This is a genomic window from Neorhizobium sp. BT27B (assembly GCF_050455485.1).
Classification (GTDB): domain Bacteria; phylum Pseudomonadota; class Alphaproteobacteria; order Rhizobiales; family Rhizobiaceae; genus Neorhizobium.
Genome location: NZ_JBCIYT010000008.1, coordinates 171251 through 226447 on the forward strand (window position 1 = coordinate 171251; position 55197 = coordinate 226447).

At 58.2% G+C, this 55197-nt stretch carries 60 protein-coding genes (2 of these 60 only partly in view); 34 read left to right on the forward strand and 26 right to left on the reverse strand.

What is annotated here, in order from left to right:
• The 6 genes in view from accC to AAIH70_RS21410 are tightly spaced (at most 55 nt apart) and all read left to right on the forward strand, a layout consistent with a single transcriptional unit that may run on beyond the window.
• Window positions 1-242: the final stretch of an acetyl-CoA carboxylase biotin carboxylase subunit gene (accC, locus tag AAIH70_RS21385; RefSeq protein ID WP_430035474.1), read on the forward strand. It extends 1126 nt beyond the left edge of the window; 242 of the gene's 1368 nt are visible here — the last part of the coding sequence; the start codon falls outside the window, past its left edge; the stop codon is at window positions 240-242.
• Window positions 239-652, forward strand: a complete 414-nt coding sequence (locus AAIH70_RS21390) for an acetyl-CoA carboxylase (protein WP_430035476.1) — start codon at window positions 239-241, stop codon at window positions 650-652. The genes accC and AAIH70_RS21390 overlap by 4 nt, the downstream gene beginning before the upstream one ends.
• Window positions 653-669: 17 nt before the next feature.
• Entirely contained in the window at window positions 670-1356 is a 687-nt protein-coding gene (gene pxpB / locus AAIH70_RS21395; RefSeq protein ID WP_245519279.1) for a 5-oxoprolinase subunit PxpB, read from the forward strand.
• A complete protein-coding gene (locus AAIH70_RS21400; protein WP_430035478.1) occupies window positions 1353-2348 on the forward strand; it encodes a biotin-dependent carboxyltransferase family protein in 996 nt (331 codons plus the stop codon). The genes pxpB and AAIH70_RS21400 overlap by 4 nt, the downstream gene beginning before the upstream one ends.
• An 11-nt stretch (window positions 2349-2359) precedes the next feature.
• Window positions 2360-3127, forward strand: a complete 768-nt coding sequence (locus AAIH70_RS21405) for a 5-oxoprolinase subunit PxpA (protein ID WP_430035480.1) — start codon at window positions 2360-2362, stop codon at window positions 3125-3127.
• Between the two features lie 55 nt (window positions 3128-3182).
• Entirely contained in the window at window positions 3183-4385 is a 1203-nt protein-coding gene (locus AAIH70_RS21410) for a pyridoxal phosphate-dependent aminotransferase (RefSeq protein WP_132277830.1), read from the forward strand.
• A 25-nt stretch (window positions 4386-4410) separates the two neighbouring features.
• Here AAIH70_RS21410 and nac read toward each other — a convergent pair whose 3' ends face one another.
• On the reverse strand, window positions 4411-5316 hold the full coding sequence (nac, locus tag AAIH70_RS21415; RefSeq protein ID WP_430035482.1) for a nitrogen assimilation transcriptional regulator NAC: 906 nt from the start codon (window positions 5314-5316) through the stop codon (window positions 4411-4413).
• A 230-nt stretch (window positions 5317-5546) separates the two neighbouring features.
• On the opposite strand from nac, the gene AAIH70_RS21420 reads away from it, so the two are divergent.
• The 6 genes from AAIH70_RS21420 (at window position 5547) to AAIH70_RS21445 (ending at window position 10200) form a co-directional block, all read left to right on the forward strand.
• Window positions 5547-6320, forward strand: a complete 774-nt coding sequence (locus AAIH70_RS21420; protein WP_132277834.1) for an SDR family oxidoreductase — start codon at window positions 5547-5549, stop codon at window positions 6318-6320.
• The gene (locus tag AAIH70_RS21425) at window positions 6317-7024 is read left to right on the forward strand and encodes an amino acid ABC transporter permease (RefSeq protein ID WP_132277836.1); all 708 of its coding nucleotides are present in this window, start codon (window positions 6317-6319) and stop codon (window positions 7022-7024) included. Before AAIH70_RS21420 ends, AAIH70_RS21425 begins: the two co-directional genes overlap by 4 nt.
• Window positions 7021-7779 (forward strand): amino acid ABC transporter permease, encoded by a 759-nt coding sequence (locus AAIH70_RS21430; protein WP_132277838.1) that lies wholly within the window; start codon window positions 7021-7023, stop codon window positions 7777-7779. The genes AAIH70_RS21425 and AAIH70_RS21430 overlap by 4 nt, the downstream gene beginning before the upstream one ends.
• Entirely contained in the window at window positions 7776-8543 is a 768-nt protein-coding gene (locus AAIH70_RS21435) for an amino acid ABC transporter ATP-binding protein (RefSeq protein WP_430035484.1), read from the forward strand. Before AAIH70_RS21430 ends, AAIH70_RS21435 begins: the two co-directional genes overlap by 4 nt.
• A 36-nt stretch (window positions 8544-8579) precedes the next feature.
• Window positions 8580-9416: an ABC transporter substrate-binding protein gene (locus AAIH70_RS21440; RefSeq protein WP_430035486.1), complete on the forward strand. Its 837-nt coding sequence runs from the start codon at window positions 8580-8582 to the stop codon at window positions 9414-9416.
• 109 nt (window positions 9417-9525) lie between these two features.
• The gene (locus AAIH70_RS21445) at window positions 9526-10200 is read left to right on the forward strand and encodes a 4-carboxy-4-hydroxy-2-oxoadipate aldolase/oxaloacetate decarboxylase (RefSeq protein ID WP_430035488.1); all 675 of its coding nucleotides are present in this window, start codon (window positions 9526-9528) and stop codon (window positions 10198-10200) included.
• A 96-nt stretch (window positions 10201-10296) separates the two neighbouring features.
• Here the strand turns inward: AAIH70_RS21445 and AAIH70_RS21450 are convergent, their stop codons facing one another.
• Complete coding sequence (locus AAIH70_RS21450) at window positions 10297-10848, reverse strand: gluconokinase (protein ID WP_430035490.1); 552 nt, start codon at window positions 10846-10848, stop codon at window positions 10297-10299.
• Window positions 10817-11584, reverse strand: coding sequence for an SDR family oxidoreductase (locus AAIH70_RS21455; protein ID WP_430035492.1), 768 nt, complete (start codon window positions 11582-11584; stop codon window positions 10817-10819). The genes AAIH70_RS21450 and AAIH70_RS21455 overlap by 32 nt, the downstream gene beginning before the upstream one ends.
• A 92-nt stretch (window positions 11585-11676) precedes the next feature.
• Here AAIH70_RS21455 and AAIH70_RS21460 point away from each other — a divergent pair, with 92 nt between their 5' ends.
• Together AAIH70_RS21460 and AAIH70_RS21465 are read left to right on the forward strand one after the other, a co-directional pair.
• Window positions 11677-12621, forward strand: a complete 945-nt coding sequence (locus AAIH70_RS21460) for a 2-hydroxyacid dehydrogenase (RefSeq protein ID WP_430035494.1) — start codon at window positions 11677-11679, stop codon at window positions 12619-12621.
• Between the two features lie 9 nt (window positions 12622-12630).
• A complete protein-coding gene (locus tag AAIH70_RS21465; RefSeq protein ID WP_430035495.1) occupies window positions 12631-13662 on the forward strand; it encodes an L-idonate 5-dehydrogenase in 1032 nt (343 codons plus the stop codon).
• 15 nt (window positions 13663-13677) lie between these two features.
• Here the strand turns inward: AAIH70_RS21465 and AAIH70_RS21470 are convergent, their stop codons facing one another.
• The 3 genes from AAIH70_RS21470 to AAIH70_RS21480 form a co-directional block, all read right to left on the reverse strand.
• Window positions 13678-14730: a LacI family DNA-binding transcriptional regulator gene (locus AAIH70_RS21470; protein ID WP_430035497.1), complete on the reverse strand. Its 1053-nt coding sequence runs from the start codon at window positions 14728-14730 to the stop codon at window positions 13678-13680.
• Between the two features lie 197 nt (window positions 14731-14927).
• Complete coding sequence (locus tag AAIH70_RS21475; protein ID WP_430035499.1) at window positions 14928-15575, reverse strand: NrsF family protein; 648 nt, start codon at window positions 15573-15575, stop codon at window positions 14928-14930.
• Window positions 15559-16116, reverse strand: a complete 558-nt coding sequence (locus AAIH70_RS21480) for a sigma-70 family RNA polymerase sigma factor (protein ID WP_430035501.1) — start codon at window positions 16114-16116, stop codon at window positions 15559-15561. The genes AAIH70_RS21475 and AAIH70_RS21480 overlap by 17 nt, the downstream gene beginning before the upstream one ends.
• A gap of 191 nt (window positions 16117-16307) precedes the next feature.
• Between AAIH70_RS21480 and AAIH70_RS21485 the strand changes: the two genes are divergently transcribed.
• The 4 genes from AAIH70_RS21485 (at window position 16308) to AAIH70_RS21500 (ending at window position 19008) form a co-directional block, all read left to right on the forward strand.
• The gene (locus AAIH70_RS21485; RefSeq protein ID WP_430035503.1) at window positions 16308-16556 is read left to right on the forward strand and encodes a pentapeptide MXKDX repeat protein; all 249 of its coding nucleotides are present in this window, start codon (window positions 16308-16310) and stop codon (window positions 16554-16556) included.
• Between the two features lie 82 nt (window positions 16557-16638).
• Window positions 16639-17493 (forward strand): cytochrome b/b6 domain-containing protein, encoded by an 855-nt coding sequence (locus AAIH70_RS21490; protein ID WP_430035505.1) that lies wholly within the window; start codon window positions 16639-16641, stop codon window positions 17491-17493.
• Window positions 17490-18266 carry a molybdopterin-binding protein gene (locus AAIH70_RS21495; protein WP_430035508.1) on the forward strand — a complete coding sequence of 259 codons (777 nt, stop codon included), beginning with the start codon at window positions 17490-17492 and terminating at the stop codon, window positions 18264-18266. Before AAIH70_RS21490 ends, AAIH70_RS21495 begins: the two co-directional genes overlap by 4 nt.
• Before the next feature lie 112 nt (window positions 18267-18378).
• On the forward strand, window positions 18379-19008 hold the full coding sequence (locus tag AAIH70_RS21500) for a hypothetical protein (protein WP_430035510.1): 630 nt from the start codon (window positions 18379-18381) through the stop codon (window positions 19006-19008).
• Window positions 19009-19368: 360 nt separating this feature from the next.
• On the opposite strand, the gene AAIH70_RS21505 is transcribed toward AAIH70_RS21500, so the two are convergent.
• The 6 genes from AAIH70_RS21505 to AAIH70_RS21530 all read right to left on the reverse strand — a co-directional run bounded on the left by AAIH70_RS21505 (window position 19369) and on the right by AAIH70_RS21530 (window position 24507).
• Entirely contained in the window at window positions 19369-19728 is a 360-nt protein-coding gene (locus AAIH70_RS21505; protein WP_430035691.1) for a hypothetical protein, read from the reverse strand.
• Between the two features lie 918 nt (window positions 19729-20646).
• Window positions 20647-20865: a hypothetical protein gene (locus AAIH70_RS21510; protein WP_430035512.1), complete on the reverse strand. Its 219-nt coding sequence runs from the start codon at window positions 20863-20865 to the stop codon at window positions 20647-20649.
• 78 nt (window positions 20866-20943) lie between these two features.
• Window positions 20944-21381 (reverse strand): helix-turn-helix domain-containing protein, encoded by a 438-nt coding sequence (locus AAIH70_RS21515; RefSeq protein ID WP_430035515.1) that lies wholly within the window; start codon window positions 21379-21381, stop codon window positions 20944-20946.
• Between the two features lie 55 nt (window positions 21382-21436).
• The gene (locus AAIH70_RS21520) at window positions 21437-22555 is read right to left on the reverse strand and encodes a hypothetical protein (protein ID WP_430035518.1); all 1119 of its coding nucleotides are present in this window, start codon (window positions 22553-22555) and stop codon (window positions 21437-21439) included.
• Window positions 22552-23283, reverse strand: coding sequence for a TfuA-like protein (locus AAIH70_RS21525; protein WP_430035520.1), 732 nt, complete (start codon window positions 23281-23283; stop codon window positions 22552-22554). Before AAIH70_RS21525 ends, AAIH70_RS21520 begins: the two co-directional genes overlap by 4 nt.
• A gap of 3 nt (window positions 23284-23286) precedes the next feature.
• On the reverse strand, window positions 23287-24507 hold the full coding sequence (locus tag AAIH70_RS21530) for a YcaO-like family protein (RefSeq protein WP_430035522.1): 1221 nt from the start codon (window positions 24505-24507) through the stop codon (window positions 23287-23289).
• Between AAIH70_RS21530 and AAIH70_RS21535 the strand changes: the two genes are divergently transcribed.
• Entirely contained in the window at window positions 24490-24855 is a 366-nt protein-coding gene (locus AAIH70_RS21535; RefSeq protein WP_430035524.1) for a hypothetical protein, read from the forward strand. The genes AAIH70_RS21530 and AAIH70_RS21535 overlap by 18 nt on opposite strands.
• Window positions 24856-24945: 90 nt before the next feature.
• Here the strand turns inward: AAIH70_RS21535 and AAIH70_RS21540 are convergent, their stop codons facing one another.
• Window positions 24946-26871 carry a BTAD domain-containing putative transcriptional regulator gene (locus AAIH70_RS21540; protein ID WP_430035526.1) on the reverse strand — a complete coding sequence of 642 codons (1926 nt, stop codon included), beginning with the start codon at window positions 26869-26871 and terminating at the stop codon, window positions 24946-24948.
• A gap of 118 nt (window positions 26872-26989) precedes the next feature.
• On the opposite strand from AAIH70_RS21540, the gene AAIH70_RS21545 reads away from it, so the two are divergent.
• The gene (locus AAIH70_RS21545; protein ID WP_430035528.1) at window positions 26990-27496 is read left to right on the forward strand and encodes a hypothetical protein; all 507 of its coding nucleotides are present in this window, start codon (window positions 26990-26992) and stop codon (window positions 27494-27496) included.
• Window positions 27497-28032: 536 nt separating this feature from the next.
• On the opposite strand, the gene AAIH70_RS21550 is transcribed toward AAIH70_RS21545, so the two are convergent.
• Together AAIH70_RS21550 and AAIH70_RS21555 are read right to left on the reverse strand one after the other, a co-directional pair.
• Entirely contained in the window at window positions 28033-28299 is a 267-nt protein-coding gene (locus tag AAIH70_RS21550) for a DUF982 domain-containing protein (protein WP_132277876.1), read from the reverse strand.
• 33 nt (window positions 28300-28332) lie between these two features.
• Window positions 28333-28707: an ArsR/SmtB family transcription factor gene (locus AAIH70_RS21555; protein WP_430035530.1), complete on the reverse strand. Its 375-nt coding sequence runs from the start codon at window positions 28705-28707 to the stop codon at window positions 28333-28335.
• Window positions 28708-28910: 203 nt separating this feature from the next.
• Between AAIH70_RS21555 and AAIH70_RS21560 the strand changes: the two genes are divergently transcribed.
• Window positions 28911-30101 (forward strand): GAF domain-containing sensor histidine kinase, encoded by a 1191-nt coding sequence (locus tag AAIH70_RS21560; protein ID WP_430035532.1) that lies wholly within the window; start codon window positions 28911-28913, stop codon window positions 30099-30101.
• Window positions 30102-30339: 238 nt separating this feature from the next.
• Here the strand turns inward: AAIH70_RS21560 and AAIH70_RS21565 are convergent, their stop codons facing one another.
• The 3 genes from AAIH70_RS21565 to AAIH70_RS21575 all read right to left on the reverse strand — a co-directional run bounded on the left by AAIH70_RS21565 (window position 30340) and on the right by AAIH70_RS21575 (window position 32633).
• On the reverse strand, window positions 30340-30858 hold the full coding sequence (locus AAIH70_RS21565) for a 2'-5' RNA ligase family protein (RefSeq protein WP_132277880.1): 519 nt from the start codon (window positions 30856-30858) through the stop codon (window positions 30340-30342).
• A 362-nt stretch (window positions 30859-31220) separates the two neighbouring features.
• Window positions 31221-32255, reverse strand: a complete 1035-nt coding sequence (locus AAIH70_RS21570; protein ID WP_430035534.1) for a 3'-5' exonuclease — start codon at window positions 32253-32255, stop codon at window positions 31221-31223.
• Between the two features lie 111 nt (window positions 32256-32366).
• On the reverse strand, window positions 32367-32633 hold the full coding sequence (locus AAIH70_RS21575) for a hypothetical protein (protein ID WP_430035536.1): 267 nt from the start codon (window positions 32631-32633) through the stop codon (window positions 32367-32369).
• Here AAIH70_RS21575 and AAIH70_RS21580 point away from each other — a divergent pair.
• Together AAIH70_RS21580 and AAIH70_RS21585 are read left to right on the forward strand one after the other, a co-directional pair.
• Window positions 32624-32872, forward strand: coding sequence for a DUF982 domain-containing protein (locus tag AAIH70_RS21580; protein WP_207908289.1), 249 nt, complete (start codon window positions 32624-32626; stop codon window positions 32870-32872). The two genes, AAIH70_RS21575 and AAIH70_RS21580, sit on opposite strands and share 10 nt — an antisense overlap.
• 128 nt (window positions 32873-33000) lie before the next feature.
• Window positions 33001-33453 carry a PRC-barrel domain-containing protein gene (locus AAIH70_RS21585; protein ID WP_132277888.1) on the forward strand — a complete coding sequence of 151 codons (453 nt, stop codon included), beginning with the start codon at window positions 33001-33003 and terminating at the stop codon, window positions 33451-33453.
• A 421-nt stretch (window positions 33454-33874) separates the two neighbouring features.
• Here the strand turns inward: AAIH70_RS21585 and AAIH70_RS21590 are convergent, their stop codons facing one another.
• From AAIH70_RS21590 to AAIH70_RS21600, 3 genes are read right to left on the reverse strand one after another with little or no spacing between them, the layout of a single operon-like run.
• A complete protein-coding gene (locus AAIH70_RS21590; protein ID WP_132277890.1) occupies window positions 33875-34921 on the reverse strand; it encodes a glutathione synthase in 1047 nt (348 codons plus the stop codon).
• Window positions 34921-36810, reverse strand: coding sequence for a flavohemoglobin expression-modulating QEGLA motif protein (locus AAIH70_RS21595; protein ID WP_430035539.1), 1890 nt, complete (start codon window positions 36808-36810; stop codon window positions 34921-34923). Before AAIH70_RS21595 ends, AAIH70_RS21590 begins: the two co-directional genes overlap by 1 nt.
• The gene (locus tag AAIH70_RS21600; RefSeq protein WP_132277894.1) at window positions 36807-37691 is read right to left on the reverse strand and encodes an N-formylglutamate amidohydrolase; all 885 of its coding nucleotides are present in this window, start codon (window positions 37689-37691) and stop codon (window positions 36807-36809) included. Before AAIH70_RS21600 ends, AAIH70_RS21595 begins: the two co-directional genes overlap by 4 nt.
• A gap of 400 nt (window positions 37692-38091) precedes the next feature.
• On the opposite strand from AAIH70_RS21600, the gene AAIH70_RS21605 reads away from it, so the two are divergent.
• A complete protein-coding gene (locus tag AAIH70_RS21605; RefSeq protein ID WP_430035542.1) occupies window positions 38092-38391 on the forward strand; it encodes a hypothetical protein in 300 nt (99 codons plus the stop codon).
• Window positions 38392-38937: 546 nt separating this feature from the next.
• Here the strand turns inward: AAIH70_RS21605 and AAIH70_RS21610 are convergent.
• Window positions 38938-39369: an OsmC family protein gene (locus AAIH70_RS21610; RefSeq protein ID WP_132277898.1), complete on the reverse strand. Its 432-nt coding sequence runs from the start codon at window positions 39367-39369 to the stop codon at window positions 38938-38940.
• 249 nt (window positions 39370-39618) lie between these two features.
• Between AAIH70_RS21610 and paoA the strand changes: the two genes are divergently transcribed.
• From paoA to AAIH70_RS21660, 10 genes are all read left to right on the forward strand, one after another.
• On the forward strand, window positions 39619-40275 hold the full coding sequence (gene paoA, locus AAIH70_RS21615; RefSeq protein ID WP_132278057.1) for an aldehyde dehydrogenase iron-sulfur subunit PaoA: 657 nt from the start codon (window positions 39619-39621) through the stop codon (window positions 40273-40275).
• The gene (locus AAIH70_RS21620; protein ID WP_430035544.1) at window positions 40272-41222 is read left to right on the forward strand and encodes an FAD binding domain-containing protein; all 951 of its coding nucleotides are present in this window, start codon (window positions 40272-40274) and stop codon (window positions 41220-41222) included. Before paoA ends, AAIH70_RS21620 begins: the two co-directional genes overlap by 4 nt.
• 4 nt (window positions 41223-41226) lie before the next feature.
• Window positions 41227-43425, forward strand: coding sequence for an aldehyde oxidoreductase molybdenum-binding subunit PaoC (gene paoC / locus AAIH70_RS21625; RefSeq protein ID WP_132277902.1), 2199 nt, complete (start codon window positions 41227-41229; stop codon window positions 43423-43425).
• 7 nt (window positions 43426-43432) lie between these two features.
• Window positions 43433-44374 carry an XdhC family protein gene (locus AAIH70_RS21630; RefSeq protein ID WP_132278059.1) on the forward strand — a complete coding sequence of 314 codons (942 nt, stop codon included), beginning with the start codon at window positions 43433-43435 and terminating at the stop codon, window positions 44372-44374.
• The gene (locus AAIH70_RS21635; protein WP_132277904.1) at window positions 44367-45053 is read left to right on the forward strand and encodes a nucleotidyltransferase family protein; all 687 of its coding nucleotides are present in this window, start codon (window positions 44367-44369) and stop codon (window positions 45051-45053) included. Before AAIH70_RS21630 ends, AAIH70_RS21635 begins: the two co-directional genes overlap by 8 nt.
• 73 nt (window positions 45054-45126) lie before the next feature.
• On the forward strand, window positions 45127-46143 hold the full coding sequence (gene coxB / locus AAIH70_RS21640) for a cytochrome c oxidase subunit II (protein WP_430035548.1): 1017 nt from the start codon (window positions 45127-45129) through the stop codon (window positions 46141-46143).
• Complete coding sequence (ctaD, locus tag AAIH70_RS21645) at window positions 46143-48656, forward strand: cytochrome c oxidase subunit I (RefSeq protein WP_430035550.1); 2514 nt, start codon at window positions 46143-46145, stop codon at window positions 48654-48656. The genes coxB and ctaD overlap by 1 nt, the downstream gene beginning before the upstream one ends.
• Complete coding sequence (locus tag AAIH70_RS21650; protein ID WP_430035552.1) at window positions 48653-49036, forward strand: hypothetical protein; 384 nt, start codon at window positions 48653-48655, stop codon at window positions 49034-49036. Before ctaD ends, AAIH70_RS21650 begins: the two co-directional genes overlap by 4 nt.
• Window positions 49033-49677, forward strand: coding sequence for a cytochrome c oxidase assembly protein (locus tag AAIH70_RS21655; protein ID WP_430035554.1), 645 nt, complete (start codon window positions 49033-49035; stop codon window positions 49675-49677). Before AAIH70_RS21650 ends, AAIH70_RS21655 begins: the two co-directional genes overlap by 4 nt.
• Window positions 49674-50726, forward strand: coding sequence for a c-type cytochrome (locus AAIH70_RS21660; protein ID WP_430035556.1), 1053 nt, complete (start codon window positions 49674-49676; stop codon window positions 50724-50726). The genes AAIH70_RS21655 and AAIH70_RS21660 overlap by 4 nt, the downstream gene beginning before the upstream one ends.
• A gap of 12 nt (window positions 50727-50738) precedes the next feature.
• Here the strand turns inward: AAIH70_RS21660 and AAIH70_RS21665 are convergent, their stop codons facing one another.
• The 4 genes from AAIH70_RS21665 to AAIH70_RS21680 form a co-directional block, all read right to left on the reverse strand.
• Window positions 50739-51557: a DUF1206 domain-containing protein gene (locus AAIH70_RS21665; RefSeq protein WP_430035558.1), complete on the reverse strand. Its 819-nt coding sequence runs from the start codon at window positions 51555-51557 to the stop codon at window positions 50739-50741.
• Window positions 51558-51657: 100 nt separating this feature from the next.
• The gene (locus AAIH70_RS21670; protein WP_132277918.1) at window positions 51658-51852 is read right to left on the reverse strand and encodes a hypothetical protein; all 195 of its coding nucleotides are present in this window, start codon (window positions 51850-51852) and stop codon (window positions 51658-51660) included.
• Between the two features lie 22 nt (window positions 51853-51874).
• A complete protein-coding gene (locus tag AAIH70_RS21675; RefSeq protein WP_430035560.1) occupies window positions 51875-54172 on the reverse strand; it encodes an FdhF/YdeP family oxidoreductase in 2298 nt (765 codons plus the stop codon).
• 37 nt (window positions 54173-54209) lie between these two features.
• A protein-coding gene (locus AAIH70_RS21680) for a catalase family protein (RefSeq protein ID WP_430035562.1) crosses the window boundary here: on the reverse strand, window positions 54210-55197 show its 3' portion. The gene runs 92 nt beyond the window's last position; 988 of the gene's 1080 nt are visible here — the last part of the coding sequence; its start codon lies off the right edge, out of view; it ends in the stop codon at window positions 54210-54212.

Below are 55197 nucleotides of genomic sequence, written 5' to 3' on the forward strand. Positions count from 1 at the left end.
TTGAAGTCGGTTACAAGGTGTCGCCCTATTACGACTCGCTGATTGCGAAATTGATCGTCACAGGTCGCGATCGGGCCGATGCGATGCAACGCACCCGGTCGGCGCTTGCGGCCTTCAGGCTGGAAGGCATTGCCACCAATCTGCCGCTCCTTCGCGAACTTTTTGACGATGCCGCCTTCGCTGAGGGGGAAACGGATATCCATTATCTGGAAAAATGGCTGAAGACGCGGGGGGCGGCATGAGCAAGCTGGATCTGAGCGACCCAGCCATCATCGAACGGCTGAGCGCCGCACTTGAGGTCGCTGGCATCAATGGTATCGAAATCACCCGGCCCGACCAGAGCCTGCTGATCCGCGTGGCAGGTTCGGCCGATGGTCATGCGCGTCAAGTGCGCTCCAGCAAGACGGATGTCGGCGGAGCAGTGGTCGTCGTGACGGCACCGATGGTCGGTGAATTCTGGCCTTCCGATCTGTCCCGCACAGGCGCGCCGGGAGCATTTGCTGCAGGCGATACGGTCGGCTTCCTGAAGGTCGGTCCGATCCTGTTGCCCGTTTCGGCCGGTCCGTCGAAACGCCTGCGCCAACACCTCGTTGAACCCGGAACGATCGTCGGTTTCGGTGATCCGATTGCAGAAGTCGAGCCAGAAGCATGAACGCCGCAGTCTCCCAAATGTCCCAGCCTGTTGAAACACTCGCGCTCGACCGCAATGGCGCTCGCGTTTCGCCGATCGGCTCCCGCGCCTTTCTTCTCGAGGCGACCGGCGACTTCGACCTCGCTTCGCAACGACGGATCTGGGCTCTATCCCGTGCCGTGGAACTGTGGCGTGATGTCCTTGAGATCGTTCCCGGCATGACGAACCTTCTCGTCGTCTTGAAGGTAACGCCCGAAGACCCGGAGACTCTGGCCGTGCGCCTGCTGGAAGCCTGGGAACATGCTGAAAGCATCGATCTGGCGGGCCGGACGATCGAAATCGCCGTCACCTATGGTGGTGAACACGCCACCGATCTGGCGGCACTTTGCGACAGGTCAGGCCTGTCAGACCGCGAGGTCGTGCGCATCCATTACGAAGGAACCTACCGGGTTTTTGCTCTCGGCAGTGCGCCGGGTTTCGGTTACCTGCACGGACTTGACCCACGCATCTACATGCCGCGCAAGACAGTACCGTCGCTCAATATGGCGCGGGGATGCCTCACCATCGGCGGCATGCAGACCGGCGTCGCTGTTCTGACAGGACCCAATGGCTGGAATTCGATCGGTTTCGCCGAATTGCAGATGTTCGATCCGATGTCCGCCACGCCCGCAGTGATGGCGCCGGGCGATACGGTGCGTTTCGTGCCAGCGAGCATAGAGCTATGATAGAGATCATCCAGACAGGGCCGTTCAACACGGTGCAGGACCTTGGCCGACCCGGTTTTCGCAATATCGGCGTCACCACCAGCGGCGCCATGGACCCGCTGGCACTGAAAATCGGCAACAGCTTGCTTGGCAACGAAGCTGGCGCGGCCGCGCTCGAAATCCAGACCTATCCATTCAAGCTGCGCTTTTCGAAAGCGACGGTTTTTGTCGTGACCGGGGCCGATTGTGGCGCTTCGCTCGATGGGCGTACGGTCCAACCCTGGTGTGCGCTTTCGGTCGAGGCCGGGCAGGTGCTGGAGCTTGGCCAGCCGCGCGTTGGCACTCGTGCCTATATCTGCATTGCCGGCGGTATCGATGTTGCACTGGTAATGGGTTCGCGCAGCACCTCGCTTCGCGGTGCTTTTGGCGGCAGAGAGGGACGTTTTCTGATTGCGGGTGACACTCTGCAAACGGGGGAGGTCTCCAGTCCCCTTAACCTTCCCGCCGCAGGCATCTCTGTCGTCGATCCCGCCTTTGCGCTTGCCGATGTCTATCCTGCCCATGAAGACGGTGCGCTTGTCATCCGCGCCATTCCGGCGGGGGAATATGGGTTGTTCGGAGAGGATGCCGAGCGTTTCTGGTCGCAGACCTGGAAGATTTCCACGCAAAGCGACCGCACCGGTTATCGCCTGATGGGTGACGCGATCAAGCCAACGACGCCAGTCGAAATGCGGTCTCACGGCGTGGTATCCGGTGTCGTTCAGGTGCCGCCGAGTGGCGAGCCGATCATCCAGATGGCCGATGCCAATACGGCCGGCGGTTATCCAAAAATTGCCGGCGTGATCGAGGTCGACCTTTGGCGTCTTGGCCAAGCGCGTATCGGCAGCCGCCTGCGTTTTGTCCGCGCGACGCATGCTCAGGCGGCGGAGGTCGAAAAGGCTGTAGCAGCTTTCATCGATGATGTCCGCCGGACCGCGCGCCTGGTTTGCGGCGCATTGCAGGTGCTGAACTGAGGGAGGATGGAATGAAGATCGATCTCAATTCCGACATGGGCGAGGGGTTTGGTCCCTATAGCCTGTGCGATGACGAGGCGATGATGAAGGTCGTCTCCTCGGCCAATATCGCCTGCGGTTTCCATGGCGGCGATCCGGAAACCATGGCCCGTATGTTGCGGCTCGCCAAGGCCAACGGTGTCGGCATCGGTGCTCATCCCGGTCTGCCGGATCGTGCCGGCTTCGGACGCCGCGAAATCCCCTATTCTGCTGATGAACTGCGCCAGCAGATGCTTTACCAGTTGGGGGCGCTGAAGGCGATTGCCGCCAGCGAAGGCCAGCGTGTTGCCCATTTCAGTTTTCACGCGGCCATGGGCAATATGGTCAATCGTGATCCGAAGCTGGCCGACCTGATGATGGATGCGATCCGCGCCGTCGATCCCGAACTGATCATCTTTGCCATGCCCGGCAGCGAGATCGAATCCGCTGCCAAGCGGGCCTCGCTCAAGACACTGCTGCTGTTTGTCGCCGACCGCGCCTATGATGCCCAGGGGCGTCTTGTTGCCCGTGGATTGCCCGGTGCCTTGGTGAAGGATGAGGCGGCCGTGCGTGCTCGTGTGCGCCAGTTCCTCGTTGAACGCACCGTCACCACAATCGACGACGTGACCATCGCGATGCCGGCAAAATCCATTCTCGTTCACAGCGATACGCCGGGTTCGCTTGAGCTGGCACGGATCGTGCGCAGCGAAATCGAGGCTGTCGGCGGCACGCTGGCACCTGCATCAGAGGTTGTCGGCTAAAGCCGCGGCCTCTCCCTTTTTCCATTCAGAATTAGACAAACCGGAAGACCAGATCATGCCCGCCACAGCCGACCGTTTGAAAAACGTCTCCATCTCCGCCTCCGCTGCCATGACGCAGCGTGCCCGCGAACTTGCCGCCCAGGGGATCAAGGTGGTCAGCCTGTCCTCCGGCGAGCCGGATTTTCCGACGCCGCCACACGCCATCGAAGCAGCCTACGCCGCAGCACTTGCGGGTGACACGAAATACCCGACCATGGACGGTACGCCGGCCATGAAGGCGGCGATCATCCGCAAGTTCAAACGCGAAAACAACCTGACCTATGAGCCGAACCAGATCGTCGTGTCGGGCGGCGGCAAACAGGTCATCTTCAACGCAGTTCTCGCCACCTGCAATCCGGGCGATGAAGTCGTCATCCCGGCGCCGTCCTGGGTCAGCTATGCGGATATCGTCAAATTTGCCGGCGGCGTGCCGGTCTCTGTGCCATGCCCGGAAAATGCCGGTTTCAAGCTGCGTGCAGAAGACCTCGAAGCAGCGATCACGCCGCGCACGAAATGGCTGTTCCTGAATTTTCCGAACAACCCGACGGGCGCTGCCTGCTCGCGCGCGGAAATGGCGGCAATCGCCGAGGTCATGCTGCGCCATCCGCATGTCTGGATCCTGACCGACGATATCTACGAACATCTCGTCTATGACGATTTCGAGTTCTGCACGATCGCCGAAGTCGAACCGCGTCTTTATGATCGGGTTCTGACCATGAACGGCGTGTCCAAGGCCTATGCCATGACCGGCTGGCGTCTGGGCTATTGCGGCGGACCGAAGGATCTCATCGCCGCGATCAGCAATGTCAACGGCCAGAACAGCGGCGGCACCTCGACCCTGACGCAGGCGGCCGCCGTTGCCGCACTTGATGGTCCGCAGGATCTCTTGAAGGAACGTTCGTCCATCTACAAAACCCGCCGCGATTACGTGCTCGGCCGTCTGGCGGAAATCGATGGCCTGCGTGCCCACAAGCCGGACGGTGCATTCTACATTTTTCCGAACATGTCGGAACTGATCGGCAAGACCACCAAGGGTGGCCGCAAGATCGAAACAGATGTCGACTTCGTCATCGGTCTGGTCGAGGAACACCATGTCGCGACCGTGCAGGGTGCGGCTTACGGCATGAGCCCGTATTTCCGCATTTCCTACGCCACAAGCATGGAAATGCTGGAAGAGGGCTGCAACCGTATCGCCCAGTACTGCCGAGACATGAAGTAACCGGCCTTTCGGCCGATCCTGACGGTCAGGTTTTCAATCTGGCCGTCAGTTCCACGAGAATATCCTTCACCGCGACCGCAGGTTCCGAAAGCGGTGTCTGATCGGAAACGCAGAGCGACAGCGTTTCCTCGATGCGCGGCGACACAAGCCGGCAAATCAGCTTTTCGCTGGATTCTGCAATCAGCCGGTCGGCAATGGCCTTGGGCATGATCGTGACCCCCAGCCCCCGGTCAACGGAGCGGCTGAGTGTTCTCACAATCTCCACCTCCGCCACCACTTTCAGCTCGACCTTGCTGCGCGAAAACGCGGTGTCGACCGCACGGCGCACGAAATTGTAAGCCGGCGGCATCAGAAACGGCAGGCCGTCGAGTGCCGTGACCGGAACCGGCGCATCGCTTGCCTCGATTTCGAAATCCGGATGCGCGACGACAAAAAACTCTTCCTTCAACAGCGGTTCGAAGCGCACGCCCTTGATCGGTCCGACACCATGAATGAGCGCCATTTCCAGGCGGCCGTTCATGATCATCTGGCTGTAGGTCTGCCCGACGCTTTCGGTGAGATGCAAAAGGATGCCGGGATGGCGTTTTCGCGTTTTCGCCAGAAGCTCCACCGAAAGAGTTGCCGCGCTGCTGAAAGGCACGAGCCCGACAGAGACGCGTCCCGCCAGTGATCGGCCGGCGGTGGCAACATCCGATTGAGCTTGCTCCATCTGCCGCAGGATGATCTGCGCGTGGCGATAAACTGCCTGACCGGCATCCGTCATCGTCACACCCTGCTGGCTGCGAATCAGCAGTTTCTGCCCGAAATGATCCTCCAGCGCTGCCAGCTGCTGGCTGAGCGCCGGCTGGGCAAGATGCAGGATATCGGCGGCGCGCGTGATGCTGCCGCTATCGACAATGACGATGAAGGATTTGAGGCGCCGGATATCCATTATGGTCGATGCTGCCTGTGTTGTTACCATCGCAAATGAGGTCGCGAGCGGTTTGCGACCTGCTGTTGCACGATTGAAGAGAAAACCTAGCCGCTTGATTTATAAAGCGCAAATGAAGCCTTCCGCAACACGTGCGGACATCCATAACGCTTCCTTATTAGCCCAAAACTAATCGGTCTTAGGCAAGTGAAAAAAGCTTCGCTAGTCTCATATCAACAAAGGGGATCGACATGCCATTTTCCGACTACAAGACTGCTCTGGTAACCGGCGCTTCGTCGGGAATCGGTGCCGCTGTCGTTGAACGACTGTGCCGAGAGGGCCTTGAAGTCCACGCCGTCGCGCGTAGCGCCGAGCCGCTGCGCGCGCTTTCCGAGCGTACAGGCTGCATCGCCCATGCGATTGACGTGACGGATCGGAAGGCCTTGGCCGCACTGACGGGCCGGGTGGCATTCGACGTGCTCATCAACAATGCTGGTGTCGACCGGCCGAAGAAGTTTCTAGAGGCGGAAGATGGCGATATCGATCTGCTGATCGATGTGAACCTGCGCGCCGTCCTGCATCTCTGCCGCATGGTGGTTCCGGGCATGGCCGAGCGGGATCGTGGTCATGTCATCAACATTTCCTCGATTGCCGGCAACTACAATTTCGGCGGCAACTCGACCTATCATGCCGTCAAGGCGGGTGTCGCCATGCTGTCGAACCAGCTGCGTATCGACACTTTTGGCAAGCGCGTGAGGGTGACGGAAATCTGCCCGGGCCGCGTTGCGACCGACATCTTCAACCATGTCCACGGCGATGATCCTTCGATCCGCGAGCGATTCATCGATGGTTTCGAACTGCCGCAGGCTTCCGATATCGCTGATGCGATCGCCTTCGCGATTGCCGCACCTGTTGCGGTCAATATCGGGCATATGGAAATCACGCCGACCCTTCAGGTGATGGGCGGTCTGCAAACGGCAAAGCCGCAGACCCCTGCCGCCAGTCCCGAAGGGACCAAGCGGTGAACGGGTTTGATCTCTCTGCAATCCTGACCAATCCTGACTATATCTCGATGCTGCTGCACGGCATCCAGATGACCTTTATCATCTATATCGGCTCGTGGACGCTGGCGATGACGCTGGCCATCCTGCTCCTTGCTCTGCGCGTCTCGCCACTGCGCATCGGTGAACCGATCGTTGCCGCTTATGTCTCCTATCACCGCAACGTGCCGACACTTGTGCAGTTGATGCTCTGGTATTTTGGCATTTTCACGCTGATGCCACAGGGCCTGTCGGACTGGCTGGCCAACAACAATGCGGAAGCGATTTTCGCGGTTGTCGGCCTTGGCCTTTGTCAGGCCGCCTATTTCAGCGAAGACCTTCGTTCCGGACTGCGGTCGGTCAGCCCCGGCCAGATGGAAGCGGCGCAGGCGCTCGGCCACGGTTATGCCTCTGCCATGCGCTTCGTGATCATGCCGCAGGGTGTGCGCAATGCGCTGCCGCCGCTGATCAACCATAGCGTCTCGCTGTTCAAGAACAGCAGCCTTGCCATCGTCATCGGCGCGCCTGAACTGACCCATGCGATCAAGGAAATCGAGAACATCAGTTTCCGTACCTTCGAGATCTACATGATCGGCACGGTGACCTATCTGTTCTTCTCGCTCATCATCATGGGGATCGGGGCCTATATCGCCATGCGAGCCGATCCGGCGCGGAGGGCACGCGCATGATCCAGGATTTCATCACCATCATTCAGGACTACTGGCTGCTGCTTCTGATCGGCCAGTACCCGAACGGGCCGCTTGGCGGTCTCGCCAACACACTGATCCTGTCGGCGCTTGCCATCGCCTTTGCTTTCCCGGTCAGCATCCTCATGGCACTCGCCCGCCTGTCGAAATGGTGGTTCCTGCGCTGGCCGATGACCGCGCTGGTCTATGTCACCCGCGGCGTACCGCTCCTGATGCTCATCCTGTGGTGCTATTTCGTCATTCCGCTCTGGACCGGCGCCGACGTGCCGAGCTTCCTGATCATGCTGGTGACCTTGGTCATCTATCAGGGCGCGTTCCTGAGCGAAGTCGTCCGCGCCGGCATCGTGTCGTTGGGGCAGGGGCAGATGGATGCAGCACGTGCCCTCGGCCACGGCTACATGAGCGCCATGCGCTTCGTGATCCTGCCGCAGGCGCTCTACAACATGATCCCGAGCATGATTTCCACCTTCGTCTCTACGATCAAGGACACGACACTCGGCTACGTCATCAACGTGCCCGACCTGACATTTGCGGCAAGCCAGGTAAACAACCAGCTTCTCACTCAGCCCTTCCAGGTCTTCCTCATTCTCGCGGTGGTCTATTACATCCTCTGCTGGAGCCTGACCTTTGTCGCCAACAGCGTCGAGCGACGGATCGCTCGCCGCCGTGCCGGGCCGCGCAATGCCCGCCTGCCGGCTGAAGCCGCACCTCTCAAGACCATTACGGAGCAGCTATGAGCACCTCAGTGTCCGAACCGCAGGCCGCCCAGGCGATCCGCATTGCCGATGTCTGCAAGAACTACGGCGATTATCAGGTTCTCAAGAACATCAATGCCGAGGTGGCGCGGGGCGAAGTGGTGGTGATCTGCGGCCCGTCCGGCTCTGGCAAGTCGACGCTGATCCGTACCGTCAACCGTCTGGAAGAGATCAACAGCGGCGGCATCAGCTTCGAGGGGCAGAATATCCACGCCCCGATGCGCGGCAGCGACCTCAACAAGCTGCGCAGCCGCATCGGTTTCGTGTTTCAGAGCTTCAACCTGTTCCCGCATCTCTCAGTCGTCGAAAACGTGTCGATGTCGCCGATCCGGGTAAAGGGCGTGGCTCCGGACGTGGCGCATGACAAGGCGCTCAAACTGCTGGACCGCGTCGGTCTGGCCGACAAGGCGAATTCCTATCCCGGCCAGCTTTCCGGTGGTCAGCAGCAGCGCGTCGCCATCGCACGTGCGCTCGCCATGGAGCCGCCGGTCATGCTGTTCGATGAGCCGACCAGCGCGCTCGATCCGGAAATGGTCGGCGAGGTGCTGAGCGTGATGAAAAGCCTGGCAGCCGAAGGCATGACCATGCTCTGCGTCACCCACGAAATGGGCTTTGCCCGCGATGTCGCGGACCGGATCTGGTTTATCGATGCGGGCGAGATCCTCGAAACCGCACCTCCCGAAGAGTTTTTCAAGAATCCACGACATCCGCGCGCTCAGCGTTTCCTCGCTGATCTGCGGCACTGACTGCCTTCCACATAAAATAACAATGGAGAACAGCAAATGAACTGGAAATTCGCAACTCTCGCAGCGCTCGTCGCCAGCACCGCTGCCGTGTCGCCTGCAAAAGCAGACCAGCTTGCCGACATCCTGTCGGCCAAGAAGCTGCGCTGCGCAACCTTTGCCGATGTGCCGCCGTTCGCAGCACCGGACCCGAAGACCCGTGAAATGGCCGGCTTCGACGTCGATCTCTGCAATGCCATCGCCAAGGAACTGGGCGTTACGGCGGAAGTGAAGCCGGTTTCGGTTGAAGCCCGCGTGCCGGAAGTCAAGCTCGGCCGCGTTGATATCACCGTTGCCAACCTTGCCTATACACAGAGCCGCGCCGAGCAGATCCAGTTCAGCGATCCCTATTATCTCGCCAAGGAAATGCTGATCGTTCCGGCCGCCGACGAAGGCAAGGCCAAGGCGGATTACGTCGGCCAGCGTATCGCCTCGGCCAAGGGGTCGACGTCTGAAATGTCGATCAAGCTCAACAAGTCCGAGCCGCTGACCTTCCAGGATACCGCCTCCGCCTATCTCGCGGTCCAGCAGGGCAAGGCGCGCGGCATGGTCGCCAACACGATGACGACGACGAAATTCGTCAACGAATCGAAGAACCGTGGCAAGGAAATGCGCATGATCGAGGAGCCGATGCTGTATCAGCCGATCGGTATCGGCATGCAGAAGGACCAGCCGGCGCTGACCGCCAAGGTCAACGAAATCCTGCGCAAGCTGGATGCCGATGGCGAGATCAACAAGATCTGGGACAAGTGGCTCGGCCAGGGTACCGAATACAAGATGACCCGCACCGACAAGGTCGTTCCGCTGTCCGAACTGAAGTTCGATCCGATCCCGTAATCTGACGGCGCAAAGCGCCTTCCGGTTTCAATTCAACCACAATCGAAGAATTGCCGGCGGCGGCAGTCTTGCCGCCGTGCGGTTTATCTATGGCCTCGAGGAGGGCCCAATGGCACATATCAAAGACATTTCCGAACGTCCCTCCAAGGAGGATCTGGCAGCGATTTCGAAATTTTCGCCTGCCACCATTCACGAGGCGCAAGGCCGCCGCGGCGCGCTTTCGTCGCGCCTGAAACCGGTCGATTACCGCATGAAGCTCTGCGGCCCGGCATTCACGGTCAAATCCTCGCCGCGTGACAACATCATGCTGCAGCTGGCGATTAATTACGCCAAGCCGGGCGATATCATTGTCGTCTCTGCCGGCGAATACGAAGAAGCCGGTTCGTTCGGCGACGTGCTGGCCAATGCCTGCCTTGCCAAGGGTATCGGCGGGCTGGTCACCGATACCGGCGTGCGTGACACGCTGCAGCTTCGCGATCTCGGCTTTCCGGTGTTCTCGCTCAGCACCTGCATCAAGGGGACCGTAAAGGAAACGCTTGGCACCACCAATGACAGCATCATCGTCGGTGGGGAAATCATCAATCCGGGCGATGTGATCGTCGGCGATGCCGATGGTCTGGTGGTCGTGCGCCGTAATGAAGTCGCTGAAGCTGCAAAGCTTTCGCAGGCTCGCGAAGACGCAGAGGCCGGTTTCATCGAAGCCTACAAGGCGGGCGCCTCGGTGATCGAAGTCAGCAAGCTCGAAGAGGTTTTGAAGGCCAAGGGCCTCACCGTCGACATCTGAAAACGCAGGCGGGAAGCGTCGGTTTCGATCGCTTCCCGTTATCGTCTATCCTGACTGCAAAATGAAAAGGGCGGCCTCATGGTCGCCCTTTCTGCGTTACGTGGTCGCGAGCCGGTTCAGGCCAAGAATTGCCAGATCGGCAATCATCTCCGGCGTGTTGTCGATATTGACCACCACGACGCCATCTTCCACATCCGGGCGTTCCAGCGTCGCCAGCTGGCTTTCCAGAAGGCTGGTTGGCATGAAATGGCCTTCCCGATTGCCCATGCGCTGGGTCAACAGGGCTTTGCTGCCATCCAGAAACATGAAGGCGAGATTTCCACCCGCTGCCGCCCGCAATCGATCGCGATAGGTTTTTTTCAGAGACGAGCAGGTCAGTACGATGCCGCTTGTCGCATGATCGGCCAAAATTTCGCCGATGCGATCGAGCCACGGCCAGCGATCCTCGTCGTTCAGCGGCGTACCCTCCGACATCTTGGCAATGTTGGCCTGAGGGTGAAGGTCATCACCCTCTTGATAGGGCAGACCAAGCACCTCGGCGAGACGCATGCCGACGGAACTCTTGCCGCAGCCGGCAACGCCCATCACCACGATGGGGCGCCGGATCGCGTTTGCCTCAAAGGCTGATGGTGATGCCGCCGTCGACATAAAGCGTGTGTCCGTTTACGAAAGAGGAGCCCTTGCCGGACAGGAAGACCGCAGCGCCGACCAGTTCATCGACATTGCCCCAGCGGGCTGCCGGCGTGCGCTTTTCCAGCCATGCGGAAAATTCCGGATTGTCGACCAGCGCCTGATTGAGCGGTGTCTTGAAATAACCGGGAGCGATCGCGTTGACCTGAAGGCCATGCTTGGCCCAATCGGTGGACATGCCCTTTGTGAGATTTTTGACGGCGCCCTTGGTGGCCGTGTAGGGCGCAATTCCCGGACGGGCCAGTTCGCTCTGCACCGAGGCAATGTTGATGATCTTGCCGTGGCCACGGGCGATCATGTGGCGGGCAACTGCCTGGCCGACATAAAACACGCTGGAAATATTGGTGGTCAGAAGCTGCTGCCATTTGTCGATCGGAAAATCCTCTAGCGGCGAGCGATGCTGCATGCCGGCATTGTTGATGAGGATATCGATCGAGCCGATCTCGGCTTCGATCCTGTCGATGCCTGCCGCGACGGTTGTATGGTCAGTCGCATCGAAGGCGACGGCGTGTGCTGTGAAGCCGTCGGCGGTCAGTTGATCTCGTGCTGCATTGAGTTTGGTCTCATCGCGGCCGTTGAGAACGATGGTTGCTCCATGTTCGGCAAGCCCGCGCGCCAGCGCTAGGCCAATGCCCTGGCTCGATCCGGTGATCAGCGCGGTTTTACCCGTCAGATCGAACAGCGGAAATGACATCAGAAATTCCTCCCGGTCCATAAGGTCGTTTGTCATTGACATAAATGTTATCGATAACATAAGCAATCGAAAACACAGCTCGGGAGAGAGAAATGAAACCGCAGATCCTCGTCATCGGCCCTTATCCGGAATGGGACATGGTGGAGCTTGAAAAGAGCTACGACGTAAAGAAACTCTATGAAGCCAGTGACCGCGATGCCTTCATCGAAGGCGAGGCAAAGCAGGTGACGGCCATCGCCACGCGCGGTGAGCTTGGTGCCTCGGCCGAACTGATCGCCAAGCTGCCGAACCTGCAAGTCATTTCGGTCTATGGCGTCGGTTACGATGCGGTCAATCTGGATGCCTGCCGCACCCGTGGTATCCGAGTTACCAATACGCCTGATGTCTTGACCAACGATGTCGCCGATCTCGGCGTCGCCATGATGCTCTGCCAGTCGCGCGGCATGATCGGCGCGGAACAGTGGGTCAAGGACGGAAGCTGGGCCGCCAAGGGTCTTTATCCCTTGAAGCGCAAGGTCTGGGGCCGCAAGGCAGGCGTGCTCGGGCTTGGTCGTATCGGTTTTGAAGTCGCCAAGCGCCTGCGTGGCTTCGATATGGATATCGCCTATAGCGACGTTTCCGAAAAAAACTATGCCGATGGCATGACCTATATCGCCGATCCTGTGGCGCTTGCGCAGCATGCCGATTTCCTGTTCGTCACGCTGGCAGCTTCCGCCGCGACCCGCCATATCGTCTCGAAGAACGTGATCGAGGCACTTGGCCCGGAAGGCATGCTGATCAACATTTCGCGCGCCTCCAATATCGACGAAGCGGCACTTCTGGACGCGCTTGAGAGCGGCGCGCTCGGCTCTGCCGCTCTCGACGTGTTCGAAGGCGAGCCGAAACTCGATCCGCGTTTTCTGGCACTCGAAAACGTGCTGCTGCAGCCGCATCATGCGTCGGGCACGATCGAGACCCGCAAGGCGATGGGCAAGCTTGTGCGGGATAATCTGGCTGCCCATTTCGCCGGTCAGCCGCTTCCCACTCCGGTCATTTGAGGTCGTGCCATGAAAGCTGTCGTCATTCATTCGGCAAAAGACCTGAGGGTCGAGGAACGCGAAGTCGAAACGGCCGGTCCGGGGCAGGTGGATATCTCCATCGAGGCCGGTGGCATCTGCGGGTCGGACCTGCATTATTACCACCATGGTGGTTTTGGCACCGTGCGCGTGCGCGAGCCGATGATCCTCGGCCATGAGGTCGCCGGTCGTGTGGTGGCGCTTGGAAGCGGCGTCTCCCATCTCGCTGTCGGCGATCGCGTTGCTGTTTCGCCAAGCCGTCCCTGCAACGCATGCGATTATTGCCTCAAGGGCCAGCAAAACCACTGCCTCAACATGCGCTTTTACGGCAGCGCCATGCCGATGCCGCATATTCAGGGTGCGTTTTGCCAGCGTCTGGTTGCCGAAGCCTGGCAGTGCCACAAGGTGGGTGAAGGCATTTCCATCAACGAGGCTGCTTTCGCCGAGCCATTTGCCGTGACATTGCACGCGGTTTCCCGCGCCGGTTCATTGCAGGGCAAGCGTGTTCTGGTCACCGGCTGCGGCCCGATCGGCGTCCTGTCTATCATTGCCGCCCGTCTGCATGGCGCACGCGAAGTGGTCGCAACAGACGTGATGGATGCGGTGCTGGAGAAGGCAAGGGTGATCGGCGCTGATCGCACCATCAATGTCGCATCCGAACTGGAAGCGCTGAACGCCTATACGGCCAACAAGGGTTATTTCGACGTTCATTTCGAGGCGTCCGGCAATGAACGTGCCGTTCGCTCGGGTCTGGAAGTGCTGAAGCCGCGTGGCATCCTCGTCCAGCTTGGTCTGGGTGGTGATATCTCGCTGCCGCAGAACACCATTGTCGCCAAGGAAATCGAGGTGAAAGGCACGTTCCGTTTTCACGAGGAATTCGGTCAGGCCGTCGATCTCATCAACCAGAAACGGGTCGATTTTTCACCGCTTCTGTCAGAAATCTATCCGGTTGCCGATGCGGTGAAGGCGTTCGAGGCTGCCGGTGACCGCGGTCGCTCCATGAAGGTGCAGCTCAGCTTCTGAAACAAATGAAACCGGTCACGTGCTGTCGCGCAGCAGCACGTGATAACCGGTCCTTATGGTCGCCGTATCGCTGCGGTTTTCGAGCATGGCGATCATCTGCTCAGCAGCCTGCGCGCCGATCCCGTAACTGTCGACATGGACGGTGGTGATGCCAGGTTCAGAAACGGATGCAATCTCGTAATCGCCGAAACCTGCAATGGCGATATCCTGCGGCACGGCAAGCCCCATTCTCCGGCATTCCATAATAGCGCCAAAAGCAGGAAGGTCGGAAACGCAGACGGCTATTTCCGTATCGGGAAAGTGGGTCAGCAACTGTCGGATCGCCTCACCGCCATGCAACATGCGAAACGGCACAGCATCGATCTCGACCTTTCTGATGGCCTCCAAACCGTGGCTGGTCAGCGCCCGCTCGAAACCGAGGCGACGTTGATGGCCACGTGTATCGGCCTGCTCCGAGCCTCCGATGAAACCGAATTTCGAATATCCCTTGTCGATAAGGCCGCACACAAGCGCTTCCATGGCCGCAGCATTGGAAAAGCCGACGACCGCTTGCACGGGATCTTCGGGCATGTCCCATGTTTCGATAACGGGTATGCCGGCATTGGCAAGCATGGTCCTGGCCTTCGGCGTATGCTTGCCACCCGTGAGGATAATCCCTTCGGGACGTCGCCGCAGCATGGATTCAATCAGTTCTTCCTCCCGTTCGATCGAATAGTTCGTATATCCAAGAAGAAGCTGCATGTTGGTCCTGGCCAGCGTGTCGGTCATGCCGCGGGCGGTATCTGCGAAATTTGAATTGTCGATGGACGGAACAATGGCGGCGATGAAGCCGCTGCGGCGTGAGGAAAGGCTGCCCGCCGACTGGTCGAGAACATAACCAAGCTGGTCGACTGCGACCATAATCCGCTCGAGCGTTTCCTTGGCGATATAGGCATTGCCCTTGAGCGCACGCGAGACCGTCATCGCCGACACGCCGGCAAGCCGTCCCACGTCTGCCATCGTCGGAGGACCGTTATTGCCTTCGGTTGGCCGCTGCGCCTGCTCGATCGGCATCTTTTCTCCTGTCATGGTATGCACCAACTGAAAGCGCGCTTCTGAGCGCGCGTCAAGGCAGGCATGCTATTTGCGCAATCGTTTGTGGGAGGGAGCCGGTCAGGCGCATGATCCGATCTGTATTGAGGCTCTTGAACGGGCGCTATCGCGCACGGTGTTGAAACAGGCTACCTGACAATCGGATAATCGCCAGGCTGTTCTGGTCCCGACACCTACCAACGCAGGAGATACCGGCCGAGCAGCGTGCCGACAAGGCCACAGAGCAGGATGCCGAGCGTGTACCAAAGTGCCACGAAGGTCAGGCCATTTTCGATGCAGCCCCAGCTGTAGACCCAGGCACCGATGGAGCCGGCCGTCATGCCGGCGATAAAGCCGGCAAGATGCGCGTGGGTCGGCGCGGCGCGGCGGAGAAACCAGAACGTCGCCGCCATCAGCGGAGCGCCGGCCGCCAGAATGATCATCGGGCAGAACCAGTAGGAAATTCCCATGATCAGCCGATGCTGCTCTACCGGTGAGGTTGATGCATTCAACTGCAGAATGCCCAGCATGACCAGCAACGCATAGATGATCAGTGCGGGTATTGCAGCGCCCAGAGGGCGGCCGCCGGGACGTGCCACGCTTATCAGTGCCGCCAAACCGACGATGGAAAGCAGCAGGGGATAGGCGGATTTCGCCCAGAAGGCGAACTGCCACAGGGCGGCGGAAATATCGGGGCGAAAACCGTGGCCCAGCAGAATGAACGCCGCCGACAGCGCGAGACCGGGCAGAAGCGCCAGGACCAGCAACCTGTGCAATGCGGTCTTGCGCACCGGTCGCAGGTCCTTCACCAGTTCATTGATCATATCATCCGTCTTCGCCACGTTCGCCTCTCAATCTCGCGGCCAGTGCCTTGATGCCACGGTGCACGCCGATCTTCACCATCGCCTCACTTCTTTGCGTACTAGCCGCCGTCTCGGCTACGGAGTGCCCTTCCAGCCGAACCTGCCGGATCATGTCGCCTTGCCATGCCGGCAGGCTGGCCAGCAGACGATGGACATCCATGTTGGCGGAGATGGCGTCTTCACGATAGCCGTCCACCACATCGCCAACTGTCTCCAGTCCGATGTGAACACGGCCACCCGAGCGCCGGTGATGATCGACCAGCTTGTGGCGGGCAATCGTGAAGAACCACGCCGTGAATGGCCGTTCACGATCATAGGTGATCCGGCGCTGATGCAGGGCGAGCAACGTATCCTGCACCAGATCCTCCACATGCGATGCCGCAGAGCCGCCAAGCCGTCGCGCATAATAACTGATCAGAAGATGCCGCAGCATATCGAGCAGGCAGCGATATGCCACCTCGTCCCCGTTAAGGGACAAGAGCATCAGGGTTCTCAACTCGGGTTCGGTCAACTGCTTCATGTCGTTTCCGCTTCATACGGCCTGACCGGAAAACGGTTACACGGCGGACGAAAGAAAAGCGAGAAACCGCTCCTGCCGTTCAATCAATCACATCGCCGTGATGGTTGTAACCGATCAGTCCGCCCATCGAATGAGCTTTCCGTGAACCTTCGGCGCAACATGCGACGAGCACATCTATTGGGAGAATCATCATGAGAACGCGTCTTTTCACCACCACCTGCCTTGCCGCCCTTCTCGGCGTCTCACTGGCAAACGGCATCGCGCAGGCCCAGACCAGCAACGACGCCATGAAGAAGACCGATACGATGAAGTCGGACACAATGAAGTCCGGCACGATGAGCAAGGATGGCATGAAGGCCGACTGTATGCACAAGGCCGGCATGGAGAAGGACAGCATGAAAAAGTCCGACATGATGAAAGCCTGCGACGCGATGAACTAATCGGCTTTCGCCCCTGCAACCCGCAACTGTTGCAGGGGTGGCCTCGTAGACAGTGTGATCCCATTTCCGTGAGAAGAAATCCATGGACGCCTCTTCAAAGCCCGCGGCCACAAGGCGCATGCTTATCCGCCGCCATAACCTCCCCGTGCGTTTGTCGCACTGGTTGAATGTGCTGTGCATAACGGTGCTGCTCATCAGTGGTCTGCAGATATTCAATGCCCATCCGAGCCTCTACTGGGGGCAGTACGGCGCCGACAACGATCCTTCCATCATCGCGATGGAAGCGGTCGAGGATGGCGATGCGGTCAAAGGCGTCACGCGGATCGGAAGCATGACCTTCAATACGACCGGCGTGCTCGGCGTTTCAAATGTCGATGGTGAACCGACCGCACGTGGATTTCCTGCCTGGGCGACATTGCCGAGTTATCAGGACCTTGCCGCCGGCCGCCGCTGGCATTTCTTCTTCGCCTGGCCTTTTGTCATCAACGGCCTGATCTATCTCGCCTACGGAATTTTTGCGCGTCACTTCCGTCGGGATCTTTTGCCCACCAGACATGAGTTGATGCCTGCCCATCTCGGGCACGAAATTGCCGAGCACGCGCGGTTGCGGTTTCCCAAAGGCGAAGCGGCGCGCCACTACAATGCCCTGCAGAAACTGACTTATCTGTTGGTAATATTCATCCTGCTGCCGCTGATGATTGCCACAGGCCTCACCATGTCTCCCGGGTTCAATGCCGCCGCGCCCTGGCTTCTGGACCTCTTCGGCGGGCGGCAGTCGGCGCGCACATTGCACTTCATTACCGCGACCGCCCTGATTTTGTTCGTTGTCGTTCACGTCGCCATGGTTCTGGCCTCCGGCTTTTTCAACAACATGCGTTCGATGATCACCGGTCGTTACGCCATCCGGGTCGAGACTCCCATGGAGCCAAAACAATGAGCCGTCTGATCACCCGCCGCCGGTTCCTGATCGGCTCGACCTTGACGGCTTCCGCCCTCGGCCTCAGTGGCTGCGATGCACTCGTTGAGAACCCCAGCGTGCAGCAAGCCCTGCGGATGGCGGAGGGGTTGACCATGCGCTCGCAGCGCCTGCTGATCGGTGACAATACGCTGGCGCGCGAATTCACTCTCGCAGACATCTCGCCGACATTCCGGGCCAACGGCACCAGCATGCCGGATGGCGCGCAATATCAGGCGCTGCTTGCCCAGAAGTTTTCACAGTGGCAGCTGGACATAGGCGGTCTCGTCGAGCGGCCGACAAAGCTGTCGCTGGCGGCGTTGAAGGCGATGCCAGCGCGCACCCAGATCACCCGGCATGACTGTGTCGAAGGCTGGAGCGCAGTCGGCCAGTGGAGCGGCGTGCCGCTCGGCGCCGTGCTGCAGATGGTTGGCCTCAAGCCTGAGGCGCGCTACATCGTCTTTCACTGCGCCGACGAATACGAAAAGAGCCTCGACGGCAGCGGCTGGTATTACGAGAGCATTGATCTGGTCGATGCATTTCACCCTCAGACAATCCTCGCCCACTCGATGAACGGACACGATCTGGAAGTGCCACACGGCGCGCCTTTGCGGCTGCGGGTCGAGCGGCAGCTTGGATACAAGCAGGCAAAATATCTGATGCGCATCGAGGCGGTAGCCGATCTGTCCGGCATCTACGGCGGTAATGGCGGCTTCTGGGAAGACCGCGGCTACGAATGGTACGCCGGCATCTGAATGCGACAATCCAGTTCCTGGGGCAGATCATTCCGGCTGCTCCTGAAACCGGCGGATTTAACCCGCGTCCACCGGTGGTTTGAGACAATAGGGCTCTCTAAAGGAAAACGATATGCGATCCATTTCCAAGATCATTCTTACAACGGGGACCTCGATCATCGCAGGTACAATGCTGGCGATGTCGGCCGGGTTGACCGCGCAGGCCGCCGATACGCTGCGCGTCCGCGGAACAGTCGAAAGTCTCGACGGCACGACGCTGGCCGTCAAGACGCGTGAAGGCACCGATGCCAAGATCATGCTGAAGGATGGCTGGCAGGTATCAAGCGTCGCCAAGGCATCGATCGACGACATCAAACCGGGCGATTTCGTCGGCATCGCATCGCTGCCAACGGAGAGTGGTGGTGATGGTGCGCTGGAGGTGCTGATCTTCCCGGCAGCGATGAAAGGCACTGGCGAGGGTAGTTACGCCTGGGACCTCAAACCCAATAGTTCGATGACAAATGCAACCGTGGCTGATGCGGTCAAATCCGTCGAGGGCCATACGGTCACGGTCACTTACAAGGGTAAGGAAAAGAAGATCGCCATCCCTGAAGGCACGCCGGTCGTCACGTTCGCTGCCGCCACCGTTTCCGACATCAAACCGGGTGCCACCGTCTTCATACCATCGGAAAAGGCCGCCGACGGGTCGATTTCGAGCGGCCGCGTCGTGGTCGGCACCAACGGTGTCGTCCCGCCGATGTGATCATCGAAACTCTGCAAATACAGCGCGGCAGCTCAAGCAGGTGCCGCGCCTGTTTCTCCGATTGCCCACTTTTTGGGGCTAGTCGGGGCTTGTGCTCTGATCCACAAAAACTGGAGGGAAGATGGGTCTCAGGTCAATGGATAAAATGACGCGTTGCCCCTCGCGCCTAGTAGGACGAGGGGCTTTCGCGTTTCATTTGAAACTCCACCACGTGGAGTGTAATGCTGGCAATCGTCAGTCCGGCACATACCAGCAGCACCGCCCAGGTAATGAAGTCTTTCATCGACGTGATCCAAGCACCTTGAACCCCAGGAATCCGTGGATATTTGACGATTCAGGTCCAAAGGGCTTTTAGCGTTTCTACTTTTTCTTCGTCGGCGCAGGCGGCACGTGACAACCCTTGCTACGCATTGCGGCTTCAATCGCGTTGATCTTGCCCTTCGATACAGCAACATGGCCCTCTTTGTCGCCGCCAAAAGTGCTGGACATGGGGACGCCGGTCAGGAAAACACCAAAGGCATCACCGGTCGCAGCGTCGTTTTGCTGTTTCGAAACGGCTGCTAGCGCTTCACGCTCCTTGATCATCTCCTGAGCCAATGTATCGCACGAACCATTGGTATATGCCTGCATTGGGATATCGACTGGCACGATTGCATCTGGCCTCTTGGCGCAGCCGGTAACGGCCAGCGCGAGCGCCAGCATGACAAATTTCTTCTGCATAAATGTTTTGCCCCTGTCTAAATTAGACGCCCCCGCGTCCATGGATACAATGAGCGTATTTCGACTTATCCTGTCAATTTCGTAGAGCGTCGATCCCCATTCCTTCCAGGTATAATGGTGGGTTTGGTTAGCACATGCTTCTATCGACATAGGTCTTATTGCCATTGCCATTAATGTAATAGCAGCCACCTCGCGGACCTCTGATGTAGGTCCGGTAAGTCGAGATCGACGGGGCTGGCCGGCTGATCGCTGGAGCTGCCGGAAATGCGGCGGGCGTAGCCAGAGAATACCCTCCACCATATCCGCCAGGTCGAACGGATGCGGCGCGATTGCCACAAGGATATCCATGGGCATCCAGGTCCCAAGGATTTAAGCAGTTTCCGGTATAGGTCGGCGGTGGTCGATAATACGTGTTGCTAGATGCGCAGCCATTGGCGCAGGCGGCAACTGCCGTACCAACCAGCGCCACCGCCACAAGGGCGGCAGCAGCTTGGTCCTGCTTCTGCACCATCTCATGGCACTCGAAAGGTGAAACTCCCCTTTGAGCCAATTCTGTCAGCAATTGCTGCTGAAACATCGGGTCAGGCGATTGTAGGTATGTTCTGCATAAATTGACCTTTGGCACCTGCTTTGGATTGGCTGCCAATTGTGCCGGTGTCGTTGTGCAGTTCGCGAGAGCGAACGATAGAGATACGGTAATGCCTAGCCGTGTGATGCGAACGAATTCCAATGATGTTCCCCAAATGCCCAACGGGAAAGGGGCACAGCCAATCGGAGAGGTGAGTTGATTTAGTGTCGCAAAAGACGTTGTCCTCGTTCATCTTTGGCATCATCGTTTGTGGTGACAAGGCAGTACCTTGCCGTTTGGCACCAAGTGCCGAGTGCAGCTGTTTGGCATTGCAGGATGATTTGAAAACGTCAGATCTGCTCCCTGGCAGAGACGAGATTTTCATTTGCGGCCGGGCACACGCCGGCAATCGCAAGCTCCTGAACGATCGAGCGCAAGGCGATATCGAGACAGTATGTGGAAAACTTGAGACCCATCACATCCGCTTGTTGACGCGCGTACGATACGATGCGGCCCAATGCCAGCATGTCGTCGGCGCCTTCTTCCGAGACTGCGAGTTTATTGATCATAGTTCGCTCCTGTAACGTGTCGGTGTCAACTGCGATCAAACTAACCACAATGCGCGTCACAGCACCGTCAAATGAAAATCAGTCTTGGTCAGAGACTAGAAGATCATCATCCGAAGGATTTTCGATGGTGGGATCGGCGAGGCACTTCACCAATGCGAGAATACGCTGACGTGTTGGAAGGCTGGCGATTCTGAAAAACGCCTGATTGAGGGCAAATCCGTCGGAAGAAATTATGAACTGGCGCAAAGCCAGATGTTCGGTGTCAACCAGTGCAGCGGATGTCGGATCGGTATAGCCCTCGAAAAACGAGGCAACGTTCACATCGAGAGCCGTCGCAATTGCAACCAGTCGCGAAGCGCCGACCCGATTTACGCCTTTTTCGTACTTCTGCAGCTGTTGGAATGTGATGCCAATCTGAGACGCGAGACCTGCCTGGGTGAGGTGCATCGACTTCCTGCGTAGACGGATCTGGGATCCGACATGAACATCAATTGTATTGAGACTTTTTGCCTGCATGCCTGCCCCCAAGCGTTACGCCCCATGGTGCTCAATATTATGGTAGGGGGCGCGGTTAAGCAATGTGGGTATTTTTCGTGTCCAGCTCCCGGGATGGCTTGCGGAGCAGCACCTTCGAAATACATCGCAGGGCTCCGCAACGGCTCGCAAGGTGCGTCCACCCAAACACCCGTTCGATCCTAAATCCGAGGCTTTCCCAAAGGTTGACATTCGCCTCATCGATATCGCCCAATGCGTCGAAATCCGAAAATTGCGGAAGCCAGACGATCGGCCGCTCCTGTCCGACTCGAATGTCATTTTCGACAATGGCATTGTTGTAGAGCCGGGGTTGCCTTTTGTTCGTGTCAGGCGTGATCGCAAAGGCGACTGGATTGCGCAAAATCGCAAAGCCTTGCTCTTCGAGGAAGATTGCCGATGCATCGAGGCATCTGCTCGCAGTCGAGACAATGGGCGACGGTGTATCGCTTGGTACAGGCTGGCCTACGACTAGCAAAGGTCTCCCGTTTTTGTAAAGACCGGTGAGCGTTACGAACTGATCTATATGATATCCAAACTGGTGCATGGGCGACGGGCAGGTAGCTGCTGAACGAGACAACGCGATCCTGCCAGCTGGCTGTGCGGTGGCGCCTAGGTCGTCGACACGATATCCAAATAACGATACCGGGCGGTGGTCCAGCCTTCGAACAGCATCGATCCTTTCAATCTCAGAGTAACCTATGAGCCGAAAATCCGAGCCGACAAGTTGATTTCCACCATCAAGATGAAAACCCATTGCCACAACCTCTGCGGCGGTTAATCGCGCCAGATGGCGCGCCGGTCCATCGCCCGAGACAGCAAGATACCGTTGATTGCGGCCTACTGTCGGGTCCGGCGCTTTAACATGGAAGCCATCCTGGATCCATGGGCTGGTTATGGCATTGGCCGACGGGTTGAGCGGGCTCAGTTGGATCTGGGCATTCAGGTCCAGTCGGTCGAGCCACGCCTGTGCTTCCGTCGCGCACGCATCGTCGACCATCACGACAATTCGAACGTCCGTGGGAAATGCTTCTATCAGTTTGCCAATCGGTATGAGCGGCTGACACGGATCGGTTGCGGCCGGCGATCGCAGCAAGGCTGCCGGAATGGCTATTGCCAGCTGCTCGACGAGACCTCCGCAATCGGGGACCAGGCTCATCGTATGGGGGGGGCAGCGAATCGTGCCGCTTGCTCAGCGTTACGTGCGATCATTTCCTGAAAGAAAAGCGTATTCTGAAATCTCCAGGCGGGCCTTGCACCCGCATCGTGTCGGTGATTGTTGACGGCATCAAGCAGCATTTGGGCGTCCAGTCGCTTCACCGAAATTGCATTGTGCGACAAAAGTGAGGTCAGCTCCTGGCCAAGCTGTGCTGCTGTAACGATCGAGCGCCACGTACGCCGTGAAAAGTGAGTCCGGCGTGCGGCGTTGAGCAGACTATGGGCCTGCTCGTCCCCGATACGAGATTGCAATGCCCGGATGGTTTCCTCGGCATCGACAAGTGCGATTGTCACAGGCCGGAAATCCATATCGGGTGGGCCATGGAGGACGGCGACGTCGGCGTCGGAAATTCGTGATCCGTCACGATATTGTTCATAGATCTGACCGACACCCTTCATGCCGAAGCAATCGCATTCGGCTGCCCGAAGTGCTCCCATGCTCGCAGCGCCATAGACGGCGACACCCTTGGACAACGCAAAAAGCAATTCCTTGTGCCACACTGCGGCGCAATCACCGAACACGCCATCGATGAGACCGATTGTTCGAGCACCGACATTAATTGCAGCTAGAATGTCTCCCGATGCAGCCGGGGGGCAAAAGGTAATATTGGCATAAGCCGCGAGTTCCGTCTGATGGATCGATGGCCCGGCGAAAACGATCGTGCTCAAAATTCATGTCCCAAGAAAGCTGGCAAGCGCCGCGCGGCTCAACGCCGTCTGCGATGCAGTTGCCGTCGCCATGCCGCTGCCAAGCACCCTGACGACGACAATGTCGGGATAGCTCGTTTCAAGGCGGAAGAGGTAGAGATTGTTGACGCCACAGGAAAACAAGTGATCAGCGAGCCTTCGCCATACAGGGACTTTGCTAACGTCATCTGGAAGTACGAGCGAGTGCTGCCATTGAATGGCGGAGCCGCCGCCCCACCTGTTGCCGCGAACATCTTGGTCTGCCTCGTAGCGTTCATTGAAAAGATCGTCGCGGGCGCCGCTAATATGGGTCAGGCGCGCCTGTATGGCCTCTTGAAGCGCACTGCAGGCAGCTTCGGCGCCGCTCAAGCGACATGCTATGCCCGCCGCCGACCGTTTGCCTGGACCATTGTCTGTCATGAGCGAGCGAGGCAGGCTTGCCAGAATGACAGGGACGCCTGTGCTTCCGGTAAGGTTGAAAAATGTCGGCGTCAGTCCAAGTGCATCAAGTCGATCAACCAACCTGTCGAGATCCGCAGACTGCCCTTTTGGAAAGAACACAGTGCGCGTCGCTGTCATACGGGTCGAAAACGCTTCCACGATCGTACAGGCTTCGTTTTCGATCAGTTCGAGCATCGCGTGAAGCACTGCCTGATCAAAGTCGAAACCGGCAGCCAATCCTTGTGAGCTCATTACGAACGCGTCCCGATCCCAAGGGAAATCAAATCGAAAATCAAGCCCAACGAGTTCGAACGGCGCCACCACCACTGTATCGTCACGGGCAGAATGTCCCTTTACCCAGGCACGCTCTCGCGCCGGGTCGAACTTTTCAAGTATCACGCGCGATATGGCCTCAAGCGGAAGCACGTCGTAGCCACGGGCACGCATCTCGAAAAGAGACCCGTAATCACTCACATGCCGTTGCGTGTCTTCCGCCACGGCGCCTTCGATCGCTTCCATGACAGCCGAGAGCTTTGCTCGCTCGGCCGTCATTCCCTTGCCCTGCGATACGGAAAGGCCACGGGAATTGGGTCGAGTTGCGAACCAGACTGGCATGCCGATGACATCGAGGTCAGTGATGTCGCCAACACGCGTGATGCCGAAAGCTTTCAAGAGAAGCGGATTGTCGATCATCGTGTGCGGGACTTGGGTTTGGCCATGTGCTGGCCGGTTGACCTCGGCGAGTACATGGCCTTCATTTTTCATGGAGCGACGTTTGGTGTGTCGGATAGAATTGCTTCAAAAAGCTGGCCGGCAGGACCCCCCCGATGGTCCTACAGCTTTGAGAGCGCTTTCGATAGGCAGTTGCACGACGCGGATGAAGTCCCAGCCTTCGTCGACAACATCACCGACCAACGCGAAGTCCGCATCCGACACCACAGCGCCTGCAGCAATTATGGTCTCGATACCCTGAGCCTGTACCTGATCGAGATTGGTTTCGGGTTTACCATCCTGACCGATCAGCATTCCTTTGGCTGCGGCGGCAACGCGAGCATAACCGTCGATGCCCGGATGACTGGCTTCATATTCGGTGATGACCTCGTGGGAAACTGACGCGACGCGAAGTGGCGACGTTCTGATAAACAAAACGCCATTGCCTCTTTTTCCGATAACGTAGAATTGGGATTTAGACATGTTGCCTCTCTATTTGATACCGGCCAGTTGATAAGCATGTAACAACTTCTCATTTACCTCCGGATTGCGATCCGGAGATAACAGACTGATCTGACGGGCTGTCATCCCGGGATGATTTTCCTTCAGACGTCTTCCATATTGCCGCGCGGTCACGAGATCGCCGTTCAAGGCATGGCTGACTGTCAGAACGCGAAGCGCAGGTTCGTCATTTTCCATTCGGCTGCACAGCTCCAAGGCAGTCGTGTAGTCCTCGCGTTTCAGTGCGATGCTCGCGCCTGCCCACCAGTAGATATCCGGTGCAAACGGATTGAGATCGAGTGCGCGTTTGAAGCGCTCCCACGCGGGATCGTTTTGGCCAAAATGCGCCAGTGCATCCGCATGCTGTAAAAGCAGGTCTGCAGAATTCGGAGCCAGTGCTTCTGCTTCGAGAAACTGCTCTGCCGAGGCATCGAAGTCACGTTGATGGAGCGCGATGACCGCCCCCATCCAATGTCCGATGCCGGAGGCTGGATCGATCGCAACGGATGCTTCGGCCTCGGCCTTTGCCCGGTAAAGCAGGTGGGGATCGGTGCCCCCAAGCATTAGCCACTCAAGTTGCAGCGTCTGGGCAATCCGCCCTCTGGCAACGGCCATGCCATGATCGAGTTCCATCGCCTTGCGAAACTCCGAGCGGGCTCGTCGCAAGATCGGCAGGTCACATTTCCCCCGCAGGAGTTGCTGGCCAGACAGTAGATGGAAATAGGCAGATGGATCATCCTTTCTGGACGATGCCAGTTGCCTTTGCTCCAGATTTTCGGCAAGGCCTGCCGCCACTTGCCGGGATAGCATCCGGAACGCGGCCGGCATGTCGAACTGATCAAGCGAAAGTTCCAGCGACCATACGATCTCGTCAGACTGTTCGGAAATGAGCGAGACGGATGCCCGCATGTCACCGAATATGGTCGTCCTGACCACATAGTCCGGCCGCAGCGTGGACAATGGCTTCTTTCCACCTGATGATGTGACGGCGTAGGTGCTCTGTGGCGCCAGAACAGTGAAAGTACGGTAGCGTACGAGACTGTAGGCGACGTCCTCGACGAACGACTGGACAAGGTCCGGTGCGGGTGCCCTGTCGGAACCACACGGCATGGCGAAAGCAACCCGCGCTTTTTCGACACGCGCTTTTGCGACCGGATCAGGGGCATATTCGGCAAAATCAGCATGGATACGGCGTTTCAACGCCAGCGTTGCCGGCTCGGGCGATCGGGCTTCATGGCGCAGCATCCGGGTTAATTTTTCTGAGATGCGCTCGAAGCCGGGCAAATCACCCTGTCGGGAATAGGCCAACATGACGACCCGATATGTTTCCTCGCGCTCAGGGTCTACGGCAAAAGCGCAATCCGCCACCACAGAGATCTCGCCGTATCTCTGACCACCAAACCGGGTCATGTCATCGAGTAAACTTGCCATCGATGAAAAGAACACGTCCTTGAGGCGGGCGCGTTCGGATAACAACCAAAGATGCAGTTGCTCCTCGCCTTCGCAGCCCATGAGCAAATCGCCACGAAACTCAAGGACTGCTTGCAGGCGGGTCTCTACATTTCTTTCCGGGATAGCCTCGAGAAAACGGGCGAGATCGGAACGGAAGGCCAATGGGCCGGCGGAAAGGCTGGCACCGGATGCAATAACGAGCGCGGCCTCACCTGAAAATTGCTGGAGTCGCAACAACAGCTGGCGCAGGTTGGCAAGCGCGCGCTTCTGGTCGGCATTCTCCCACAAAAGACAGGCAGCGACCTGGCGTCCCAGACTTTTCCCGGGCGCAAGGAGGAGCGCGGCGATCAGCACATATCCCTTCAACGGGAAAAACGTTTCGTGATCCGCAAAATGCGGCACGCCGAAGAAACGCAAGCCTTTAGGATTATCTGAAGCTGTCACTTTGTCACCCACCAACAGCATCTAACTACGAACCGTGCAAAAATGAAAGTGATCATAACTCCCGTTTGACACTGCTGTGACGCAACCTTTGCGAAAATCTTCCGAGCTGCGCCTGTCAGGGGTGCATTAGTGACATGCAATGATGATGACTGATGAGATGAAATCGCCTCTTTCTTTCACACGCCCGTATTTGGCGTTCTCGTCAATGATGGAGCCGTATCAGCGCGCCGATGATGTCGGATATGTCGTCACGGAGTTCATGTCTTTTAAAGGTAGGCCATATTACCCCATTGGTGCCTTGACCTCTGCGCGAGTGACCCCCGTCCATTTGACTGCACGAAATCCCGATGAGGCGGATGAGGATAATCTTGACCTTATTTTTCGCATGCGCGAGGCCGAAGGCGGCTATTTTTTCGAAATTGTCCTGCGTTGCAGCCAAGGGACGCGTTATGGCGGATGGATATGGGGTTACGAAATCGAAATTCTCGACGAGGTGGTCGAAGGCTATCATGTCCTTTCGACCCACGATGGCAAAAATAGTTGGCGCTTCACATATTGCAGCCAAGCCGAATGTTATCGAAGCCAGGGTTCTCTGCCCGTGGAAAAAAACGTTCTTGATCGACGCATTCTCGGGCCGGGCTCGTGAGCGCTGCGCGGAGCGCCACTAATATTAGAGCGAGAAGATTACAATGAGAGAACTGCCCCCTACCAACCAGAGAGACGTAACAAGCAGGGCAGTGACGAAAAACAATCGCAGGCGCATCTGGCTGGAACTCTTTCAGACATTGAAGGCCAACCGTTGCGTTAAGGGGTCACGCAACGGTTGGGATCAAACCGACAGGAGACGGGTTGTCCATTGCCAATGAAATGGAGTGCGTCACACCAGCGTCACGCCACGGTGGGAGGCGACGTTTTCGTAAGAAGGCGTGACGTGATGATTGGATATCGCATTCCCAAGCAACCTTATGGAAAGCTATCGGATCGTGTTTCAATTTGTCGGAGCTCGAGGCTCCAAAGGTTTCATAGGCTGTTGCTATCGCAGGTCCGACATAGCGGGCCGCAGGTTCGAATCCTGTCAAGAGCGGACCAACCCAGGAAGCTGCCAAGATGCGAGGTCTCAATTTCGCGTTACAAACCATGTGCTCTTTGGGGTAATCCTGACGTCCTGCTCAACGACGTCGATCAGTCTTCCTCTAGCCGTCTCGCATCTGCATCCGCGCAGGCGGCTATGAAATGAGACCGGGAGATTTCCGGATGAACACCGTTGGTGAGGGCGTGCTGACAGAAATCGAAAGCGCGCCAATATATCGGACCGGACCTATGGCTCAGGTTTTTCATGTGCCGCAGGGCGTCCGCCGGACCCGAGATTGTCTTGGTCAAAAGCGGGCCGTCGCCGACATAGACCGGGGACTTCCAACGCACTGTGAAGTCGACTGCGACTAAGCCCATCGCGTCCTCATAGGTTTCTAGACTGATGGGAGGTCATGCAGGGAGCAACGATGAAGTGATGACCGATGGAAGTTTTCGGTCCGCGGTGCCGACAATTTCGGATGTTTTTTGAGTTTTTCCGAAGATGCACGAAAGTGTCGCAAGCACTTGTATGACCGCTACCGAGTCGCATCTGTAGAAGATTGTTTGTGCGTCCCGCCTGGTCTGTATCAGGCTCGCACCCTTGAGCTTCCCGAGGTGTTGCGAAAGGGCCAATTGGCTGAGCTCCGTCATGACGGCAAGCGAGCCGACTGAAACCTCCTCCTTGCTCAGGATATTGAGTATCAGCATCCGCTTGTGGTTGGCCATGGCGGACAGCAGTTCGGCCGCCTTCGCCAGGAAGGTCTCCGAGTGTATGGTTGTCGGCATTGGTAGCTCCGGGCGCACAACATCCTCCCCATCATGGGACAGGCACGTCTGCGGGATATACGAAAGCGCGATCGGGAACCGCTGTTCCCAAGGATGGCCGCAGCGGGGCGGCAAGGCGTGCACAGTCTCACCTATCGTGAGCATATGCAACAAAAGTGTTTTAGGCTTCTCGTCAGGCTTGGACGTCCCACTTCGCAGTGTCGATGAAAGCCTCAGTTTTTGGACCAGCGTGGGAAGCCGGTGCTCGTATCTTCGAGAAGTTCGGTGATGGGCTGAGTAGCCGACTCTCGTCGAACGCTCAGCGATTCAAAGTGATAGTTGCGGTGGATGCCGCACCTGTTTCGTCTCACGTTGCTGGAGGCGACGCTTTGCCGAGCCTCACAGACGGCTCGCGGCTCCACTTTGCGCAGGATATCGCCCACATCGCCGGCATTGCGGCCGTCCCCACCATTCTCGATGTCGTCCTTCGTATGACGGGTATGGGCTTCGCTGCCGTGTCTCGAGTGACTGACGATCGCTGGATCACCTGCCATTCACTCGACCATGTCGGGTTCGGACCTAAGGCCGGCGACGAGCTTGCGGTTCAAAGTACGCTATGCGACGAGATCCGCGGACATCGCCAGCCCATCGTGTTCGACGACGCGGCCGAGGAGCCACTCTACCGCGACCATCACACGCCACGTATCTATGGTCTGCCCAGCTACATCTCCATTCCGATCATTCTTCCCAACGGCGAGTTCTTCGGGACACTCTGCGCGATTGATCCTCAACCAGCCAGGGTGAATAATCCGCAGACGATCGGTTCGTTCAAGCTCTTCGCCGAACTCATCGCCCATCATCTTTACGCCGATGCTCAATTGCCGGCAACGCGGGACTTCCTGGACAAGGAGAAGGACCTGTCGGAGCTGCGCGAGCAGATCATCTCCGTGCTCGGCCATGATCTGCGCTATCCGATCGCCGCCGTCGATGCCGGCACCTCGCGCCTGCTGAAGGAAGGGTGGACAGCCCGCAGCCCACTCGTTCTGAAATTAATGAAGTCCAGTATCTCCCGGATGGCCGGCCTCGTCGACAACGTCATGGATCTCGCTTGGGCGCGCATGGGAGGTCGCATCGCTCTTGAGCTCGCAGAAGACGATCTTATGACGACATTGAACAATGTCGTGGAAGAGCTGAAGCTGGCCCATCCCGACCGCAAGGTCTCAGTCGGCGTCACGCTGCCGGTGACGGTTCAAGTCGATCGTCTCCGGCTGGCTCAGTCGTGCGAACGCATTCACGCACGGCGTCGTGACGCAGCCGGTCCGCATATCGGCTGGAGCGGCAAACGGACATATCGAGATCTGCGTCAACAATGGCGGCAACCCGATCCCCGATGCAAGAGCCTTTGCTACCAGTAATCCTTTGAGAAAGCATTGTCTTGCAGCGCTTGAACTTGCCAGACTGCGCGCGAACGAGATCGTGGTGCGTTATATAAATTCGGCATTGGGCGCGATCGGCAATCCGCCCGCCGCAGTTGGGTAAAGCCGAGACCTTGAAAATCTCTGGTGCGGAGAGTTGCAGAATACTCGGCACCAGCCGCTATTCACGTAACGAACACCCGCAACGTACTTTTGAGAACTCCGATGCCGGTGACCATCAGGCCGAGGTGCTGAATGGCGAATTGGCCGTATGTCGCCATGGCCCGCCAAGATACTCCCACAGATCAAGTCCGGTGATGTTGATCAGGTGAGGTTGGTGTTTTTGGTCCAAAGTCCGGTACAGTTCGTCTGCCTCTGCCTTAGAGGACTTGTTTTGAACCGTTATATGCGGCCGCCATGGCTGCATGTCCTGAGGGCCGAGCCAAGAGAGAAATCCGGCCTTCAATTCTGCACGAATTTCGAGCAGGGCCGGGCTTGTAATGGAAAAGGCTACACCCGCACCGAGATGCCTCAAACCGCTGACATCGGCGGCGATCACCTCTGTGGCTTGGGCGTTGAGATGAAGCTGCTCTTCAATCCGCGCGCGGTATTCACCCGGCAACCGATGAAACATCGTCAGATGAGCATGGAGGAAATTTCGGTCTGGTGGAAAATGCGTTTTCCGCAGGCGTTCGAAAGGTTCAAGGTCCTTCTTTGCGATCCGGGCCGTGAGAATGAGCGGTTGACGTGTCTTCAATTGCAATCCTCGGTCAGAAGATGAGCGCAGACTGCCCTATTTGGGAAGCAACGCAAACCACATGGCGTAAGGTGAGTTTTTGACGAGATGTCGGTTGAAGTCAGGCTCGCCGTCGTTTCACCAGACAGGGCAACGCTCGCCGAGCGCTAACTTGGCGTCATCCACTCGTCGGCGCGCGTCTGTCTGCGCGGCATGGTTCCCCTTCGCGGCTCGCACATCCCGCATTGCAGACGTCAAGTCTTTTACCAGTCGCTGTCTGGTTTGTTCGTCCAGAGCGGGATTGCTTTTGCGCCAAAGGCGGCCGCGCACGACAAAATATGTGCTGTCGGGCGTGTCAGGGTATCTGTCAGCAGCTTTCGTCATCACAGCAACGAGTCCTGCGCGGGTTCATTGGTCCCGTTCTCCTTGACATAACCGCGTTTCGACAACTCACCTTGGGCGCTGAAGCGAATATCGATATCTCTGTCGCCACGAAATTCCTGAAGGGCGGCCAGACTGAGCTGAGCCCAGCTCTTGCCTTGATCCGGCCCCGACGGAACGCGCGGAAGAAGGCCGGGTTCATTGCTCCAATTCAGAAGCTCTTCAATGGATGCAGCGTTCAACATGTCCCGCAGGTGATGGGCGGTAACATAGGCGTCCGGCATGGCGCGGTGAGCGGGAAGGCCGATATCGTGGATCAGCCCTTCCGGCTTGCGCTGATAGCGAAGCATCTGGTTGGAGAAACGGGGCAGATCGGGCCAGACCCGCAGCGCACATTTCCAGGTGCATATCCAGGAAGCCCCACCGGCCAGCCGCGGATTGCAGTATCTCTGCTCAAACGCGGCTCGGTGTGCGGCCAGCGCCTGAACGCCGCCTTCCGGCTTCAAGATGGTGGGCGCCACCTGTTTCCAATAGGGGGCGTTGCGGACATCTTCGTCGCGGATGTGATGGATCGCCATCGTTTCGGCAGATATCGCACGACCGGGATTGACGAAACGTGCCCCTCGCTCGTCGCCGACCACCCATCCACCGTCGTCGATGCGGATGACGTCCTGCCAGCCGATCTCGCAGACGTTCTCTGGTCTATTTCCGGCTGTCTCGAGATCTATGACACGAATACGGCTTGCCGACATGGTTGCTGCTCTCCCGCTGTTTGCCCGATCGTAATCGGGATGAGGCAGCACAGGTTCCCTTTTAAAATTGACTGCGCGCACACGGGAAGCAGTTTCAGGAACTTCTGAGAAGCTGTCGCATTGGCGCTTCAGATAAAAGACAAACCGATGAACCTCACGCGTCCTATCGCCCGGTACACGCTCGAAAAGCTGCAGGAAAGACACGCGCTGAGTATGCCGCAAGCCGTCAATGTCATGGAGAAGTTCGGAGCGGAGAAGGGTCGGATTGACCGGTTCATGCGCCATTGCGATCGACATCGGGGCGGTAAAAGGTGGCGGAATAAATCCAAAGCCTGATGTTTTGTGGACCGCGTCGAACGCAACTGGAAGCAGGTCACGGGCTGGCCGAGTTCAAAGTCAAGGGAACAGTGGAGCAAGCTCACTGATGACGGCCTTGAGGACATTGATGGCAAACGCGACCAGCCAGACGGAAAAATCGGGCACCTTCACGATTACCAGAAGGATCAGATCGCCAAAGGGCATCGACGATCGGAAGGCCGTCAGACTTGGTAAACCATGTTCGTCAAACACCGCTTCGGCGAGGCTTTTTTCTGGAACGCATTTCCTGCCTGTTCGTTCTAGACGGCCATCATCCTCAAGGAAACGTAATCCGAATGTCTGCAATTTTATGGGATAAGCCCGTCAGCGCGAATGGGCTCCTGTTTTTTGGTCCTCTTGAAGCACTGGTATTTCTCAAAACCACCTTGTCGGAACGCGCCGACCTTCACTATCGGCTGGCATGCTCGATGATGAACGATGCCGTGAACGGTCGTGCCTCCCCTGACGAGGCACGCGAAATTTTTGAAGCTGTTGTTGCTGAGACGTGCGACGAACACCGCGGCGAGGTGCTTCTGGCCTGCTGAAAAATTGGCGTTGCGAACAGGCGACCCAGTCAATTCTCTTTGCATTTTTTCAAGGAACCAAAGTGGGACGCGTTCGTTTTCAACCGCCACGAAAATTCGTGATTACAATGGCATACGAGGAAACACGCATGAAAACGATTATCGCCGCAGCACTGACTTTCGCCGTCATGGGTGCCTCTGCATACGCGCAGCAGCCTGCGGCCTCGGCAGCATCTGGCGCCGACGCGACGATTGTCGGCCCGGGTATTACGATGGGCAAGGCAGCCGCCATGCCGCTCAAGTATGTCGAGATCAAAGATACCGATCTTGTGACGTCAAAGCTCGTCGGTATCAACATCTATAACAAGGCCAACGAAGAGATCGGCGAGATTTCTGACGTTGTTGTCGGCAATGGCAAGTCGGTCATTGGCATCATCGCCAGCGTCGGTGGCTTCCTCGGGTTGGGCAGCAGCTACGTTGTGATCGATCCGGCCTCTCTGGCAATCGCCGACGATAACGGCACTTGGAAGGCCTATGTCGACACGAACAAGGAAGATCTGTCGGCCGCACCGAAGTTCGATTACGACAAGATGAAGAAGTAAGATCATCAACCTTGTCTTTGCCGGCTACCACGGATGGACTGGGGCGGGCTGAGACATGCGAAAGGGCCGGGCGAGAGATCGTCGCGGCCCTTATCCTTTGAGGAAATACCATCGGCGGCGGTCGTGGCGGTTTTCTTGGTGTTTGGTCGCCGCGGACAAGTAAAGGTGCCCGCCTGGCATTTCGCTGCCCGCAGCGAGAAATCAGAAAAATCGCTGCGTTCACCATCTCCTTCATGTCTGATTGGTACGCTGCGAACCACCGCGACTGGGCGATGTTGGTGTCGAAAACGGAGCGTGAGACGCGGCCGCTTTGCAGTTTTGGCTTTGCAGTCTTGAAAGAGAGGCAAGCGATAAGGTTATAGCATCAGGGGAGGATTGTTTGCCGCGACGAACTCTCGTTATTGGTCGCGGCAGACCTCATTCACAACGTCGCCAGCGCCCTGTTGTCGATCTTTCCAGCGTAGTTCCTGCGCATCTCGACTTTCTGTTCGAGCGCGATGATGACGTCGACGGAAAGATCCACGCCGTGCAGTTCGGCAATATCCGGCAGTCCGCCCGGAGTGAACACGTTGATCTCGAGGATCTTGTCGCCAACAATGTCCAGCCCGACCAGGAACATGCCGTCGCCAATCAGCTTGGGGCGGACCGTTTCCGCAACCTCGAGAATTTTGGGAGTGATTTCGGCCGGAGCTGCGGTGCCCGCTACGTGCATGTTTGAACGAACCTCACCCTTTGCCGGAACGCGACGCAGGGCAGCGTAGGCGCCGTCTCGTTGCAGAGGGCGCCCGTTCATCAGAAACAGCCTTATGTCACCTGCCGTCGCATCCGGAAGGTAGCCCTGAGCAATCAGATATCCCTCGCCGCTGACGGCCTCGAAAATCTGGTTCAGATTGGCTTCCTTGCTTGAAGCGATCTTGAAGACGTTCTTACCCCCAGAACCCTGAAGAGGTTTCAGAATGGCGCCCTGTTTCTGCTCGTCGATGAATGCCCTGATCTCCTCGATGCTTTTGGAGATCAGGGTTTTCGGCCGGACCTTTTCCGGGAAATCCTGAAAATAAAGTTTGTTTTGCGCGCGGGCGAGACCATCGGGATCATTGACGGTCAGGACACCCCGATCGGCTGCGAGCCGGCCGAACAGGATGCCGGCATGGGCTGCCCAAGGGCGCTCATCGGCATCCTGCGAGGGATCGTTGCGCAGGAATAACACGTCGATCTCTTCCACCGGGATCGTCTCGACCTTTGCCTGATCGCTTTGGAGCGCGGCAATGAACGCATCTGCATTTTTAGCCTTCGCACCTTTGACCGCCGTGGCTCGAACCATCAGGCTGTCATCCGGGCGCAGGATAAAATCGCCGGGGGTTAGGTAGCAGACCTCATGACCACGGGCGAGGGCAGACAATGCCAGCGCAGTCGTGGTGAAGAATCCGGCCTCATCGGTAATCGAATTCACGAAAAAAGCGATGCGCATCACGTCTCCAGTTCCTGTATCATGTCGATTGGGCGCATACCCGCCTTGGCCACAGCCAGCCGGGAGCGTCCGTGTTCTGTTTCGAGAAAAAGCGGGCGAACCGCTGGCAGTCGCAGCAGCCCGCGTTCGGCCAGTTCTTGCATGACGGTGAAGTGCGATGCGGCGATCTTGCCCATCCAGAAGGGTTCCAGCGCGCCGCCGGCCCTTAGGTGGTCGAGCAAGGCGAGCAGCCCGCGGAGGTAGATCGCGTCCTTGGCAAGGCCACCGCCCCGATAAAGCCTCAGCACGAGGTTGAAGGCGGCGGGTGATGAAAATCCGTACTTGTCCTTCATTGTCGAATAGGTCTGCGAAAATGTCGCGCCGTCCAGCATGGAAGCGCACCCGACGACACGCGCGGCGATCAGTCTCAAGCGAGCAGGTGTCATGCCTCCCGATAAGTATTCTGCGAAGACCGCCAGTCCCTCTTGCATGCCCTCGTAACCAGCAAGTCCGGTGCGAAAAAGCCGCAGGCCCTGCGCGGATCCGTTAAAATAGGTGAGCAGGTGAACGCCAACCTCATGCGACAGCAAAGGATCGACTCGTCGCTTGTCCATCAGGGTTGCACGCGAGATCAGGAGCCTGTTTCCCGAAACCATCAGGCCTGAGGGCAGGTCATCGCGCAGTTCGACGGAAACATCGAAGTCGTTGAGTTGCTCTTGATAGGCAGAGACCATCTCCAGCGCTCTGGATTCGACGTAACCACTATCGGCGATCGCGCCATCCTTGCTTCCGTCATCGCCGCCATCAACTTCGATATCGGCGAGATGCGCAAGGATGATCCTGGCTTCGTTGAGAAGCGATGGCTCTACCGGCCCGTAGAGCGCCCGCCCAAATTCGATGAACCGCGGCTTCTGGCGGGAGGCCAGAAGGGACAGTTGCAGGTCGAGTTCCTGCTGCTTCTCGCGATAGAGCTGGTAAAGAACGGGGTCTTCGAGATGATCGAAGGAAATCGAATAAAGCTTCCGTTTCGCGGCTTCGATCTGGAGTGTCAGCGGGCGATAGAGAAAGGCGGGGCGCTCACCACTCGCCTTGAATGTCTCGTACGCAGCTTCTGCGTTGATCGGCGTGACGGCAAGCAGGAAATCAAATGCCGAGGCGACCTCGTCGATGCTTCGATCGACGCGCGTGACGGCATCGACAAAGGCTTTCCGGCCTAACGCCCTGTGGGTCTTGGGTTGGAGAATTTTTTCCGATTCCACGAAGGATGCCATCGCCCTCAGGCCGGCATCAAAAAGCATTGCGACAAGCTGTTCGCGCAGCTCCGGGAAAATGTCCTGCGTGCCAACTTGTCGGTAAACGGGTGCAAACCGGACGGCCATCGTGGAGAGATGTAATACGCGGCCCAGTGCTACGTCGTCACGGGATGGAGGCGTTCTCACGCGTTCAACCTTCGGTGTCCGAAACCGGGCCTCACTGTGGCTGATCGCTGCGGAAAAGCATTCTGCGGCCTGCACCATATCATCGCTCGACCAGATTGCGATTTCGAACGGTGGCAGGAAGGGCGCGTCTTTGGTCAGGAAGCGATCCTGCGTCAGCTCGCCGATATCGAAAACCACAAATGAACCAAAGCGTTCGCGCATGGCGCCGGCAACGGCATCAATCACCACAAGAGCCGCGGCAGCATGGGGCGCAATCAGATAGGATGCGTTTGCCTGGGCGATGTCACGCGCAACCGGCTCAGCGCCGTCCTCGGCAATGTGGACGCAGATGAATGGTAGCGGTCGGTCGATATGAAGTCGACCGCCCCCCGGCAGGTCTCGCCGGACCGATTTGGCCTCTTCAAGGCAGGAAATGATCTCGTCCAGCCATCCGTTATCGGCATAGGCGTTTGCGACCGGAGCACCGCTCATGACCGCGCTTCCAGCGTTTTTTCGAGAATGGGGACAGCAGTCGCGATTGCGTTACGAAGTCGGTCGAGAGTTTCGACATCGGGTTTGCCTGTCCACTCATCCATGAAAAATTTCTTGAACTCGACCGCAATGGCACAACCAGTTTTCTTGAAATGCTCGTGTACGAACCGCGTCTGTTCACCCTTGCCCTGGAACGCTACATTTTCTCTCACATCAAGCGGACGGCCGTTGACCTGAAACGAGCTAAGATGAGCGATCAGTGCATCGACGATTGGCCGCCAGCGCTCCTGATCCATGGAGAAGGTGCCGATATTGACGTCAGGAGCGGACGCCTGTTGCGTCGGTGCCGCGTCTGGACCATCACGACGATGATTGTAGCTGTGTATGTCCAGGAGGACGAAGCGGCCAAACTCTTGCTCAAGGCTCCGGAGCGTCGTGTGAAGCGTCTCATAGTACGCATCGTGGATTCGCAACGATGCGTCCAGGATTGCAGGTGGCAGAATCCCTGACCAGACCTTCAGCCCCCACGCCTGTTCGGGGGACAGGTAGATCGCACCCTTGCGGTCACGGTTGAGATCCACTTCGAACCGGGAACGATGAAAGACGATGCGGTTGTCCACGTCGCGGATCATATAGGCGGTATATGGATCCTCTTCTCGCAGTCTTTCGTCAGAGGTCAGCGCATACTGATCTGCCAGATCGGTGCGGACGCAATGCCCTTCGTGAATGGCTGTGGCAATAACAGGTGATGAGCCTCGCTCGATGCTCCAAAGGGCGCGCGTTTCGTGTAGAAGTGGGTCTCGAAGTGCAAGAGCCCGTTGCCCCGGTCCGGTCTCCGGGGAACATTCGGCTGCGTGTTTCGATCCGGCGGCGTCTGTCATGCATATTTCTCCCGTGTGGCTGACAACGCACGGGGGCTCTCTTTGTTACGAATGACGCTCGGTTTTTCCATATTTAACCGGTTCGTTCGCCAACAGGCGGTGGCGATGTCGTGAGTTGCAATGTCGTTGGCGGCTGCGGATAACAGCAGCGAAAGCCATGTTCTCGATGCGGCCACGGGCAAGTCCGGCAGCGGTGGTTGTATTTCTCACGCACGATGCAGCCGGCAAAATGATAAAGGTTGGTGCACGGGACCGGAAACACTGTTCATCACGGGGTGCCGAGCAGAATGGCGCGAACCGGCAACTTGTAATATTCATGACTTCTAATAGGTTAATGCGAGCTTGACTACAAAATCGCTCCAGGCGTGACATCTGTCTCGGCTGATCTATTTCGGTAACCATGAACAAACATGATGGTTGGCTCAAGGTTGCAGGCGATGCGTGCAGCTTCATGCGCATGTATGCGCTCGCACTGGAAATCTCGACTGAGGCTAAAGAACAGCACGTTCGCCGAGCCTCGAAAGATGTCGTTTCCGTACTCGAAGGCGTTATCGACAGGCCCATTGCTGATGCCAGAAAACTAAAGGAAGCACGGCGGCTATTCACGGTGATGATCGCACATCTCTGCGATCAGAATGAATGGACAAAGCCGCCAACGCGGACCAGCTTTACACTCAAGATGTCGATGAGATCTCGCTGACGCCGCCGGTATCTAAAAAAGAAACGTTGGGGGCCGTCGTTAACAGCCGCGCCGGCAAACCCAAAACCAGCTGCATTTGAAAGGCTGGCTTACCGACGTCGCCGATGGAAAAGTGGAGCTGAGATGTGCCTAAACCTCAAGTCAAGCGGGTATCGTCGACCGGTTGACTGCGTAGCGCACGCGCTGCCGATCATAAACGCCGGCGATTGCTCATATCTGACGGGTCCAACCCGGTCAGAGCGTCCCCATGAATACAAGACGTTGTTCACGATCATTTCCTATTGGGCCGACATCGATCCAATGATCCGCTTTGCGAAGGGGGATCCAGTCGGTGCATCATCTGCCGCGTGATGCGAAATTGCTGATCGAGTTGCCGGAGCCTATCAAGATTCACCGGATACTGGTCGATTTTCAGAATCTTCGCTGATTGAGCTTTTCGGGGATCATAGCTCCTGGTGGCTACGGTGCCTGAGCAAATGAGGGTGCCGGCTGGAGCCGTGCCTATTGTCAAAGGCGACCAGACCCGAGGCCCGATCGCCTCTTTCGTCAAGAAAACGAAACAGTGAGGCTGATCGGCACGGCCGCCAATGCCTTTGAAACAGGACATCCGGCCTTCGCTTTTTCCGCCAGTTCCTTGAAGTTCGCCTCATCTGTGCCAGGAACAGTGCCTGTGAGATCAAGCTTGATCGCTGTAATACCGAAGCCGTCTCCGACCTTGTCGAGCGTCACCGTCGCCTTGGTATCGAGTGCGGTCGCCGTAAACCCGGCTTCACCGAGAATTTTCGACAGGGCCATGGTAAAGCAGGCAGCGTGTGCTGCGCCGATCAACTCTTCCGGGTTGCTGCCCGGCACGCCTTCAAAACGGGTATTGAAACCGTAAGGCTGTGCCTTCAGCGCGCCGCTCTCGGTCGAGATTTCGCCCTTGCCGTCCTTGATGCCGCCAACCCAGTGTGCAGAACCGCTTTTATTGATCGCCATGATCTTCTCCTCGTTTGTCGGTTGAGATGGTTCAACGGAACAGGGCGAGGGATCGTTCCTCATCCCTTGATGTTCTTCACGCGATATCAGCGGCGGCCAGAGCTGAAGCGTCATTTATGAATGAGACGCATAGGGCCTTGCCGACATCCGTGCCTAATCGTTTCGGAACGAGGCCCTAGCTTGAACCGTATTGGTTGATGCGAGACGCGCGCGATGCTGCGCGGTCGGCGCTCTGATACAGAGGTGAACATGACTAACCCGGTTCAAATGGAACTTTCACGCCGAGACCTGCTTATCTCGTCAGCCGCGACGATTGCGGCGAGCGGAACCGTCGCCAGTCCCATAGCGGCGCAATCGATGGGGAACGACATGGATTACAGAACCAGTACAAATTACAAAACCCAGGTGTCATTTACGGTGAATGGCGAGAAGCAGCAGTTGAACGTCGATAACCGCACGACGCTTCTCGATGCGCTGCGCGAACATCTTCATCTGACTGGGACCAAGAAGGGCTGCGACCACGGACAGTGCGGTGCCTGTACCGTTCTCATCGATGGCAGACGCATCAATGCCTGTCTGACGCTTGCCGTCATGCATGAAGGCGACAATGTGACGACGATCGAAGGACTGGGCGCGCCGGGCGATCTTCACCCGATGCAGGCGGCATTTGTCAAACATGACGGGTTTCAGTGCGGTTATTGTACGCCCGGCCAGATCTGTTCCGCCGTGGCGGCGCTGGAAGAGATCAAAACCAATATCCCCAGCCACGCCACAACCGATTTGATGCAGCAGGCGGAAATTTCGGACGCAGAAATTCGCGAACGGATGAGCGGAAATCTCTGTCGATGCGGGGCGTACTCCAACATCCTCGACGCCATTGTCGAGGTTGCGGAGGCACGCCCATGAAATCCTTCACCTATGAACGCGCCTCGACAGCAGAGGCAGCAGCGCAGGCCGCCGCCAAAAATTCCGGCGCCAAATTTATCGCCGGCGGCACCAATCTTCTCGATTTGATGAAGCTGGAGATCGAGACGCCGCAGCATCTCATCGATGTCAACGGCATCGGGCTCGACAGGATCGAGGCGACACCTGAGGGCGGGCTGCGGATCGGCGCGCTGGTGCGCAATACCGATCTGGCCGCAAATGAAACCGTCCGGCGGGATTACGGGCTTCTGTCGCGCGCGCTGGTGGCCGGCGCTTCCGGCCAGCTTCGCAACAAGGCAACCACCGCCGGAAATCTGCTGCAACGGACGCGATGTCCTTATTTCTACGACCCGAACCAGCCCTGCAACAAAAGGCAGGCAGGGTCGGGTTGTTCGGCCATTGGCGGTGTGACACGCCAGCTTGGGGTGATCGGCACGAGCGATGCCTGTATCGCCACGCATCCGAGCGACATGGCGGTCGCCATGCGGGCGCTCGATGCCGAGGTCGAAACGGTGAAAAGCGACGGTTCGACGCGATCGATACCGATTGCCAATTTTCACCGCCTGCCGGGTGACACGCCGCATGTCGAGACGGTACTTGAAGACGGTGAGTTCATCACGGCCGTCGTGTTGCCGAAACCAGTTGGCGGCAAGCACATATATCGAAAGGTGCGCGACCGGGCATCCTATGCGTTCGCGCTGGTTTCCATTGCGGCCGTAATACAGGCTGATGGGAGAGGGCGTGTCGCCGTGGGTGGCGTGGCGCCAAGGCCATGGCGCGTTGAGGAGGCAGATGCTGAACTGACGAAAGGTGCAAGAGCAACATCCGGCATTCTGCTCGATGGAGCACGTCCCACCGACGATAACCGGTTCAAGATCGATCTGGTCGAGCGCACGCTCGGTGCCGTGATCGCAGAAGCAAAGGGGTAAGGCCATGCAGTTCGACACACCGGCAACGACCAATCCGATCGACCGGATGAAGGTCGTGGGCAAACCGATCCACCGCATCGACGGACAGCTGAAGACGACCGGCCGCGCCAAATATGCCTATGAGTGGCATGACGCCGATATCGCATATGCATACGGTTACCCCGTCGGCTCCGCCATCGCCAAGGGCCGCATCACCTCGATGGATACTTCGGCCGCCAAGGCTGCTCCTGGCGTTCTGGCGGTCGTGACAACACTTGACGTCGGGGATCTGAAGAAGGGGCAGTTCAATACTGCAAACCTTTTTGGCGGATCACAGATCCAGCATTATCATCAGGCGGTCGCCGTCGTTGTTGCCGAAACGTTCGAGCAGGCCCGTTCCGCTGCGTCTCTGATCAAGGTCGATTACGCGGAAGAAAAAGGCTTTTTCGATCTGGAGGTCGCGGCAGAAAAGGCTGTGAAACCGGATGAATCGCAAGAACCGGACAGTGCTGTCGGTGATTTCGATGCCGCTTTCCGCACCGCACCGGTGACACTCGATGCGCGATATGCGACCCCGGATCAGTCGCATGCGATGATGGAACCGCACGCGTCGATCGCTGCCTGGAATGGTGACGAGGTGACCTTGTGGACATCGAGCCAGATGATCGACTGGTGGCGCGGCGATTTCGCACAGACGCTCGGCATCGAGAAGGACAAGGTGCATCTGATGTCGCCCTTCATCGGTGGAGGGTTCGGTGGAAAGCTGTTTTTGCGTGTCGATGCGGTTCTGGCTGCCTTCGGAGCCAAGGCCTGCGGGCGTCCCGTCAAGGTCGCGCTGCCGCGTCCGTTCATTGCAAACAATACGACGCATCGCCCGGCGACGCTGCAGCGCATCCGTATCGGCGCGCAGCGGGATGGAAAGATCACCGCCATCGGCCACGAAAGCTGGTCGGGCAATCTGCCGGACGGATCACTGGAAACCGCCGTCATGCAGACCCGGCTTCTTTATGCCGGGGAAAACCGTATGACCGCGATGCGGCTTGCCGCGCTTGATCTGCCGGAAGGCAATGCCATGCGTGCGCCGGGCGAAGCGCCCGGCCTGATGGCGCTCGAAATCGCCATCGACGAGATGGCGGAGAAACTCGGGATCGACCCAATCGAATTCCGCATCATCAACGATACGCAGGTTGATCCGGAAAATCCCGAGCGGCCATTTTCCCACCGCGATCTGATCGGTTGTCTCAAGCTGGGTGCTGAACGTTTCGGGTGGGATTCCCGCAAGGCGCCGGCCACGCGTCGCGAAGGAAACTGGATGATCGGCCTTGGTGTGGCAGCAGCGTTCCGCAACAATCTCGTCCTGCCATCCGGTGCGCGTGTGCGGCTTGGCAGCGACGGGATCGTCACCGTCGAAACCGACATGACCGATATCGGCACGGGCAGCTATACGATCATTGCCCAGACTGCCGCCGAAATGATGGGCGTTGATGTCGACAGAGTGGCCGTGCAGCTCGGGGATTCGCGTTTCCCCGTCTCCGCCGGCTCCGGCGGACAGTTCGGTGCCAACTCCTCGACGTCCGGTGTTTACGCCGCCTGCATCAAGCTGCGGGAAGCGGTTGCCCGAAAACTCGGCTTCAATTCCGCCGACGTGATTTTCGAAGACGGCAACGTCCGTTCCGGCAACAGGACTGTGCCACTGGCGGAAGCCGCAGGCGTGGACGGTCTGGTCGGCGAGGACACGATGACCTGGGGCGATCTGACCGAGACCCATCAGCAATCGACCTTTGGCGGGCATTTTGTCGAGGTCGGCGTCGATGTCGTGACAGGCGAAACCCGTATCTTCCGCATGCTGGCTGTCTGTGCGGCTGGTCGTATCCTTAACCCGATCACGGCGCGCAGCCAGATGATCGGGGCAATGACGATGGGGGTGGGCGGTGCGCTGTTGGAAGAGCTCTCGGTCGATACCCGTCGTGGCTTTTTCGTCAATCATGATCTCGCCGGTTACGAAATTCCGGTCCACGCCGATATCCCGCATCAGGAGGTCATTTTCCTGGATGAGACCGATCCCTATTCCTCGCCGATGAAGGCAAAGGGTGTGGGCGAACTTGGTCTGTGTGGCGTGGCCGCCGCGATTGCCAACGCGATCTACAATGCCACGGGTGTGCGGGTGCGGGATTATCCGATCACGCTCGATAAGCTGATCGGAGGACTACCGGATGTTGCTTGAAGACGCCATGGCGGCAGAACCTCCATCACAATTCGCCGACGACAGCGAGAGCAGACCGACACCTTTTCGGGTGGATGTTGGCGACCAACCTGTCGACATCCTCCAGTTTGCTCTCGACGCTTTTGAAACGGGTGGTGTTGCGCTGGCGACGCTGGTGGACATTCGCGGAGGCGCGGCGAGGGCGCTTGGCTCACATGTCGCCATCGCCGCCGATGGTCGTTTCTGTGGCTATGTGTCGGGCGGCTGTGTGGAGACAGCCGTGGCGTCGGAAGCGCTGGTCGCGATTGCCGAAGCCAATGATCGCAGTGTCACCTATGGTGACGGCTCGCCCTTCTTCGATATAGTGCTGCCTTGTGGTGGTGGAATAACGGTTGCGATCCATGTGCTGCGGGATGCCGGACCACTGCGCGACGTTCTCGACCGGGTGGCCGACAGAGCGCCGGCGGCGCTGCGATATTCGCCCGAAAGCCAATCACTCGAACTTTCGGAATGCCTTCTACGCACCTGTTGGCAAGGTGCCGAATTTGTTACGCTTTACTGCCCGGTGACGCGCGTCGTCATTTCCGGAATGAGTATGGAAGCCGAGGCGGTTGCCCGGCTCGCCACGACGTCTCGCTGGGATGTGGTCTTGCCGAATGGCTTTGAAGGTGACCTCGCCAGCATGATGGATGCATTCACGGCCGTCGTGCTGTTGCACCATGATCTCGATGCCGAGGAGCGTGTTCTGGACGTCGCCACGGCATCATCGGCCTTCTATGTCGGGGCTTTGGGAAGTACCCGTACGCACCGGCAGCGCTCGGAGCGGATGCAGAGGCGAGGATTTTCTCGGCAGGACATTGATCGGATCAAGGCGCCGATCGGCATGTTTGGGCCGACACGAGACGCCACGACGCTGGCACTATCGGTGGTCGCGGATATTGCCGCAAGTCGGTTAGCTACCTATGGATGAGATTCCGCAGACGGCCGGGAAGCTCGAAAGCAGCAGATCTCCATCTGTCAGCATTGTCATGCTCGCGGCTGGCCAGTCGAGCCGTATGAAAGAGCAGGGGCACAAGCTTCTGGCACGCTTTGATGGTGTACCGTTTCTCAGGAAATCGGTCCTGTCTGCCATCGGAAGCGATAGCCAGTCCGTCGTGGTCGTCATCGGTGAGCAACACAGTGTGTTGCGGGAAACCATCGCAGATCTGGATATGCGTGTGGTCGAAAATCTCGGATCCGCCTCCGGCCTAGCATCCTCTATTCGTGTTGGGGTGATGGCCGCTGAGCCGGATAAACCGGATGGCGTGTTGATCGCGCTTGCTGACATGCCGGCGATAGAAACCGTACGACTGGATCGGCTTATAGCGGCCTTTCGCGAGCATCAGGGCGAACGTGTCATACGTGCCACGGCGAATGGCAGACCGGGCAATCCGGTGATTTTCCCCTCTTCTTGGTTTGAACGTCTGAAAGGCCTTGCCGGCGACGTCGGAGCGCGCGCACTTCTGAAGGATAACGCCGCCGCCATTGTCGATGTCGAAATCGGTGAGGCAGCGTTTGCTGATGTCGACACACCGGAAGAGCTGATTGCGGCGGGCGGGGTACCTTTTACCGGCAATGCGCAGGGAACTGTTTGTTCAACTGAGAGTTAAGCACCGAATGAACATGTGCGAAACCGACATTCGCGCACCGGCAGGGGTGCTGACATAGATGATGGATGAGCGATTGACCGACCGCTGTCGGCCAACCCGAAACAAACGATTTCCGGTACCGCTCTGTCCGCTCGCACTCGTCCTTTCCGCCTGTCTCATCAGTTCCTGCTCCGGCAGCCATTCCACGCTCGATCCTGCCGGGCCGGAAGCGGCAAAAGTCGCCCAGTTATTCTACGTCATGCTGGCCGGCGGCGCGGTGATCTGGATAGGTCTCGTGGCTGCGTTGATTTATGCGGCGCGCAAGAAGCATGCACATAGCGAGGAGAGTGCCGGTCGCGTCATCCTCTGGGGCGGAGCCGTCATTCCAACCGTCATTCTGTGCGTGCTTCTTTCCTATGGGATGTGGCTGATGCCGGCGATCCGGCCCTGGGTGCCGGATGACCAGCAGGTTCGCCGCATCGAGGTAACCGGCGAACAGTTCTGGTGGCGGGTGCGCTATCTGGATGAAGCAGGCAGGGTGATGTTCGAGACGGCCAACGAGGTGCGCATCCCGGTCGGCGAACCGGCGCATTTTTCGCTCAAGGCCGCAGACGTTATCCATTCCTTCTGGGTGCCGTCACTCGGCGGCAAGATGGACATGATTCCCGGTCGCACCAATCCGCTGACCTTGACGGCCGATAAGGAAGGGACCTATCGCGGTGTCTGTGCCGAATTCTGCGGAGAATCCCATGCACTGATGGCTTTCACCGTGCGCGCTGTCGCACCCGAGGAGCATGAGGCGTGGCTTGCCGAGCGCCGGGATTCCGCTCCGCAGGATGCCGAAGGGCTCGCCGTCTTTCTCAATAACGGCTGCGGCGCCTGCCATGCAATTTCCGGCACGGCGGCCAATGGCCGTATCGGCCCGGACCTGACGGCCTTTGGCGCGCGCGACACGCTGGCGGCCGGAACATTGCCGCATACCGCTGAAGATATTGCGCGCTTCATTGCCGATCCGGGCGAGATCAAGCCGGGTGTGAAGATGCCGCGTTTCGGCATGCTGCCTGAAGACGACATCGAGAAAATTGCAGCCTTCCTGAAGGAGCTCAGGTGATGGTGGAGCTCGGCAATTTTTCGCCCGAAGAGCGGGCAGCGCAGGAAGAGCGGTTGCGCAAGGTGTGGAAGACACCGGGCGGCTGGCGTTACTGGACCTCGGTCAACAATAGCGAGATCGGCCTCTGGTACGGCGTCACAGCCTTTGCCTTCATGTTGTTTGCAGGGGCGCTGGCGCTTCTCATGCGCGCCCAGCTCGCCACACCCAACAATGATCTCGTCTCTGCCGAACTCTACAATCAGGCCTTTACCCTGCATGGCACGGTGATGATGTTCCTGTTTGCCGTGCCGATCTTCGAGGCCGTGGCAATCTTCCTGCTGCCCTCCATGCTGGGCGCACGAGAACTGCCGTTTCCGCGACTGTCGGCCTTCGGCTTCTGGAGCTTTCTGCTCGGCGGCATCTTTGTCTGCGGCTCGATCTTTTTCAACGCCGCACCCAATGCCGGCTGGTTCATGTATCCGCCTTTGGCAACGGACAAGGAATATGCCGGCATCGGTGCGGATATATGGCTGCTCGGCCTGTCTTTCATCGAAGTGGCGTCGATCGCGGCGGCTGTCGAAATCATCGTCGGTATCATGAAGTGCCGCGCTCCCGGAATGCGCATCAACATGATGCCGATGTTCGCCTGGTATCTCCTGATCGTCGCGGGGATGATCCTGTTCGCCTTCCCGCCGCTGATCGCCGGCGACATCCTGTTCGAGATGGAGCGGATGTTTGACTGGCCGTTCTTCGACGTCACGCGTGGCGGTGACCCATTGCTCTGGCAACACCTTTTCTGGATCTTTGGCCACCCGGAAGTCTACATCATCTTCCTGCCCGCCATCGCGCTGATGGCGATGATCGTGCCGACCTTTTCGCAACGGCCCATCGTCGGTTATTCGTGGATCGTGCTGGCGGCCGTCGGAACGGGATTTCTCAGTTTTGGCCTGTGGGTGCATCACATGTTCACCACCGGCCTGCCGCAAATTTCGCTCGCCTTTTTCTCCGCTGCATCGGAAGCGGTGGCAATCCCGACGGGGGTGCAGATTTTTGTGTTCATCGCCACAATGCTGGCTGGTAGGGTGATTTTTTCATTGCCGATGCTGTTCGGTGCCGGGGGGTTGGCAATCTTCATCATTGGAGGTTTGACCGGCGTCATGGTGGCGCTGGCACCTTTCGACTGGCAGGCGCATGACACCTATTTCATCGTCGCCCACCTGCATTATGTGCTGATCGGTGGCATGTTTTTCCCGATCGTCGCCGGTATCTATTATTATTTCCCCTTCGTAACAGGAAAGAAACTCTCGGATGCATGGGGTAAGGTGGCCTTCTGGCTGATGTTTGTCGGCTTCAATGTTGCTTTCTTCCCGATGCATTTTTCCGGGCTTCGCGGCATGCCGCGGCGGGTTTTTACCTACCCGGAGCACTTTGGCTGGGATCTGTTCAATCTCCTGTCTACGATCGGCGCGTTCATCTTTGCTGCCGGGGTTTTGACGTTCGTCATCGATATTTTCCGCCCGAAACCCGAACCGGAGACGCGCAATCTCAACCCCTGGAATGCCGGCACGCTGGAATGGACCAATGATCCGTCCGAGGATTGGGGCATGCGCTCGGTGCCGATCATCACCAGTCGTTATCCACTCTGGGAACAGGAAAACCTGCAGGCCGATATCGAGGCCGGTCGCTATTACCTGCCGGATGCTAAGTCCGGCAAACGCGAGACGCTGGTGACCTCCGTTCTCGATGCCGAACCGATCCAGTGCCTGCGTGTCGGCGGCGTCTCCTACGTGCCGATGATTTCAGCGCTGGCGCTCGGTGGTGTGTTTATTGCGCTCACCTATCACTGGTGGATCCCGACGATCCTCTGCGCCGTCATCACATTCATCGCCATCCTCTGGTGGCTGTGGACGGGCACCGCGCAGATCCCGGAGACGGAAGAGGTCGATGTTGGCCTTGGAAAGACGCTGCCGGTCTATGTGTCCGGTCCGGCCTCGGTGGGCTGGTGGGCGATGTTCATCACCATGGTCGGCGATGGCACCGCCTTTGCCAGCCTGATCTTCGGTTATTTCTTCTACTGGACGGTGCATGACGATTTTACAGCCGGTGCCACCGGGCCGGGTGCGTTCTGGCCGATGGTCGCCCTTGTTCTGTTCGTCACCGCATGGCTTTTGACCATTGCGGCGCGGGCACTTAACGAGAAGGGGCCGGCTGGCTGCCGCATCGCGCTTGGCGCCGGTATACTCGTCACCATCGCCGCCTGCCTCGCAGGGCTTGCAGGGCCATATGTCCATGGCATGGATCCGACCTCAAACGTCTATCCCGCCACGGTCTGGGTGATCGCCCTCTGGACGGTCGTTCATGGCGCGGTGGGCATCGTCATGCAGGCCTACAGTCTTGCCCGCAGTTTTGCCGGTCGCATGACGGCTGAGTATGATCAGGATATCCGCAACGTCACGCTTTACTGGCATTTCATGGCTTTTACCGCTGTCGTCACCTTCGCAGTCCTCGGCCTTTTCCCGATGGTGAGCACATGAAGAGCTTTATCCCACGCGAGGTGGAGAGCCTCTGGACCCTATTCACCGCTCCAACCGTCTGGGCAATCCATTTCGTCGGCTGCTATGCGGCCGTCGCCATTTATTGCGCCAAGGCCGCCACACTCGATTTCAGCTTCGACACGGTACGGCTGGCACTCGGCGGCTTCACGATCGTGGCACTCGCGGTCATCGTGCTGTCGGCTTACCTCGCATGGCGGCAGTGGGGTTTTGGCGTGCATGACCCGCCACATGACGAGCCGACCAGAAAGGGCCGTACCCTGTTTCAGGGCTACGCAACGCTGCTTCTCTCCGGCCTCAGCCTCATCGCTGTCGTCTACGCGGCGATACCGCTGATCTTCATCGCGGAGTGCCAGCGATGAAGCGTGCGACATCTTTCGCGGGTCTTATCCTGCTCCTGATCTTGTGGGGCGTAGTGCTTCCCTTCGCAGACCGGTCTTCCTTCACCATCCACATGATCGTCCATATGGGCGTCGTCGCCTGTGCCGCGCCCTTGCTTGCCGTCGGCCTGTCGGGTTCGCGTTTCGATTTTCCGGCAAGGTGGCCCTGGTTCTCGCCGATTATGGCCTCTATTATCGAACTTGTTGCAGTCTGGGCATGGCATATCCCCGTATTACGAGAGCTGTCGGAAAATTCAGGTCCGGTGGCGGGGTTGGAGCAGATCACGTTCCTTCTCGCGGGTCTGATCCTCTGGCTGTCTTGTCTCGGAGGCCTTGGGGCGGGAAGAGATGCGCGGCGTCTGGCAGGTGCGGTCGGCCTGTTGTTCACCTCCATGCATATGACACTTCTCGGTGCGCTGCTCGCCTTGTCGCCGCGCGCACTCTACGGGCCCGCTGAGGTGACGTGTTTCGGCATTCCGCTCAGCCCGGTCGTCGATCAACAGGCCGGTGGTGTCATCATGCTGCTGGTGGGGGCGGCGGTATATCTTGCCGGTGGCGTCTCGTTACTGGCAACAACGCTTAATACCGGCGTTACCGCAGTTTCTGGAAGGAGAGGCGAATGACCATCCGCTGGAAGCACCTGATCGTGCTCGCCATCATCGCGCCGCTTCTTGGTCTCGCCTTCGGCTGGTCCGGGCTGATGAGCGTGCGCGCGTCCACTGGGCACTGGGCGATCACCGACTGGTTTCTGCATTGGGTGATGCGCAATTCCGTTTCCGTGCGTTCTGTCGCGACCGACAAGGCGCCACCGCTCACCGACCCCGCCCTGATACCGGCAGCCGCCGGTCATTTCGAGACCGGCTGTGCCATCTGTCACGGTTCGCCGGCCCAGCCACGCCCGGATTCGGTCCTTGCCATGCTGCCGCCGCCGCCGGACCTGAAGGCGGTCGTGCCGCAATGGTCGGATGGCGAACTTTTCGAAATCGTGAAGCATGGCGTGCGTTTCACCGGCATGCCGGCTTGGCCGACACAGTCACGTGACGACGAGATCTGGTCTATGGTCGCTTTCCTCAAAAAGCTGCCGGAAATAAATGCCGAGGACTATATCAAGGCGTCGGGCCTTCACGGAATGGGCCATGCAGGCGAGGTATCGCCTCTTCCGATCACCTGCGAAAGCTGCCACGCCGAGAGCAAGCTGAATGACGGGAGCTATATTCCAAGGCTTGCCGGCCAGTCGGAAACCTATCTTCTCAATGCCCTGAAAGCCTACACTGCCGAAGGGCGGCCAAGCGGCATCATGCAGGTGGCAGTCGGCACATTGCCTGCGGAGAGCCTGCCCGAACTTGCTGCCTATTACGCAGGGCAAACGCCGGCCGCTCGAGAAGCCGCGGCTCAGGATCCCGCGCTGATCGAAAAGGGTAAAATGCTGGCCGAGGTCGGGCGGGTTTCGGACAAGGTGCCGGCCTGCCTCAGTTGCCACGACAAGGCCGGCGCCAATCCGGTTTATCCAAAGCTGTCCGGCCAGAATTCCGCCTATCTGCGTCAGCAACTGGCGCTGTTTCAGGCCGGGACCCGAGGTGGATCATCCTATGGGCACCTGATGGTCGATGCGGCTAAGGGGTTGGCGCAGGATGATATCGATGCGCTATCGGCCTATTTCAGCCGGAGATAGGACCCGTCTCACCTAATTTCGGAATGGTATCGCGCGCTCGACGTCATGTTTTGTCGGTCCGCGTACGGTTCTGTATCGTGCCTCGATGAGATTATAGACACCGAATGCTGCCAGCCCGACGGCGATCACGACATAGATCACGGAACCGAACGGAAGCTCGCTCAACCAGTCGAGCGCGTCGGACATGTTGCCTGCCTCATTCGGATCGACCCGAATACCCGCATAGGCAAACAGGAGGCCGGTGACGGCAAACACCACGCCGCGCGAAACGAGGCCGTAGATGCAGATTGTCGTCAGAATGCCTTTTCGATCGGGAATGCGGACGTATTTTTCGAACTTGCGCATGACGCCCTTGGACAAAGTCACGACACCGCCGACAACAAAGCCAAGTCCGACAGTGATTGCCAGATAGGATCCAAATGGCTGCGTCATGATCCATTCCGCAAGGCCACGCTCACCTGAGCCCTCGCTGCCGCCGCCCATGTTCACCGCATGGCCGAGTGCATAGCCGGCCACACCAACATATGTCACAGCACTTCCCAGGAGAGCGGCGCGGATGAGGACGCCCTTCGCATCCGTGCCATGACCATCACTGTCGGCAAGAGCCTGAGCAAGGCGCCAAGCCACAAAACCAAACAGCCCTAGACCGATCAGACCCACCCAGATGCGGCCAAAGGGTTGGTCGAGAAGCGTTGAAATCGCCGACTTGGTCTCCGGTTTGCCGCCGGCCACACCGGAAAACAGGGCGAGGCCCGCAATCAGCAAAAACACGACGCCACGCGCGGTGTATCCGGCTTTGGCAAGCCATTCGAAACGAGGTTTTGTCGGCAATTTGATGCTCCGCAAATCTGGGATTTGCATGACAACGCGCCAGAGACCGGAAGGTTGTCTCAGCGGCGCCAGGACGCGTCGAAACAGGTCGGATTTGGGGCTATGGCAAGCCCCAGTCAGTCACCTTTCCGGCCGCCTTCCGGTTTTCCTGCTTCGGCGGAGGCGGCTCGTTATGAACGGTTGCATCTTCCGATCCAGTGATCACGGTTGGCTTTGCACTGTGGACACCGTCCGCTTTGCGGTCTGCCTGCGAGGGAGCGAACTGGCCCTTGGCGTCGTCTTTGGGGTTTCCCATGCGGATATCCTCCTTTGCTGGTTTATGCGCTGACGGCTGATACATCCGCCACGATCCTGACGGGGATCGCCTTGGCTGCCGGCGTTTTGGAAAGTTCGTCATGGTGGTCGATGGCGTTCAGCACGTTGCATTCCGGATAATAGGCGCCGATCGTGCCGCGCGGCAGTTTGTGCGATACAACAGTCAAGCCGGACAGCTGGCGATGTTTTCCATCGGAAAAATCGCTGACGAGCGTGACGGACTGTCCTTCTGAAAATCCCGCTGCAGCGATGTCGTCTTCGCACATCAACACGACATCGCGCGTGCCTTCGATGCCCCGAAAGCGATCGGAATATCCGTAGATGGTCGTGTTGAACTGATCATTTGAGCGCATGGTGATCAGACGGAAACGACCCGGCGCATCCTCGAAGGATATGGCGTTCAGTCTGTGGGGAGTTGTGAACACGGCCTTTTTCTCTTCCGTATTCCAGATGCGGTCATGGGCATCGTTTCCGCGATAAAACCCACCGGGTTCGAACATGCGCGCGTTGTAATCCCTGAAATCCTTGGGATAGGTCGCCTCGATCAGGTCTCGCACGAGGCTATAGTCGCCGGTCCAATCATCCCATTTCAATTTTGGGTTTGACGCAAGTGTTGCCTTGGCAATGCCCGCCACGATGGCAAGCTCGCTTTTCAGGTGTTTCGAGGCCGGTGTGCGTTTGCCAATCGACCCGGAAATATGGGAAAAGCTGTCTTCCGTGGTCACCGACTGATTGCCCGTCGCCTGGATGTCCTGCTCTGTACGGGTCAGGCAAGGCAGGATCCACGCCTCCTTGCCGGGAAACAGGTGGCTACGGTTGAGCTTTGTCGAGACCATCACCGTCAGGTCCTGGTTCGCCCATGCTGTTTCCATATCCTTCTGGTCCGGAACCGCCCGCACAAGATTGCCACCCAGCGATATGAAAGCCTTGATTTTTCCTGCCATCAGACCTTTGACGGCATCAACAATCGGTGTTCCGTCCTCCATTGGCGGATCGAAATCGAACAGGGCCTTCAGCTTCTCCATCGGAATGAGTTTGGTTTTTTCGGCAATGCCGACAGTGCGCTGACCCTGAACGTTGGAATGCCCGCGCACGGGACAGCATCCGGCCCCCTCGCGGCCGATATTGCCGCGCAGCAGCAGCAGGTTCACCAGCATCGCCACGTTCAGCGTGCCTTGGGCATGCTGGGTCAAACCCATGCCGTAAACGCCGATGACACGTTCCGCAGCGATATAGGTTTCACCGGCTTCGCGCAGATCGGCTTCGGATAACCCGCTTTCCCGTTCGATATCGGACCAGTTGGCGCCGCGTACAAAGGTAATGAACGGTTCCAGGCCTGTCGTGTGTTCAGTGATGAACTCGACGTCGAGGACACGCTTCGAGCCGGAGGCAATTGCTGCATCGTCCGCCTCGACCACCACCTTGCAGAGGCCAAGAATTGCGGCGACATCGCCGCCGGCCTTTACCTGCAGATACTGGTCGGAGATCTTTGTCTCATGCCCCGTGACCATATCGAACGGATTTTGCGGACTGACGAACGACACGAGCCCCTGCTCGATGACCGGATTGAAAGTGACGATCTTTGCACCGCGTTTTTTGGCGTCCTGAAGCGGATGCAGGAAGCGCGGGCTGTTGGTGCCGGGATTCTGTCCAAAGAAGAAAAACGCGTCGGTCTTTTCCAGATCCTCCCAGACGATGGTTCCCACCGGCGAGCCGATCACCTTGTTGAGCCCGACCGATGTGGTTTCATGGCACATGTTCGAGCTTTGCGGCAGGTTGTTGGTGCCGTAGACACGCGCAAGCAGCGCATAGAGATAGGAGGCCTCAAGACCTGCGTGACCGGATGAATAAAACACCACGCTATCGTGATGCAGGCGTTTCAAAGTCCTCCCGATCCTGTCAAACGCCTCGTCCCAGGTGACTTCCAAATAACGATCCGTCGCATGGTCGAACCGCATGGGATGGGTCAGGCGACCCGTCATTTCCAGATCGTGATCTTTCCAGTTCCTGAGTTCGCTGACGGTATGGTTGTTCCAGAAGTCCGGTGTGCAGCGCGCATTGGTGAGTTCCCACATTGTCGCCTTCGCACCGTTTTCGCAAAATTCGAACGGATGGTAGTTTTTCGGCTTCGGCCAGGCGCAGGAAACGCACATGAAACCGCCGGGCTTGTTTTGCCGTGCCAGGGTTTCCAGAACGGCTGGTGTCGGCCAGCTCTCCCCGTAGATGCGTGCGATCGATTTGAGGGACCCCCAGCCTCCGGCCGGGCCTTTTCCATCCGGGTTGCTGACATAATCGGCCATGGTTTTTCTCCCAATCTGTTACTGAACGGTGGCGGCGTTACGCCTGCGGCTCATGCATGGGACAACGATTAAACGCCTGCCTGAAGTCGGCCGAATGCTGATAAGCGGACCGGCGGGCACGATTGATGTTGCCGAGCGGTTGGTGCGCGGCCAGCCCCGTCCAGACGCTGAAACGCATCTCTTCGTCGACCGCGCGAACCTTGTCGTCGTTCCAGCTGTCCTGCGGTTCTGCTGTCACGGTCGCGACGGTGACGAATGGTGCGTCGTCCTCGGACCATTCCACCGTCGGGTCCTCGATTGGCTGTTTTTCAGTATCGCGACAGAGCTGAACCTGAAATTCCCAGACCGCTCTGGTCGTCAGCATTTCCGCCTGGACCGTTTCGCGGATCGCATCTTCACGCACGCTGGTATCGATGATCTTGCCAGTCAGGGCAGTCAGATCAAGGGAAACTGGCTTCAAACGGAACTTTGCGATGTAGTCGCCATAGCGAAATGGCGTTACGCTGAAATAGGTCTCTCCCAGCGGGTCGACATTTGGTGCGCCACCCAGTGACTGAACCGCAGGACTTGCCGCCCCGACGCTTTCAAGCGCGGCATTGACGGTCTGCAGCACACTTGACATCACCACCTTGGTTCCCTCCATCCGGTCGGTGGTCTTGGCCAGCAGTTTGAGATTTTTGAGGAATTGCGCCGCCGTCTTCGCCTGGAAGACCGGGCCATTGACCATGACAAAGTCCTGCGTGGTGCCTTCTGCGCCCGGCAAACGATCGCCAAACACATCGACGACCTTCATGGCAAGGCCACGCGGCAGCGACACGGCATCGGGCAGAATGTCTCCTGCGTTCGTCGAGATGCGCATGTAGACCGGATGTTCGCCAGCAGACGCGAACAACCCTTGCGCCAGTTCCGGGGCAAGCCCCTCATGCACACGCATCACGCCCTTGATTATGCCATGGGCTTTTGCGTGCACAGAACGCACAGCATGCCCGTAATCCTCTGCGGTCCGTTCAAGAATGGTGTCAAAG

Excerpts from the sequence above, each read along its gene's own strand:
- AAIH70_RS21605 (WP_430035542.1), top strand. The coding sequence starts at position 38,092 with ATGAACAAACATGATGGTTGGCTCAAGGTTGCAGGCGATGCGTGCAGC.
- AAIH70_RS21530 (WP_430035522.1), bottom strand. The coding sequence starts at position 24,507 with ATGAAAAATGAAGGCCATGTACTCGCCGAGGTCAACCGGCCAGCACAT.
- AAIH70_RS21585 (WP_132277888.1), top strand. The coding sequence starts at position 33,001 with ATGAAAACGATTATCGCCGCAGCACTGACTTTCGCCGTCATGGGTGCC.
- AAIH70_RS21515 (WP_430035515.1), bottom strand. The coding sequence starts at position 21,381 with ATGCAGGCAAAAAGTCTCAATACAATTGATGTTCATGTCGGATCCCAG.
- nac (WP_430035482.1), bottom strand. The coding sequence starts at position 5,316 with ATGGATATCCGGCGCCTCAAATCCTTCATCGTCATTGTCGATAGCGGC.
- AAIH70_RS21480 (WP_430035501.1), bottom strand. The coding sequence starts at position 16,116 with ATGAAGCAGTTGACCGAACCCGAGTTGAGAACCCTGATGCTCTTGTCC.
- AAIH70_RS21445 (WP_430035488.1), top strand. The coding sequence starts at position 9,526 with ATGGCACATATCAAAGACATTTCCGAACGTCCCTCCAAGGAGGATCTG.
- AAIH70_RS21410 (WP_132277830.1), top strand. The coding sequence starts at position 3,183 with ATGCCCGCCACAGCCGACCGTTTGAAAAACGTCTCCATCTCCGCCTCC.
- AAIH70_RS21600 (WP_132277894.1), bottom strand. The coding sequence starts at position 37,691 with ATGACAGACGCCGCCGGATCGAAACACGCAGCCGAATGTTCCCCGGAG.
- AAIH70_RS21505 (WP_430035691.1), bottom strand. The coding sequence starts at position 19,728 with ATGCAGAAGAAATTTGTCATGCTGGCGCTCGCGCTGGCCGTTACCGGC.
- pxpB (WP_245519279.1), top strand. The coding sequence starts at position 670 with ATGTCCCAGCCTGTTGAAACACTCGCGCTCGACCGCAATGGCGCTCGC.
- AAIH70_RS21495 (WP_430035508.1), top strand. The coding sequence starts at position 17,490 with ATGAGCCGTCTGATCACCCGCCGCCGGTTCCTGATCGGCTCGACCTTG.
- AAIH70_RS21390 (WP_430035476.1), top strand. The coding sequence starts at position 239 with ATGAGCAAGCTGGATCTGAGCGACCCAGCCATCATCGAACGGCTGAGC.
- AAIH70_RS21540 (WP_430035526.1), bottom strand. The coding sequence starts at position 26,871 with ATGCTGTTGGTGGGTGACAAAGTGACAGCTTCAGATAATCCTAAAGGC.
- AAIH70_RS21430 (WP_132277838.1), top strand. The coding sequence starts at position 7,021 with ATGATCCAGGATTTCATCACCATCATTCAGGACTACTGGCTGCTGCTT.
- AAIH70_RS21510 (WP_430035512.1), bottom strand. The coding sequence starts at position 20,865 with ATGATCAATAAACTCGCAGTCTCGGAAGAAGGCGCCGACGACATGCTG.
- AAIH70_RS21400 (WP_430035478.1), top strand. The coding sequence starts at position 1,353 with ATGATAGAGATCATCCAGACAGGGCCGTTCAACACGGTGCAGGACCTT.
- AAIH70_RS21590 (WP_132277890.1), bottom strand. The coding sequence starts at position 34,921 with ATGCGCATCGCTTTTTTCGTGAATTCGATTACCGATGAGGCCGGATTC.
- AAIH70_RS21570 (WP_430035534.1), bottom strand. The coding sequence starts at position 32,255 with ATGGCGCATGAACCGGTCAATCCGACCCTTCTCCGCTCCGAACTTCTC.
- ctaD (WP_430035550.1), top strand. The coding sequence starts at position 46,143 with ATGGTGGAGCTCGGCAATTTTTCGCCCGAAGAGCGGGCAGCGCAGGAA.
- AAIH70_RS21450 (WP_430035490.1), bottom strand. The coding sequence starts at position 10,848 with ATGTCGACGGCGGCATCACCATCAGCCTTTGAGGCAAACGCGATCCGG.
- AAIH70_RS21500 (WP_430035510.1), top strand. The coding sequence starts at position 18,379 with ATGCGATCCATTTCCAAGATCATTCTTACAACGGGGACCTCGATCATC.
- AAIH70_RS21455 (WP_430035492.1), bottom strand. The coding sequence starts at position 11,584 with ATGTCATTTCCGCTGTTCGATCTGACGGGTAAAACCGCGCTGATCACC.
- AAIH70_RS21535 (WP_430035524.1), top strand. The coding sequence starts at position 24,490 with ATGGCCTTCATTTTTCATGGAGCGACGTTTGGTGTGTCGGATAGAATT.
- AAIH70_RS21440 (WP_430035486.1), top strand. The coding sequence starts at position 8,580 with ATGAACTGGAAATTCGCAACTCTCGCAGCGCTCGTCGCCAGCACCGCT.
- AAIH70_RS21555 (WP_430035530.1), bottom strand. The coding sequence starts at position 28,707 with ATGCCGACAACCATACACTCGGAGACCTTCCTGGCGAAGGCGGCCGAA.
- AAIH70_RS21560 (WP_430035532.1), top strand. The coding sequence starts at position 28,911 with ATGAAAGCCTCAGTTTTTGGACCAGCGTGGGAAGCCGGTGCTCGTATC.
- AAIH70_RS21545 (WP_430035528.1), top strand. The coding sequence starts at position 26,990 with ATGATGATGACTGATGAGATGAAATCGCCTCTTTCTTTCACACGCCCG.
- AAIH70_RS21670 (WP_132277918.1), bottom strand. The coding sequence starts at position 51,852 with ATGGGAAACCCCAAAGACGACGCCAAGGGCCAGTTCGCTCCCTCGCAG.
- AAIH70_RS21675 (WP_430035560.1), bottom strand. The coding sequence starts at position 54,172 with ATGGCCGATTATGTCAGCAACCCGGATGGAAAAGGCCCGGCCGGAGGC.
- AAIH70_RS21650 (WP_430035552.1), top strand. The coding sequence starts at position 48,653 with ATGAAGAGCTTTATCCCACGCGAGGTGGAGAGCCTCTGGACCCTATTC.
- paoC (WP_132277902.1), top strand. The coding sequence starts at position 41,227 with ATGCAGTTCGACACACCGGCAACGACCAATCCGATCGACCGGATGAAG.
- AAIH70_RS21485 (WP_430035503.1), top strand. The coding sequence starts at position 16,308 with ATGAGAACGCGTCTTTTCACCACCACCTGCCTTGCCGCCCTTCTCGGC.
- AAIH70_RS21655 (WP_430035554.1), top strand. The coding sequence starts at position 49,033 with ATGAAGCGTGCGACATCTTTCGCGGGTCTTATCCTGCTCCTGATCTTG.
- paoA (WP_132278057.1), top strand. The coding sequence starts at position 39,619 with ATGACTAACCCGGTTCAAATGGAACTTTCACGCCGAGACCTGCTTATC.
- AAIH70_RS21405 (WP_430035480.1), top strand. The coding sequence starts at position 2,360 with ATGAAGATCGATCTCAATTCCGACATGGGCGAGGGGTTTGGTCCCTAT.
- AAIH70_RS21550 (WP_132277876.1), bottom strand. The coding sequence starts at position 28,299 with ATGGGCTTAGTCGCAGTCGACTTCACAGTGCGTTGGAAGTCCCCGGTC.
- AAIH70_RS21420 (WP_132277834.1), top strand. The coding sequence starts at position 5,547 with ATGCCATTTTCCGACTACAAGACTGCTCTGGTAACCGGCGCTTCGTCG.
- AAIH70_RS21610 (WP_132277898.1), bottom strand. The coding sequence starts at position 39,369 with ATGGCGATCAATAAAAGCGGTTCTGCACACTGGGTTGGCGGCATCAAG.
- AAIH70_RS21465 (WP_430035495.1), top strand. The coding sequence starts at position 12,631 with ATGAAAGCTGTCGTCATTCATTCGGCAAAAGACCTGAGGGTCGAGGAA.
- AAIH70_RS21490 (WP_430035505.1), top strand. The coding sequence starts at position 16,639 with ATGGACGCCTCTTCAAAGCCCGCGGCCACAAGGCGCATGCTTATCCGC.
- AAIH70_RS21635 (WP_132277904.1), top strand. The coding sequence starts at position 44,367 with ATGGATGAGATTCCGCAGACGGCCGGGAAGCTCGAAAGCAGCAGATCT.
- AAIH70_RS21595 (WP_430035539.1), bottom strand. The coding sequence starts at position 36,810 with ATGAGCGGTGCTCCGGTCGCAAACGCCTATGCCGATAACGGATGGCTG.
- AAIH70_RS21580 (WP_207908289.1), top strand. The coding sequence starts at position 32,624 with ATGTCTGCAATTTTATGGGATAAGCCCGTCAGCGCGAATGGGCTCCTG.
- AAIH70_RS21435 (WP_430035484.1), top strand. The coding sequence starts at position 7,776 with ATGAGCACCTCAGTGTCCGAACCGCAGGCCGCCCAGGCGATCCGCATT.
- AAIH70_RS21620 (WP_430035544.1), top strand. The coding sequence starts at position 40,272 with ATGAAATCCTTCACCTATGAACGCGCCTCGACAGCAGAGGCAGCAGCG.
- AAIH70_RS21460 (WP_430035494.1), top strand. The coding sequence starts at position 11,677 with ATGAAACCGCAGATCCTCGTCATCGGCCCTTATCCGGAATGGGACATG.
- AAIH70_RS21630 (WP_132278059.1), top strand. The coding sequence starts at position 43,433 with ATGGCGGCAGAACCTCCATCACAATTCGCCGACGACAGCGAGAGCAGA.
- AAIH70_RS21660 (WP_430035556.1), top strand. The coding sequence starts at position 49,674 with ATGACCATCCGCTGGAAGCACCTGATCGTGCTCGCCATCATCGCGCCG.
- AAIH70_RS21470 (WP_430035497.1), bottom strand. The coding sequence starts at position 14,730 with ATGACAGGAGAAAAGATGCCGATCGAGCAGGCGCAGCGGCCAACCGAA.
- AAIH70_RS21520 (WP_430035518.1), bottom strand. The coding sequence starts at position 22,555 with ATGAGCCTGGTCCCCGATTGCGGAGGTCTCGTCGAGCAGCTGGCAATA.